Here is a 43918-nt window from a genome sequence, read left to right as displayed (position 1 = left end):
TGGCTGGAAAGATAAAATGTGTGATAAACGGTGATGGATATCACCTTCATGACTAAAAAATAAATAAAAACCCATCAATAAATAATTCATTTATTAAAAAGGACTCATACCAGTATGACGGAGTATTATCTCAATGAAACTGTTGTAACTTTTCCCGGGAATATTATTCAGGACAGTACGATTAATATGCTGCGCCTCAGCGATCCCGACGCTGCACTCATTATCAGTCGGGGCCAGATGCAGGAAGGAGACGAATTAGCCTCCCAGATTGAACAGCAAATGAAAAAACTGGAGAAACAGGTAAAGGATCTTCACTACACGCCAGTTCAGGTAACACGGGTAGGGATTAATGACGGTGAACAAGGGCTGGAAATACAGAGCCAGTTTCTCCGGGGTAACGAGCAGGTGTACCAGTGTCAGGTGGCATTTGTATTGCCGGGTGAGCGGGTCATGATGGCCTTCACCTACGCCAGAACCACACCGCTGACCCCGGCAGATATGACGCGCTGGGCTGAAATTAAAAAGAATCTGCGCTTCAGGATGCGGCAGGAAGCCAGGACGAATTAATCATACAGGGAACGGGACATGGAAGAGGCATTCTGGGCGGCAAGACAGGGTGATGCCCTGCTGCATACGTCGTTTATGGCAGATGTGCTGGGGGCGGTGCTGGAGGTGGCCGCAAATGTCGTTATTGATGCTCTCATTGTCGGCACAACCTCGTTACTGGCGGCGTCAGTGGGGTTCACGATGGGGTGCACGGCCGTCGTGCTGACCGGTTTTGTGGCGGGTGTGGCGATGGTGTACACCGGCGTGACAGAAAAGGTCAGCGAAGCCTGTTCAGCCCTCGCAGATATGCTTTTCCCGCCTCAGATTGAAGGTTACATCCTCACCGGCTCTGGTGACACATGGATCAACAGCAAACCTGCCGCGCGGGCAGCGGCGACTGCGGCATCGCGGCAGGACATTGAGGCGCAGGAGGCGCAGTCGAAGGCGGAACAGGAAGAAGCGCAGCGTCAGGAGGATGCCAGAACGTTCCGGGATGTGGCCGGGGAATATCTGGAAATGGCGGGGGCCATAGCCCTGGCGGTTAACCCGGTGACAGGGCCTGTGCTGATGTCCCGGGCGCTGCACGACCAGCTCAGTACGGAAGAAGGGCGTTCTGAAATGGTGGATGGCGTGACACATTTTGTGTCGGAACTATGGCAGCCCACTGTGGCCAGTGCGGCCCCGGGCTCCACCCCGACCCCTGACGATAAAATCGACTGCCATAAACATCCTTCCTCACTGACGCAGTTTCTCGCACAAAAAAAAGCTGCCTTTCTGGATGACCCCCTGGGAACGGCCCTTAACCTGCTGAGTCCGGACGGTATGCTGGAAACCGCCTTTCAGGGAGTGAATGCGGTTATTGGCAGCATCAGTAATCTGTTCAAAGGCGATGACGAGCCGCCCGCAGCGGAATATATCGCGGAAGGCGCGCGGGATGTGCGTATCAACAGCCAGCCGGCGGCACGCAGCGGGGCACGCTGTACCTGCGAGGCCAGGGTGGTGAATGAGCCGGGGAACGGGGCGTTTGTGTCACCGGATGTGCGCATTGGCGGTCCGTTACTGGTGGTCAGGGATATCAGAAGCGGCAGGTCGCAGATAACCCTGGTGGCAACTGTGGCGCTGATGTTTCTTCGCCCGGGCAAAATGCTTTCTAAAATCGCCTGTTTTGCTGCCAGTGTCGGGATGAGCATGCTGGCGCAGAAGGCCACCAGAGCCCTTCCGCATCCGGTCAATGCCGCCACCGGGGCCAAATACCTTGCCGATGACGATGACTTCGATTTCAGTCTGCCGGGCCACTTTCCGCTGGACTGGCAGCGCGTGTACAGCAGTCGTGACGAACGCACGGAAGGAATGTTTGGTCAGGGCTGGAGTGTGATGTATGAAGTCAGCCTGGTGCGCACACCGGGTAACGCGGACGAAAACTGCATGACCTTTGTGTCGGGCATGGGGCGACGCCTGGATATGGAAGCCGTGCTGCCGGGGAGCGGGTTTTACAGCCCCGGCGAAGGACTGGCAGTCCGGCGTGGTGAGCAGGGGCACTGGCTTATCAGCAGCGATGATGGACAGTTTTTTCTGTTTGAAGCCGACCCGCACAACCCGCAGCGCCAGCGGCTGAAAATGCTGGGCGACCGTAACAGCAACTGTCTGAATCTGTACTACGACGACCGGGGACGTATCACTGAAATCAGCGGCGAACAGCAGCGTCCGTGCATCCGTCTGTATTACGAACTGGCGGCGCATCCCCGGCGGATGACACAGATTTATCAGCATTTCCCTGAGACTGCACCTTTACTGCTGCGTCGTTACAGCTATGACGAGGCCGGCCACCTGAACGGCGTGTACGACAGCACGGGGCACCTGCTGCGTGAGTTTGCTTACGACGAAAACCACTGCATGACGCTGCACCGCCAGCCGGGCGGCGAAGGGTATTATTACCAGTGGGGCTGGTATGACGGTCCGGATGATGCGGCGTGGCGGGTAACGGGGCACCACACGGACAGCGGTGAACAGTACCGGCTGGCGTGGGACCTGGCGCAGCGCAGGCTGTGCGTGACGGACGGACTGGGGCGCACGCGTTATCACCAGTGGGATGCGCAGAATCAGGTGACGGCGTACCAGGACGAAGCCGGACAGGTGACGACATTCCGCTGGAGCGACGAAGAACGACTGTTGCTGGGGATGACCGACCCTCAGGGCGGCAAATGGCGCTATGTGTATGACCGGCAGGGGCATATCACGGAGACGCACGACCCGCTGGGGCGGGTGGCGCAGGCGCAGTGGCACCCGGTGTGGCACCAGCCGGAAACGGAGGTGGACGCGGCGGGAAACAGCTGGCGCTGTGTGTACGATGAACGCGGCAACCTTCTTGCCGTGACCGACCCGCTGCAGCAGAACACCCGGTATCAGTATGACCACCACGGCCAGGTGGTGCAGATAACGGATGTCCGTGGGGGGAATAAATACCTTCAGTGGAACGAAGACGGGCAGCTCATGCGGCATACGGACTGTTCCGGCTCGCAGACGGCCTGGTTCTACGACGAACGCACGCGGCTGATACGGATGACAGACGCGCAGAGCCACAGCACGCGCTACGGGTATGACGACAGCGGTCATCTGACGGAGGTGATACTGGCGGACGGCCGCACGGTGAATTACCAGTCAGACGCGGCGGGCAGGCTGGTGAAGTACACCAGCCCGATGGGGAGGATAACGCGCTGGCAGCGGGACGGGCAGGGCCGGGTGCGCAGCCGGACGGACGCGATGGGGCGCAGGACGGCGTTCGGGTACGACGCTTACGGGCGTCTGGTCACGCTCACGAACGAGAACGGAGAACGCTACCGGTTCCGCCATGATGTGCTGGACCGTCTGGCGGAGCAGATAAACCCGGACGGCTGCCGCCAGTCGTACCGCTACAACGCGCTGAACGCGGTCACGGAAGTGGTGTTCACCGGGGACCGGGGCGGTGAAATCCGCCACCGGCTGGCGCGTGATGCGGCGGGCCGGCTCACGGCAAAGGAGACAGCCGATGGCCGTACGGAATACGTCCATGATGCGGCTGACCGGCTACTGGAAATCCGCCGCCGGCGGTCGGATGCCGGGGAAACGGACGCCCCGGAGATTATCCGCTTCAGCTACGACAGACTGGGGCGGATGCTGAGCGAGGAGACGGCGCAGGGCATCCTGACCCACCAGTACGATGAACTGGGCAACCGGACTGCCACCACCTTTCCGGACGGCAGAACGCAGCGCCATCTGTACTACGGCAGCGGCCATCTCCAGCAGATAAATCTGGACCGGGAAGTCATCAGCGAGTTCACGCGCGACCACCTGCACCGTGAAGTGCTCAGAAGCCAGGGGCGACTGAGCACGCGGCAGCTTTACGACCCCGGCGGGCGGCTGAAGCGCAGGGAGACATACAGCGGGATGCGCGGGGTGGTACCGGAGACGTTCACGGACCGGCAGTACAGCTACAGTGGCGAGGATGAACTGCTGAAGACGCGGCACAGCCGGCGGGGGGAAACGGATTACTTCTACGACCCCACGGGGCGCATCACGGCGTGTCGTTCGGAGGATGAGGGGTATCTGGCGAGCTGGCAGTACGACGCGGCGGGAAACCTGCTGGGGAGGCGCGCGGGGGAAAGGGCCACGGCAGAAAACAGCGTGGTGCCGTTCAACCGGCTGATGTCTTACCGTGGTGTGCACTACCGTTATGACGAATTTGGCCGTGCGGTGGAAAAGGAGGGCCGGAGCGGAACGCAGAGTTACCGTTATGATGCGGAACACCGGATGGTGGAAGTGACGACAGCGCGGGGGACATACCGGTATGTGTACGATGCGCTGGGGAGGCGGACGGAAAAACAGCACATCAGCCCTGACGGAAAACCGTACAACCGGACAAAATTTTTATGGGACGGGATGCGGCTGGCGCAGGAGAGCAGGCCGGAGGGGACAGGCAGCCTGTATATCTACAGGGACCAGGGGAGTTATGAACCGCTGGCGCGGGTGGATAAGGCGGGGAAAGAGGGACCGAACCGGATACTGTATTTTCACACGGATGTGAACGGCGCGCCGGAAGAGATGACGGACAGTGACGGGAAAATCGTGTGGGAGACGGGGTATCAGGTCTGGGGTAACACGATACAGGAGAAGGACCACGGCAGGGTGGAGCAGAACCTGCGCTACCAGGGACAGTACCTCGACAGGGAAACGGGGCTGCACTACAATCTGCACAGGTACTATGATCCGGATGTCGGGCGGTTCATGGTAACGGATCCGATAGGGCTGCTTGGTGGATTAAACTTATACCAATATGCACCGAATCCGTTGGGGTGGATCGACCCGTTAGGTTTAAAGTGTGGGCAACCTGAATGGACAAATCATGGATACAAACATTTTCCTCCAAAAAACAAATCATGGAAGGATATAATTAAATCAACAAAATCAGGCCCGGCAAAATATTCTCCCGATATTGATATTAAAACGCTGGAATACGATGTTTTTAATACAGGCACACCTGTTACCAACGGTAAACCATGGAAAGTAAAAGATATGGGGAAAGTTATTGGGGCCAGTGAGGGTAAAGAATCTCAATGGGTTCGAGTTGAACTTAGCGGTGGGACAATACATGGACATCCCATATCACTTGATGAATTCCGAAGGCTAACAACACCATGAACATTGATTTCTTAGGAAAAAAAGGGAATGTAATTTTTAATGACTTCTCCCTGAAACAAAGCATCCCTCTTAATGAACAGCGAGATGAACTTAAGGAAGATATGCTCCAGGTTGAATATCCTGGTGGGTATCTTTTGGATGTTGGGTGGCGACCATCTTTTAATTTAAATGGGAATTTTTATATTTGTTTAATAAAGGATTTTGATTGGGATACTCCCATTTATAATGGTTCTGCGAAAGATATTGTCTCATTATTATTTGAAATTAACCAAGCTATAAATAAACTTTAAAAAAGCCGGGAAGAAAATAACATCTTCCCGGCTTTTTTATTATTTAACTCTCGTCCAGCACACTAAACATCCCGTTCCGCATCCCCTTAACCACCTGTTTAACCTGATAAAGTTCCTCCCGCAGCTCCTGCACCTCGTCACTGTCAGCGATAATGGTCAGGCACCCCTCCGAAATCTTCACCGTGACACCCCGCCCGGTATCAAATCCGGCCTCTTTCAGCCAGTCGCCCTTAAGGTTCAGGCTGGGGTGTCGTGAGTAGTACGTGGTCATGTAGGTTTTGCTGTTTATGTGGCGGGCTCTGACATAGCCGACTTTATAGCGGCGCTGTGTTTTGGAAATGGTGACTTCTGGCGTAATATCGTGTTCAGCCATGATTAACTACCTTGATGAGTTGCTTGCGGGGAGCGCGCTTTCGTAATCTTGCCCTGCTAGCGGATTAACTTCACAAAAATCATTTCCCAACGTCTACACTTACTCCTGTTAATATCTCAGGAGCAGTAATGAATCAGCAACGATTTGATGACAGCACCCTAATCCGTATCTTCGCCCTTCATGAGTTACATCGACTGAAAGAACATGGCTTAACGCGCGGGGCGCTTCTCGATTATCACAGCCGCTATAAACTCGTCTTTCTGGCTCATTCCCAGCCGGAATACCGCAAACTTGGCCCGTTCGTGGCTGATATTCACCAGTGGCAAAATCTGGATGACTATTACAACCAGTACCGCCAACGCGTAGTTGTTTTGCTTTCTCACCCCGCCAACCGACGTGACCACACCAACGTTTTGATGCACGTTCAGGGTTATTTTCGCCCGCATATTGATTCCACAGAACGCCAGCAGCTGGCTGCGCTTATCGACAGTTATCGCCGTGGCGAGCAACCACTTCTTGCGCCGCTGATGCGTATCAAACACTATATGGCGCTTTATCCTGACGCCTGGCTTTCAGGGCAGCGTTATTTCGAACTTTGGCCGCGTGTGATTAACTTGCGCCATTCAGGAGTTTTATGACTACCCATCTGGTCTGGTTTCGCCAGGATTTACGTCTGCATGATAATCTCGCGCTGGCTGCCGCCTGCCGCAATTCGTCTGCACGCGTGCTGGCGTTGTATATCGCTACACCACGCCAGTGGGCGGCGCATAATATGTCGCCGCGTCAGGCTGAACTTATCAATGCTCAACTGAACGGGCTACAAATCGCGCTGGCGGAAAAAGGCATTCCTTTATTGTTCCGTGAAGTGGATGACTTTGCCGCCAGCGTCGAAATAGTTAAACAGGTGTGCGCGGAAAACCGCGTTACTCATCTTTTTTATAACTATCAGTATGAGGTGAATGAGCGGGCGCGGGATGTGGAAGTTGAAAGAGTGCTGCGTAACGTGGTGTGTGAAGGATTTGATGACAGTGTGATCCTGCCGCCTGGCGCGGTGATGACTGGCAATCATGAGATGTACAAAGTCTTTACGCCTTTTAAGAATGCCTGGCTGAAACGGCTGCGGGAAGGGATGCCGGAGTGCGTCGCTGCACCAAAAGTTCGTAGTAGCGGATCGATAAAGCCCGCGCCATCCATTACGCTGAATTATCCTCGTCAGTCTTTCGATACTGCGCATTTCCCGGTGGAAGAAAAAGCGGCGATTGCGCAATTACGCCAGTTTTGCCAGAACGGTGCCGGAGAATATGAGCAACAACGAGATTTTCCGGCAGTGGAAGGCACCAGTCGTTTGTCCGCCAGCCTGGCAACGGGCGGGTTATCGCCTCGCCAGTGTTTGCATCGCCTGTTGGCGGAACAGCCGCAGGCGGTGGACGGTGGGGCCGGTAGTGTCTGGCTTAATGAGCTGATCTGGCGCGAGTTTTACCGTCACCTGATAACGTATCACCCCTCGTTGTGTAAACATTGTCCGTTTATTGCCTGGACGGATCGTGTGCAGTGGCAGAGCAATCCCGCACATTTACAGGCCTGGCAGGAAGGCAAAACGGGATACCCGATTGTCGATGCTGCCATGCGTCAGCTTAATAGCACTGGCTGGATGCATAACCGGCTGCGGATGATTACAGCCAGTTTTCTGGTGAAAGATTTATTGATCGACTGGCGCGAAGGCGAGCGGTATTTCATGTCGCAGCTGATTGATGGTGATTTGGCAGCCAATAACGGTGGCTGGCAGTGGGCGGCTTCTACGGGTACTGATGCAGCGCCGTATTTTCGTATTTTCAACCCGACAACCCAGGGCGAGAAATTTGACCGCGAAGGCGAGTTTATCCGCCAGTGGCTACCGGAACTGCGCGATGTACCGGGGAAATCGGTGCATGAGCCGTGGAAGTGGGCTGAGAAAGCAGGTGTGAAGCTGGATTATCCGCAACCGATAGTCGAGCACAAAGAGGCGAGAGTACAAACGTTGGCAGCGTATGAGGCGGCGCGGAAGGGGAAATAACAGACGCGTCAGGCAATCGAGCCCAGATGCCGGATGCGGCGTGAACGCCTTATCCAGCCTACAAATTTGTGCAAATTCAATAAATTGCAGGAAATACGTAGGCCTGATAAGACGCGTCAAGCGTCGCATCAGGCATCGGTGCTGGCCTATTAAGACTCCAGCGCCAGCGCGCGGTTTCTGAATTTCAGCGCCTGATACAGCCAAATCATCAGTACCACTCCTACACACGCCAGTGCGCCCCAGGTAATTTGATCAAATACTTCAATATATGCATTGATGGAGTAGTTGATCGCCCCGGAAGCATCAAACGAAGCCTGCGATGTCTGATCGGCAATCACGCCCGCCAGATAGTTCGCAATCGCGCCGGAAAGCAGCATATAAATGCCGGTTAATACGCCGGTCACACCGGGGATTTCAATGCGCGTAATCTGCGACATAGCAACCGGGTCGATAAACAGTTCCGCAAAGCCCATCACCGCCAGGCCTAATACCATCAGTGGCAGAGAAGAGTGACCATACATTGCGGACCAGCGGGCGCTTAAGGTCAGAATGCAGAATCCGGCGCTCATCAGGCCAAGGCCAAGAGCAAATTTTCCCCAGATGCGCACGGTACGATTACCCGCGACACTCTCTTTTACCACCCACGCCAGGAACACACCGCACAGCATAACTGCGAAGGCATTAATCGACTGGAACATCGCGGTCGGAACGGTATAACCAAACATATCGCGGTTAACGAAGCGGTCGATATAAAGGCTAATCGAGCTACCGCCCTGTTGTGCGAAGGCCCAGAACAACATACTGAAGAAGGTGAGCGTCACAATCAGCCCCAGCTCCTTCCGCTGTTTCTGGTTTTCTGCTTTGCGATAAATTTTTGCCAGTACACCCAGGCCAATGATAGTCGCGACAATCAAGGCGTATACCGACCATTCTTTCCAGAACAGTACGGTAATCAGCGCAGGCGTTGCCACCAGCAGAACCAGCAGCCATCCCCAGTTCGGCAGGAGAAAGTTTGTCGCACGCAGTACTTTTTTGTTAACGCCGCGGGTATGTGTGAAATGACGATTGCCACATAAGAAAATAACCAGACCCGCGATCATACCCACCGCCGCCAGGCCAAAGCCCATCGCCCAACTGTACTCTTCCTGGGCGTAACCACAGGCGATAGGTGCAATAATAGACCCCACGTTACCCGCCGCATACATCAGCGAGAAACCGCCATCACGACGCGGATCGGTTGGCTCATACAGCTCGCCGAGCAGGCAACTGACGTTGGATTTAAACAGACCATAGCCACAAACGATTATCGCCAGGGACAGATAGAGGAATGACGGATGGATCTCACTGGCACCCAGCACCACATGACCAATCGCCATCAATAACGCCCCCAGCATCACCGCCATGCGATTGCCGAGAACTTTATCCGCCAAAAAGCCACCGAGGATTGGCGTGACATACACCAGCGAACAGTAGGCGCTAAATAACTCGTAGGCGTGAGTATCGTTGTATTTTAGTTGATTGGTGAGATAGAGAATCAGCAGGGCACGCATGCCGTAAAAGCTAAAATATTCCCAGATTTGCAGCGCAACGACATAGTAAATAGCGCGCGGTTGTGATGCGTGTTTATTCATAATAATTCCACAATTGACGGCAACGTCACGTAATAGTTGCGCGGCGTGCTTGTGTTTCCTTAAAGTTAAAACTTTGATACAGATCTGATTATTTATGCAATATGCTGTCTGATTGCATAAATATACATTAGCTGAAGCGTGATGATATAAACAATTTGCGTCTTTTGGCGTCGGGTTTGTTTCTTAATATGTCAAAAGATTGGCTATCGACGAACAGGCGAGGTAACGCTATGTTAACGGTGTAGCTATCAGAATACGGAAGGCGCGAAGATGAAAAACACCGAACTGGAACAACTGATTAACGAAAAACTGAACAGCGCGGCGATTAGTGATTACGCGCCGAATGGTTTGCAGGTGGAAGGCAAAGAGACGGTGCAAAAAATTGTTACCGGTGTCACTGCCAGCCAGGCTTTGCTCGATGAGGCAGTGCGTCTGGGCGCGGATGCGGTCATTGTGCATCATGGCTACTTCTGGAAAGGCGAATCTCCGGTCATTCGCGGCATGAAGCGTAACCGTTTAAAAACGTTGCTGGCGAATGATATCAACCTGTATGGCTGGCATTTGCCGCTTGACGCACATCCTGAGCTGGGCAATAACGCACAGCTGGCGGCGTTACTGGGGATCACGGTCATGGGCGAAATTGAGCCGTTGGTGCCGTGGGGCGAACTGACCATGCCTGTGCCGGGACTGGAGCTGGCTTCCTGGATTGAAGCGCGTCTGGGACGTAAGCCGTTATGGTGTGGCGATACCGGACCTGAGGTGGTCCAGCGCGTCGCCTGGTGCACGGGCGGCGGGCAAAGTTTTATCGATAGCGCCGCGCGTTTTGGCGTGGATGCTTTTATTACTGGCGAAGTTTCTGAACAGACCATTCATTCAGCCCGCGAGCAGGGATTGCATTTTTATGCTGCAGGTCACCATGCCACTGAACGTGGTGGTATTCGCGCATTGAGCGAGTGGCTGAATGAAAATACCGATCTTGATGTGACCTTTATTGATATTCCTAATCCTGCATAACGAATAATCAGAGGGATCGAAAGTGCAACGAGCGCGTTGTTATCTGATAGGTGAAACGGCGGTAGTGCTGGAACTGGAACCGCCGGTGACGCTGGCTAGCCAGAAACGGATCTGGCGACTGGCGCAGCGTCTGGTGGATATGCCGAATGTGGTTGAAGCCATTCCCGGCATGAACAATATCACGGTGATTTTGCGTAATCCTGAGTCGCTGGCGCTGGATGCCATAGAGCGTTTGCAACGCTGGTGGGAGGAGAGCGAGGCCCTGGAACCTGAGTCTCGCTTTATTGAAATTCCGGTGGTTTACGGTGGTGCAGGCGGACCGGATTTGGCGGTGGTCGCGGCGCATTGCGGGTTGAGCGAAAAACAGGTTGTTGAATTGCACTCCTCCGTGGAATACGTGGTCTGGTTTTTAGGTTTTCAACCGGGCTTCCCGTATCTCGGGAGTTTGCCGGAACAACTACACACGCCACGGCGCGCTGAACCGCGCTTGCTCGTTCCGGCAGGTTCTGTCGGGATCGGCGGGCCGCAGACTGGTGTTTATCCGCTGGCAACGCCGGGTGGCTGGCAGTTGATTGGTCATACCTCACTCAGCCTGTTTGATCCGGCGCGTGACGAACCCATCTTATTACGTCCGGGAGACAGCGTGCGCTTTGTACCGCAAAAGGAGGGAGTATGCTGAAGATTATTCGTGCGGGCATGTATACCACTGTGCAAGATGGCGGTCGTCACGGTTTTCGCCAGTCGGGTATCAGCCACTGCGGCGCACTGGATATGCCTGCGTTACGCATTGCTAACCTGCTGGTGGGTAATGACGCCAATGCCCCCGCGCTGGAGATCACGCTCGGTCAGTTAACGGTTGAGTTCGAAACTGATGGGTGGTTTGCTCTGACGGGTGCCGGTTGCGAAGCGCGGCTGGATGATAATGCCGTCTGGACCGGCTGGCGATTGCCGATGAAAGCAGGCCAGCGTTTAACGCTTAAACGCCCGCAGCACGGGATGCGCAGTTATCTGGCGGTCGCGGGTGGTATTGATGTTCCGCCGGTAATGGGGTCATGCAGCACCGATCTCAAAGTGGGGATTGGCGGGCTGGAAGGCCGTTTACTGAGGGATGGTGACCGGCTCCCGATTGGCAAAGCGAAGCGTGATTTTATGGAAGCGCAGGGCGTTAAACAGCTGCTGTGGGGCAACCGCATTCGCGCCTTGCCGGGGCCGGAATATCATGAGTTCGATCGCGCCTCGCAGGATGCATTCTGGCGTTCGCCCTGGCAGCTTAGCTCGCAAAGTAACCGAATGGGTTATCGCTTACAGGGGCAAATTTTAAAACGCACCACCGATCGCGAACTGTTATCTCACGGTTTGTTACCGGGTGTGGTGCAGGTGCCGCATAACGGGCAGCCCATTGTGTTGATGAACGACGCACAGACCACCGGTGGTTACCCGCGTATTGCCTGTATCATTGAGGCTGATATGTACCATCTGGCGCAAATTCCGCTCGGTCAGCCGATTCATTTTGTCCAGTGTTCACTGGAAGAGGCACTGAAAGCGCGGCAAGATCAGCAACGTTATTTCGAACAATTAGCGTGGCGGCTGCACAATGAAAATTGACCTGAACGCCGATCTGGGCGAAGGCTGCACCAGCGACGCAGAGCTATTAACGCTGGTTTCCTCTGCCAATATTGCCTGTGGATTTCATGCAGGCGATGCGCAAACCATACAGGCTTGCGTGCGTGAAGCAATAAAAAATGGTGTCGCGATTGGCGCTCATCCGAGTTTTCCCGACAGGGAAAATTTTGGTCGCAGCGCTATGCAGCTGCCGCCAGAAACCGTTTACGCCCAGACGCTGTATCAAATTGGCGCGCTGGCAACGATTACCCGTGCGCAAGGCGGTGTAATGCGTCATGTCAAACCGCACGGCATGTTATACAACCAGGCGGCGAAAGAGGCACAACTGGCAGACGCCATCGCCAGAGCGGTATACGCTTGCGATCCAGCATTGGTTCTCGTTGGGCTGGCAGGAAGCGAGCTGATTCGTGCAGGCAAGCAATATGGCCTGACAACGCGCGAGGAAGTGTTTGCCGATCGCGGTTATCAGGCTGACGGCTCGCTGGTGCCGCGAAGCCAGTCAGGCGCGCTGATTGAAGACGAAGAACAGGCGCTTGCGCAAACGTTGGAGATGGTGCAACACGGCAGAGTCAAAAGTATCACCGGCGAATGGGCAACGGTCACGGCGCAAACGGTCTGCCTGCATGGCGACGGCGAGCACGCACTGGCGTTCGCCCGCCGACTACGCTCTACCTTTGCCGAAAAGGGGATTGTTGTCGCAGCATAACCCCGATTAATAAAGAATGAAAAAAGGATATCACCATGCCTGAAGGCCCGGAGATCCGCCGTGCAGCGGATAACCTGGAGGCGGCGATCAAAGGCAAACCACTAACTGATGTCTGGTTTGCCTTCCCGCAGTTAAAAACTTATCAATCACAACTTATCGGTCAACACGTTACCCATGTGGAAACGCGTGGTAAGGCGTTGTTAACTCATTTTTCCAACGACTTAACGCTCTACAGCCATAATCAGCTTTATGGCGTCTGGCGCGTGGTTGATACCGGCGAAGAGTCGCAGACCACGCGAGTATTGCGGGTAAAACTGCAAACGGCTGACAAAACCATTCTGCTTTATAGTGCCTCGGATATTGAGATGTTGACCCCGGAACAACTGACCACGCATCCGTTTTTACAACGCGTTGGTCCCGATGTGCTGGATCCGAATCTGACGCCGGAGGTGGTAAAGGAACGATTATTGTCGCCGCGCTTTCGTAACCGTCAGTTTGCTGGATTACTGCTCGATCAGGCGTTTCTGGCAGGACTTGGCAATTATTTGCGGGTGGAGATCCTCTGGCAGGTTGGGTTGACTGGAAATCATAAAGCGAAAGACCTCAATGCGGCGCAACTGGATGCACTCGCACACGCGTTACTGGATATTCCTCGGTTTTCTTACGCTACGCGGGGGCAGGTGGATGAGAATAAGCATCATGGGGCGCTGTTTCGCTTTAAGGTTTTTCATCGTGATGGCGAACTGTGCGAACGCTGTGGCGGCATCATTGAGAAAACCACGCTGTCATCTCGCCCGTTTTACTGGTGTCCGGGCTGCCAGCACTAGGCCGTACGTTTCGGCGCATAGGTTGAAATAAACCGCGCAATGGCAGGCCCTGTCAGCAAAATACTGAACAGGCGCAGGGTTTGCATCGCCATAATGAGCGCCATATTGGCATTGCTCCCTGCGGCGATGACCGCCACGGTATCAAGCCCGCCGGGGCTGGTGGCGAGGTAGGCAGTCATAAAATCAATGTGCATAAACCGGGTCAGTCCCCACGCCATACCCGCACAAATAGCCAGCAGAGCAAAAATCGACAGCAGGATTTGTGGTAGCGGGCGTAGTGCCCGCAGTAAGATTTGTTTATCGAAACCAAGACCAATCCGCCAGCCAATTGCCATATACGCCATCGCCAGCAGCCATTCCGGTAGTTCGATGGTGATGAGCTGACCAGACTGGAGCACTGCGCCCGCCAGCATCGGGATGAGCATCGTGCCGGAAGGAAGACGCAGCAAGCATCCCACTGTACCGGCAACGACCGCGAGCAAAATAGTAAGCAGGAGATTAATGCTCACTGGCGGGAACCAGACGATATGCTGGTTAACCGCTTCAGCGTTATCGCCCAGCATCATTCGCGTGACCAGAACTGCGGCCCCCGCGACAAACAGCACTCGCAGATACTGCATAAACGCCACCAGGCGGATATCTGCGCCGTAATCCTGCGCCATCGCGACCATTGCCGCCGCCCCGCCAGGCGAGGAGCCCCAGGCACCAGTATTTCCGGGCAGTGAGCTATAGCGCACCAGTAGCCATCCCACGATAGCGCTGGAAAGCAACGTCACCAGTAAAATAGCTAACACAATCGGCCAGTTAACCGCCAGCGTGGTCAGGATCGAGCCGGTCAAATTTTGCGCAATCATGCAGCCAAGAATGGCCTGCGCGGCGAGAAAAGCGGAGCGGGGGAGTTGCAGGGTAACCCCGCGCATACTGAAGATGATCCCGGCGATCATCGGCCCAAGTAATAATGCCGCCGGGAGATGTACCGCGAGGAAACCAATAGAAAGGAGAAGTGATAGCACACATAACATTCCCCACTGCAAAACTGGCATCCTTTGCTCCCTCATTATTTACTCTTTGGTGTATCGATACAGCATAAAGAATGCCGGGCATGGAAAAAATAACGGTAATCAATAAAAGCCGGAAAATTGGCAATTAACCGAAGAAGCCCTCTCCGGCTGGAAAGGGCAATAGGCTAAATCAGTTGTAGTTAATTTTGAAAAGTACCACTGTATCAAAGGGACCAACGTCGATGGGCGTACCCGGCGTGGATGACAATTCTGCCGTGTAGGTTTTTTCATACACTAACAGGTCGCTGGTAAAATCGGCATACTCACTGTATTTGTTGAAAGTATAGGGTGAGGCATTTTCATCCAACAATCGAAGCTTCAGGCCATTGCCAATGAGCAGTGATTTATCTTCGTCGATAAGGGTTTCATCGGTATAAAACGAAGAGCTGACTTTAAAACCGTCGGTACACTGGTCGTTTTGTGATTTGGTTGTAGTTATTTTAAATTGCTGCGACATCGTATGGCGACGAATATCCAGCACGTTAAATCGGCCAAAATCAACGACCTGGGTTTCAGGTGAGATAGCAAAGTTGACGCTGCAATCCAGCACGCGGATATTTTCCAGACCGGTAATGTGATATTTCAGATTCTTCGCGGTAGGGTCTTCGTTCACGCTGCCTGCGCCATCAAACTGTACGACGATGTAATCGCTGAGTTTGCTCTGATAACCATGGGGCGGCATGGCGCGAACTTTAACGTAAAGCCGCATACGCGCCACAAACGTCCGCGATTTGTGCATAACGGTTGGATCGCCGGAGCAAAGTTTATTTTGCCAGCCCATCGCAATGATCTGCTCCGGGGTGTAAATATCAATATTCTTACTGTCGATGCACTGATTCGTGTCGATGCGGCTTTTCCCAAGGCTTGCGTCATAGTCCACGCCTTCATAGGTTACGCCCAATTGATAATAGGGATCCTGAATACCGGGGTAAGGGTTTACCCAGGCGTAGACGTGCTCGCTTTCAAAATTACCGTTTGTGTTGTTGTCACAGTAGACCGGAATTTTTATATCGTCAGATTCCCAGATTTTATCGCCGGGTTTGGAATTGGCCGGAACGGCGAAGGGCATAATAGCTTCTGATTTTTCTACAGCGCCGTTTGCGGTACCAAAATAGCAGTTCAGCGCCAGCGCCGCTTTTAGCGGCAAAAAAATCAGACAGATGGCGAGCAACACGCCTTTGGCGAATCTCATTTTTTATTCTCCACCGGCTGCAGGCGGCATTGCCGCTGGCAGGAGAGCGTGTTCATACGCAATGCGCCGTAGTCGTCCATGTAGCCAAGATAAAACTGCTTGCCGCTATAGCTGCCCGTGCTGGTGGTGACCGAACTGAACGGTGCGACCATCGTGCTTTTAAAGCCAGGCAGCACGCCTTTCTCATCCCGCCCAAGATAGGCAATAGTCAGATAGTATCCGGTCGGGTTTTTCAGGGTAAGCTGGTTATTCTGCTGGCTAACCTGTAGCTGTTGCTCAACATGATCGCCCATTTTTTTGCGTAATGCGGCGGGTCGCCAGAATAGCTTAATGCGACTTTGGACGGCGACTTGCAGGATCGCATGGCCCTCGCTGCCTTCCGGGACAGGCGGAATTTCACGCAGGTTATAGTAAAAGAGAGATTCGCGATCGGTGGGTAATTTCGCGGTGGCGGCTTGTTTCATGATCCGAACCTGCGAAGCCGCTTTTGGCTCCAGTCGCTGGATAGGCGGCAGGGCGACGAGAAATTCATCGCTTTTCTCTCCCTTTTCATTTTCTATCCATGAATAGGCGAGGTAGGGGAGTTTATCGCTGCGGTTTTCCACGCGCAGGCTGGTTGCTTTATCTTTGCTATTAAAGATGATGCGCGTGCGGTCAGGCTGCACTGCGCCGTGGCTGCACATACTGGCAACCAGAAGAATCAAAGGGAATCCTTTAACAAATGTCATCGTCTTTTCCTTAATTAATGACAGGGTAAAATCAGGCGCTTAGTCACATCTTCCAGATGTTCCGGCAGATGAATGGCACACGTTTTCTGGTCGCCCCAGTGCACGGTAAATTGTTGATTTTCATCGACCCCACTCAGCCATGCGTGACCGTTTTCGCCAACCATCCCGACGCTGACACCGCCTTCAGCCTGGCGAACATCGGCACCGAGCGGCGGGAAATGCCCGTTAGCATCGCTGATAATGACGTTGAGATCTTTCCCGGCGCGGGACGCCAGCGATTTAAAGCCGATGGCGCCTTCGGTCCAGGTTTCTTTCACCACGTTTTCGGAAACGGTAACGCCGTCAGGCAAGTCGTTCATATTGACCGCCACCGTCGTAGGCTGGTAGCTGGAAACAAACGGTACCACGGCAATACCAAAGCGGTTGGTGTAGTCAATATTGCCCTGAATCGGAATATCGCCCACGCCGTCGGTGCTGACCATCAGGCGTGGTTCATTGGTGGAACTGCGGCGATGGAATGCCGCGCCATGTTGAGTCGCGGTAAACGAGCCGCTCCAACTGGCACTGGCGGAAGTGTAATCATTGGCGGCATAGGTTCCGGTCAAATCCCATTCCCCCGCCGAACTGAGGTGTTGGTAATTGCCGCTGACCTGCGCACCGTTATCCGGGCGATCGGATTGTATTCCAGCCGACATTCCCCAACTGTTTCGTTCATCCAGGGTATCGTTCCACGACATGCGGTGGGTGGTAGTATTACTGTTGTTCTGCATGTCATAACCCAGTCGACCACTTTCCCCAATCGGTAAGGAGATCGAAAAGTAAATCTGGTTGTCGCGATCTTTATCTTCATAATGGGTGGTGTTGAACGAGGTCGAGACAGAAATATCTTTCCAGTCGCCAATGTCGACGTTAAAACCGGCGGTAATGTTGGCCGTGGTGGAGGTATCCGCATTCCACCAGCTCTGATGCAGGATGTTGGCGTAGAGATTAAGATTCAGCGGAGTAATAGGCTGACCGAAGGAGAGGCTGATGGTTTGCTTTTCATCCTGCGCGTCGGCGTCATTGTATTTGTGATCAATGTAGTTAGCGTAGCTGTGAAAATGGCGATCGGAGAAGCGATAGGCTGCCAATGAGATGGTGCTGTTGGTCGCATCAACCTGTTTGCTGTAGTTAAAGCGGTAGCTGTAACCCTGCTCATCCTGTTGAGTATCAAAATGGCTGTCGGCCCAGGTCACGTCAAACGACAGCGCCCCCAGCCAGAGCATATTTTGCCCAATACCCAGCGCGCCGGAACGATAGTCATCGCCTGCGAGAAGCATGCCGCCATATAGTGAAGTGTTGGAGAGCATCCCCCAGGAGACTTCATGGCTAATGAAGGTTTCATCCTCGGTGTGGTGCGACATAGAGGAACGCGGGCGACCGGCAGCCAGTTTATAGCGCACCTGGCCCTGACGCGTCAGGAACGGGGTAGAGGCCGCTGAAACCTGGAAGTTATTCACCCGTCCATCTTCTTCGCTCACTTTGACATCCAGTGTACCTTGCACTGACTGATTCAGGTCATCAATAATAAATGGGCCTGGCGGAACTTTTTTCTGGTAAATCACGCGACCAGAATGGCTTATCGTGACCGTGGCGTTAGTCTGTGCGATGCCGCTGATTTGCGGCGCGTAGCCGCGTAACTCCCAGGGGAGCATTCGATCGTCGCTGGCTAACGCCGCACCGGTATAGGAGAAACCATCAAAAATGTTAGAGCTAAAATCGGTTTCGCCCAGGGTTAATCGGGAACCTATTTGCGGTAACGGGCGGAACAGGTAGGTCCGTGAAATCGCCCCGGATTGTTCACGGTTGTCGCCGCTATCGGACTGGCTAAGCTGATAATCGCTGCGCAGACGCCATGCCCCGGCGTTGAGGCCCGTGGTGCCATAGGCGTTCAGGTTGTTGCTGCTGCTGCCGCTTTGTGGGCGATAAGTGCTGGCAAACAGGTTGTAATCCATCAGGAAGCCAGGAATACCGTTATTCCACGTTGAGGGTGGCGTCCAGTTTTCTGAATGCCACGCCAGCCATGCCTGCGGGATTGTAATATTGAGCTGTTGATTTGCCTGATCGAAAGTAAAGATGATTTCAGGGAAGACACTAAAATCGACACATTCTTTTATTGCAGGTAATTTTTTACGAAAGTCAGATTTAAGTCCGAAGAGTTCGATCAGCGATTCATTGATACAAGGAATAATTTTATCGCCAGATTTTTGCCAGCGAATTTGTTGCCCATTACTGATTTTATTATTATTAACCGTAACACTAACAAAGTAATCGCCGGGAGCTACGACGCCTTTTTGATTGAGCAACGAAATATCAACGCTATCCCGAATCGACTTATCGAGAACGTTAAGGTTAAATTCAGCTGTCAGCGCAGGAGGGGTTACCATTGCCAGACAGGAAAGAACAGAGAGTCGATAAATATTCACGGCATCCATACCTGAACAATATTCGCAAAAGGCGGCTAATCAGCCGCCTTAAAAAGGATTATTGGTAATCCAGAACGTAAGTTGCGTTAGCAGTAACGGCCCCCGCGGTAACCGAAACTGCGTTATCCATCTGTTCCATCCAGGCAAAGAAGTTTAACGTTTGTTCTGTTGAACTTGCCAATAAGTCAATTGTTGGCGCTTCTGTTCCCAATACAACAAATGATTCATCTTTGTTCATGAGACGTACGCCAACGCCGGTAGCCTCGCCAGCACTGATGTTACTAAGGAGCGGCGTTGCACCTGTCGTTTTAGCTGTGCTGTCGAAGGTCACGCCTACCTTTGAGACCACGCCACCGTTGCCATCATCCCAGCCTGCAATATCACAGTTGATTAAGCGAATATTGACAGGTTTTTTCTCGCTATGATGTTCTCGATTTATGTGGGATGTGGTTACTTCACCCAGGTCAATGTTCATATCAAGGTCATCAGGGTGAATTTCACAAGGTGCTTCAATAACTTCACCTTTAAAGTGGATTTCACCAGATCCTTCATCTGCAGCAAAAACAGGTGAAGCGAATAGTAGAGATATGGCCAGGGCGGCCAGTGTTTTTTGTCCTTTAAACATACATGAATCCTTCATGGGCTATGATAAAGTATACTAATTATTCCGACAGAATAGTGGTTTTTTGTTCATGTAATAATATTAATGTTGCTACATTATGTTTGAGAGTTTCTCAAAGCTCTCGAATCATAAATAAAGTGAATTAATCCTATTACGAGTTTATTTAATTGTGGGTGCTACCCAATGTATTCTACATCGATTGGCGGGATAACGGTGGTGGTGAATGAAAAATTAGGATTTTATTTAGTTATCGGATATGTATTCTTGTAACGTGTAATTATGTATTTGTGTCCGATTACGTTTTTTTGTCGATAGACATAACTAACGAACAAAAAAAAGCCCGCCAGATATTCAGGCGGGCTAAACGATATATGGTTCAAATCAGATAATTAATGTTTAACATCTGATTTAAAGTCTCGTTTTTCATAGCCGGTGTACAACTGGCGCGGACGGGCGATCTTCATGCCGTCACTGTGCATTTCGCTCCAGTGAGCGATCCAGCCAACGGTACGGGCCATAGCGAAGATGACGGTGAACATGGAAGACGGAATACCCATCGCTTTCAGGATGATACCAGAGTAGAAATCGACGTTCGGGTACAGTTTCTTCTCGATAAAGTACGGGTCGTTCAGCGCGATGTTTTCCAGCTCCATAGCCACTTCCAGCAGGTCATCTTTGGTGCCCAGCTCTTTCAGAACTTCATGGCAGGTTTCACGCATTACGGTGGCGCGCGGGTCGTAATTTTTGTACACGCGGTGACCGAAGCCCATCAGGCGGAAAGAATCATTTTTATCTTTCGCACGACGAACAAATTCCGGAATGTGTTTAACGGAGCTAATTTCTTCCAGCATTTTCAGCGCCGCTTCGTTAGCACCACCGTGCGCAGGTCCCCACAGTGAAGCAATACCTGCTGCGATACAGGCAAACGGGTTCGCACCCGAAGAGCCAGCGGTACGCACGGTGGAGGTAGAGGCGTTCTGTTCATGGTCAGCGTGCAGGATCAGAATACGGTCCATAGCACGTTCCAGAATCGGATTAACTTCATACGGTTCGCACGGCGTGGAGAACATCATATTCAGGAAGTTACCGGCATAGGAGAGATCGTTGCGCGGATAAACAAATGGCTGACCAATGGAATACTTGTAACACATCGCTGCCATGGTCGGCATTTTCGACAGCAGGCGGAACGCGGCAATTTCACGATGACGAGGATTGTTAACATCCAGCGAGTCGTGATAGAACGCCGCCAGCGCGCCGGTAATACCACACATGACTGCCATTGGATGTGAGTCGCGACGGAAAGCGTGGAACAGACGGGTAATCTGCTCGTGGATCATGGTATGACGGGTCACCGTAGTTTTAAATTCGTCATACTGTTCCTGAGTCGGTTTTTCACCATTCAGCAGGATGTAACAAACTTCCAGGTAGTTAGAATCGGTCGCCAGCTGATCGATCGGGAAACCGCGGTGCAGCAAAATACCTTCATCACCATCAATAAAAGTAATTTTAGATTCGCAGGATGCGGTTGAAGTGAAGCCAGGGTCAAAGGTGAACACACCTTTTGAACCGAGAGTACGGATATCAATAACATCTTGACCCAGCGTGCCTTTCAGCACATCCAGTTCAACAGCTGTGTCCCCGTTGAGGGTGAGTTTTGCTTTTGTATCAGCCATTTAAGGTCTCCTTAGCGCCTTATTGCGTAAGACTGCCGGAACTTAAATTTGCCTTCGCACATCAACCTGGCTTTACCCGTTTGTTATTTGGCTCGCCGCTCTGTGAAAGAGGGGAAAACCTGGGTACAGAGCTCTGGGCGCTTGCAGGTAAAGGATCCATTGATGACGAATAAATGGCGAATCAAGTACTTAGCAATCCGAATTATTAAACTTGTCTACCACTAATAACTGTCCCGAATGAATTGGTCAATACTTCCACACTGTTACATAAGTTAATCTTAGGTGAAATACCGACTTCATAACTTTTACGCATTATATGCTTTTCCTGGTAATGTTTGTAACAACTTTGTTGAATGATTGTCAAATTAGATGATTAAAAATTAAATAAATGTTGTTATCGTGACCTGGATCACTGTTCAGGATAAAACCCGACAAACTATATGTAGGTTAATTGTAATGATTTTGTGAACAGCCTATACTGCCGCCAGGTCTCCGGAACACCCTGCAATCCCGAGCCACCCAGCGTTGTAACGTGTCGTTTTCGCATCTGGAAGCAGTGTTTTGCATGACGCGCAGTTATAGAAAGGACGCTGTCTGACCCGCAAGCAGACCGGAGGAAGGAAATCCCGACGTCTCCAGGTAACAGAAAGTTAACCTCTGTGCCCGTAGTCCCCAGGGAATAATAAGAACAGCATGTGGGCGTTATTCATGATAAGAAATGTGAAAAAACAAAGACCTGTTAATCTGGACCTACAGACCATCCGGTTCCCCATCACGGCGATAGCGTCCATTCTCCATCGCGTTTCCGGTGTGATCACCTTTGTTGCAGTGGGTATCCTGCTGTGGCTTCTGGGTACCAGCCTCTCTTCCCCTGAAGGTTTCGAGCAAGCTTCCGCGATTATGGGCAGCTTCTTCGTCAAATTTATCATGTGGGGCATCCTTACCGCTCTGGCGTATCACGTCGTCGTAGGTATTCGCCACATGATGATGGATTTTGGCTATCTGGAAGAAACATTCGAAGCGGGTAAACGCTCCGCCAAAATCTCCTTTGTTATTACTGTCGTGCTTTCACTTCTCGCAGGAGTCCTCGTATGGTAAGCAACGCCTCCGCATTAGGACGCAATGGCGTACATGATTTCATCCTCGTTCGCGCTACCGCTATCGTCCTGACGCTCTACATCATTTATATGGTCGGTTTTTTCGCCACCAGTGGCGAGCTGACATATGAAGTCTGGATCGGTTTCTTCGCCTCTGCGTTCACCAAAGTGTTCACCCTGCTGGCGCTGTTTTCTATCTTGATCCATGCCTGGATCGGCATGTGGCAGGTGTTGACCGACTACGTTAAACCGCTGGCTTTGCGCCTGATGCTGCAACTGGTGATTGTCGTTGCACTGGTGGTTTACGTGATTTATGGATTCGTTGTGGTGTGGGGTGTGTGATGAAATTGCCAGTCAGAGAATTTGATGCAGTTGTGATTGGTGCCGGCGGCGCAGGTATGCGCGCGGCGCTGCAAATTTCCCAGAGCGGCCAGACCTGTGCGCTGCTCTCTAAAGTCTTCCCGACCCGTTCCCATACCGTTTCTGCGCAAGGCGGCATTACCGTTGCGCTGGGTAATACCCATGAAGATAACTGGGAATGGCATATGTACGACACCGTGAAAGGGTCGGACTATATCGGTGACCAGGACGCGATTGAATATATGTGTAAAACCGGGCCGGAAGCGATTCTGGAACTCGAACACATGGGCCTGCCGTTCTCGCGTCTCGATGATGGTCGTATCTATCAACGTCCGTTTGGCGGTCAGTCGAAAAACTTCGGCGGCGAGCAGGCGGCACGCACTGCGGCAGCGGCTGACCGTACCGGTCACGCACTGTTGCACACGCTTTATCAGCAGAACCTGAAAAACCACACCACCATTTTCTCCGAGTGGTATGCGCTGGATCTGGTGAAAAACCAGGATGGCGCGGTGGTGGGTTGTACCGCACTGTGCATCGAAACCGGTGAAGTGGTTTATTTTAAAGCCCGCGCTACCGTGCTGGCGACTGGCGGAGCAGGGCGTATTTATCAGTCTACCACTAACGCCCACATTAACACCGGCGACGGCGTCGGCATGGCTATCCGCGCAGGCGTACCGGTGCAGGATATGGAAATGTGGCAATTCCACCCGACCGGCATTGCCGGTGCGGGCGTACTGGTCACCGAAGGTTGCCGTGGTGAAGGCGGTTATCTGCTGAACAAACATGGCGAACGCTTTATGGAGCGTTATGCGCCGAACGCCAAAGACCTGGCGGGCCGTGATGTGGTGGCGCGTTCAATCATGATTGAAATCCGTGAAGGTCGCGGCTGTGATGGTCCGTGGGGGCCACACGCGAAACTGAAACTCGATCACCTGGGTAAAGAAGTTCTCGAATCCCGTCTGCCGGGTATCCTGGAGCTTTCCCGTACCTTCGCTCACGTTGATCCGGTGAAAGAGCCGATTCCGGTTATCCCAACCTGTCACTACATGATGGGCGGTATTCCGACCAAAGTTACCGGTCAGGCGCTGACTGTGAATGAGAAAGGCGAAGATGTGGTTGTTCCGGGGCTGTTCGCGGTAGGTGAAATCGCCTGCGTATCGGTACACGGTGCTAACCGTCTGGGCGGCAACTCGCTGCTGGACCTGGTGGTCTTTGGTCGCGCAGCGGGTCTGCATCTGCAAGAGTCTATCGCCGAGCAGGGCGCATTGCGCGATGCCAGCGAGTCTGATGTTGAAGCATCTCTGGATCGTCTGAACCGCTGGAACAATAATCGTAACGGTGAAGATCCGGTGGCGATTCGTAAAGCGCTGCAAGAATGTATGCAGCATAACTTCTCGGTCTTCCGTGAAGGTGATGCGATGGCGAAAGGGCTTGAGCAGTTGAAAGTTATCCGCGAGCGTCTGAAAAATGCCCGTCTGGATGACACTTCCAGCGAGTTCAACACCCAGCGCGTTGAGTGCCTGGAACTGGATAACCTGATGGAAACGGCGTATGCAACGGCTGTTTCTGCCAACTTCCGTACCGAAAGCCGTGGCGCACATAGCCGCTTCGACTTCCCGGATCGCGATGATGAAAACTGGCTGTGCCACTCCCTGTATCTGCCAGAGTCGGAATCCATGACGCGCCGAAGCGTCAACATGGAACCGAAACTGCGCCCGGCATTCCCGCCGAAGATTCGTACTTACTAATGCGGAGACAGGAAAATGAGACTCGAGTTTTCAATTTATCGTTATAACCCGGATGTTGATGATGCTCCGCGTATGCAGGATTACACCCTGGAAGCGGATGAAGGTCGCGACATGATGCTGCTGGATGCGCTTATCCAGCTGAAAGAGAAAGATCCCAGCCTGTCGTTCCGTCGCTCCTGTCGTGAAGGTGTGTGCGGTTCCGACGGTCTGAACATGAACGGCAAGAATGGTCTGGCCTGTATTACCCCGATTTCGGCACTCAACCAGCCGGGCAAGAAGATTGTGATTCGCCCTCTGCCAGGTTTACCGGTGATCCGCGATTTGGTGGTAGACATGGGACAATTCTATGCGCAATATGAGAAAATTAAGCCTTACCTGTTGAATAATGAACAAAATCCGCCAGCTCGCGAGCATTTACAGATGCCAGAGCAGCGCGAAAAACTCGACGGGCTGTATGAATGTATTCTCTGCGCATGTTGTTCAACCTCTTGTCCGTCTTTCTGGTGGAATCCCGATAAGTTTATCGGCCCGGCAGGCTTGTTAGCGGCATATCGTTTCCTGATCGATAGCCGTGATACCGAGACTGACAGCCGCCTCGACGGTTTGAGCGATGCATTCAGTGTATTCCGCTGTCACAGCATCATGAACTGCGTCAGTGTATGTCCGAAGGGGCTGAACCCGACGCGCGCCATCGGTCATATCAAGTCGATGTTGTTGCAACGTAATGCGTAAACCGTAGGCCTGATAAGACGCGCAAGCGTCGCATCAGGCAACCAGTGCCGGATGCGGCGTGAACGCCTTATCCGGCCTACAAGTCATTACCCGTAGGCCTGATAAGCGCAGCGCATCAGGCGTAACAAAGAAATGCAGGAAATCTTTAAAAACTGCCCCTGACACTAAGACAGTTTTTAAAGGTTCCTTCGCGAGCCACTACGTAGACAAGAGCTCGCAAGTGAACCCCGGCACGCACATCACTGTGCGTGGTAGTATCCACGGCGAAGTAAGCATAAAAAAGATGCTTAAGGGATCACGATGCAGAACAGCGCTTTGAAAGCCTGGTTGGACTCTTCTTACCTCTCTGGCGCAAACCAGAGCTGGATAGAACAGCTCTATGAAGACTTCTTAACCGATCCTGACTCGGTTGACGCTAACTGGCGTTCGACGTTCCAGCAGTTACCTGGTACGGGAGTCAAACCGGATCAATTCCACTCTCAAACGCGTGAATATTTCCGCCGCCTGGCGAAAGACGCTTCACGTTACTCTTCAACGATCTCCGACCCTGACACCAATGTGAAGCAGGTTAAAGTCCTGCAGCTCATTAACGCATACCGCTTCCGTGGTCACCAGCATGCGAATCTCGATCCGCTGGGACTGTGGCAGCAAGATAAAGTGGCCGATCTGGATCCGTCTTTCCACGATCTGACCGAAGCAGACTTCCAGGAGACCTTCAACGTCGGTTCATTTGCCAGCGGCAAAGAAACCATGAAACTCGGCGAACTGCTGGAAGCCCTCAAGCAAACCTACTGCGGCCCGATTGGTGCCGAGTATATGCACATTACCAGCACCGAAGAAAAACGCTGGATCCAACAGCGTATCGAGTCTGGTCGCGCGACTTTCAATAGCGAAGAGAAAAAACGCTTCTTAAGCGAACTGACCGCCGCTGAAGGTCTTGAACGTTACCTCGGCGCAAAATTCCCTGGCGCGAAACGCTTCTCGCTGGAAGGCGGTGACGCGTTAATCCCGATGCTTAAAGAGATGATCCGCCATGCCGGCAACAGCGGCACCCGGGAAGTGGTTCTCGGGATGGCGCACCGTGGTCGTCTGAACGTGCTGGTGAACGTGCTGGGTAAAAAACCGCAAGACTTGTTCGACGAGTTTGCCGGTAAACATAAAGAACACCTCGGCACGGGTGACGTGAAATACCACATGGGCTTCTCGTCTGACTTCCAGACCGATGGCGGCCTGGTGCACCTGGCGCTGGCGTTTAACCCGTCTCACCTTGAGATTGTAAGCCCGGTAGTTATCGGCTCTGTTCGTGCCCGTCTGGACAGACTTGATGAGCCGAGCAGCAACAAAGTGCTGCCAATCACCATCCACGGTGACGCCGCAGTGACCGGGCAGGGCGTGGTTCAGGAAACCCTGAACATGTCGAAAGCGCGTGGTTATGAAGTTGGCGGTACGGTACGTATCGTTATCAACAACCAGGTTGGTTTCACCACCTCTAATCCGCTGGATGCCCGTTCTACACCGTACTGTACTGATATCGGTAAGATGGTTCAGGCACCGATTTTCCACGTTAACGCGGATGATCCGGAAGCCGTTGCCTTTGTGACCCGTCTGGCGCTCGATTTCCGTAACACCTTTAAACGTGATGTCTTCATCGACCTGGTGTGCTACCGCCGTCACGGCCACAACGAAGCCGACGAGCCGAGCGCAACCCAGCCGCTGATGTATCAGAAAATCAAAAAACATCCGACGCCGCGCAAAATCTATGCTGACAAGCTGGAGCAGGAAAAAGTGGCGACGCTGGAAGATGCCACCGAGATGGTTAACCTGTACCGCGATGCGCTGGATGCTGGCGATTGCGTAGTGGCAGAGTGGCGTCCGATGAACATGCACTCTTTCACCTGGTCGCCGTACCTCAACCACGAATGGGACGAAGAGTACCCGAATAAAGTTGAGATGAAGCGCCTGCAGGAGCTGGCGAAACGCATCAGCACGGTGCCGGAAGCGGTTGAAATGCAGTCTCGCGTTGCCAAAATTTATGGCGATCGCCAGGCGATGGCTGCCGGTGAGAAACTGTTCGACTGGGGCGGCGCGGAAAACCTCGCTTACGCCACGCTGGTTGACGAAGGCATTCCGGTTCGCCTGTCGGGTGAAGACTCCGGTCGCGGTACCTTCTTCCACCGCCACGCGGTGATCCACAACCAGTCTAACGGTTCCACTTACACGCCGCTGCAACACATCCATAACGGGCAGGGCGCGTTCCGCGTCTGGGACTCCGTACTGTCTGAAGAAGCCGTGCTGGCGTTTGAATACGGTTATGCCACCGCAGAACCACGCACTCTGACCATCTGGGAAGCGCAGTTCGGTGACTTCGCCAACGGTGCGCAGGTGGTTATCGACCAGTTCATCTCCTCTGGCGAACAGAAATGGGGCCGGATGTGTGGTCTGGTGATGTTGCTGCCGCACGGTTACGAAGGGCAGGGGCCGGAGCACTCCTCCGCGCGTCTGGAACGTTATCTGCAACTTTGTGCTGAGCAAAACATGCAGGTGTGCGTACCGTCTACCCCGGCACAGGTTTACCACATGCTGCGTCGTCAGGCGCTGCGCGGGATGCGTCGTCCGCTGGTCGTGATGTCGCCGAAATCCCTGCTGCGTCATCCGCTGGCGGTTTCCAGCCTCGAAGAACTGGCGAACGGCACCTTCCTGCCAGCCATCGGTGAAATCGACGAGCTTGATCCGAAGGGCGTGAAGCGCGTAGTGATGTGTTCTGGTAAGGTTTATTACGACCTGCTGGAACAACGTCGTAAGAACAATCAACACGATGTCGCCATTGTGCGTATCGAGCAACTCTACCCGTTCCCGCATAAAGCGATGCAGGAAGTGTTGCAGCAGTTTGCTCACGTCAAGGATTTTGTCTGGTGCCAGGAAGAGCCGCTCAACCAGGGCGCATGGTACTGCAGCCAGCATCATTTCCGTGAAGTGATTCCGTTTGGGGCTTCTCTGCGTTATGCAGGCCGCCCGGCCTCCGCCTCTCCGGCGGTAGGGTATATGTCCGTTCACCAGAAACAGCAACAAGATCTGGTTAATGACGCGCTGAACGTCGAATAAATAAAGGATACACAATGAGTAGCGTAGATATTCTGGTCCCTGACCTGCCTGAATCCGTAGCCGATGCCACCGTCGCAACCTGGCATAAAAAACCCGGCGACGCAGTCGTACGTGATGAAGTGCTGGTAGAAATCGAAACTGACAAAGTGGTACTGGAAGTACCGGCATCAGCAGACGGCATTCTGGATGCGGTTCTGGAAGATGAAGGTACAACGGTAACGTCTCGTCAGATCCTTGGTCGCCTGCGTGAAGGCAACAGCGCCGGTAAAGAAACCAGCGCCAAATCTGAAGAGAAAGCGTCCACTCCGGCGCAACGCCAGCAGGCGTCTCTGGAAGAGCAAAACAACGATGCGTTAAGCCCGGCGATCCGTCGCCTGCTGGCTGAACACAACCTCGACGCCAGCGCCATTAAAGGCACCGGTGTGGGTGGTCGTCTGACTCGTGAAGATGTGGAAAAACATCTGGCGAAAGCCCCGGCGAAAGAGTCTGCTCCGGCAGCGACTGCTTCGGCAGCGCAACCGGCTCTGGCTGCACGTAGTGAAAAACGTGTCCCGATGACTCGCCTGCGTAAGCGTGTGGCAGAGCGTCTGCTGGAAGCGAAAAACTCCACCGCCATGCTGACCACGTTCAACGAAGTCAACATGAAGCCGATTATGGATCTGCGTAAGCAGTACGGTGAAGCGTTTGAAAAACGCCACGGCATCCGTCTGGGCTTTATGTCCTTCTACGTGAAAGCGGTGGTTGAAGCCCTGAAACGTTACCCGGAAGTGAATGCTTCTATCGACGGCGATGACGTGGTTTACCACAACTATTTCGACGTCAGCATGGCGGTTTCTACGCCGCGCGGCCTGGTGACGCCGGTTCTGCGTGATGTCGATACCCTCGGCATGGCAGACATCGAGAAGAAAATCAAAGAGCTGGCAGTCAAAGGCCGTGATGGCAAGCTGACGGTTGAAGATCTGACCGGTGGTAACTTCACCATCACCAACGGTGGTGTGTTCGGTTCCCTGATGTCTACGCCGATCATCAACCCGCCGCAGAGCGCAATTCTGGGTATGCACGCTATCAAAGATCGTCCGATGGCGGTGAATGGTCAGGTTGAGATCCTGCCGATGATGTACCTGGCGCTGTCCTACGATCACCGTCTGATCGATGGTCGCGAATCCGTGGGCTTCCTGGTAACGATCAAAGAGTTGCTGGAAGATCCGACGCGTCTGCTGCTGGACGTGTAGTAGTTTAAGTTTCACCTGCACTGTAGACCGGATAAGACATTATCGCCTTCTCCGGCAATTGAAGCCTGATGCGACGCTGAACGCGTCTTATCAGGCCTACGGGAAGCACCGATGTAGGTCGGATAAGGCGCTCGCGCCGCATCCGACAAGCGATGCCAGATGCGACGCTTGCGCGTCTTATCAGGCCTACGGGTGACCGACAATACCCGGGAGCGATACGAAATATTCGGTCTACGGTTTAAAAGATAACGATTACTGAAGGATGGACAGAACACATGAACTTACATGAATATCAGGCAAAACAACTTTTTGCCCGCTATGGCTTACCAGCACCGGTGGGTTATGCCTGTACTACTCCGCGCGAAGCAGAAGAAGCCGCTTCAAAAATCGGTGCCGGTCCGTGGGTAGTGAAATGTCAGGTTCACGCTGGTGGCCGCGGTAAAGCGGGCGGTGTGAAAGTTGTAAACAGTAAAGAAGACATCCGTGCTTTTGCAGAAAACTGGCTGGGCAAGCGTCTGGTAACGTATCAAACAGATGCCAATGGCCAACCGGTTAACCAGATTCTGGTTGAAGCGGCGACCGATATCGCTAAAGAGCTGTATCTCGGTGCCGTTGTTGACCGTAGTTCACGTCGCGTGGTCTTTATGGCCTCCACCGAAGGCGGCGTGGAAATCGAAAAAGTGGCGGAAGAAACTCCGCACCTGATCCATAAAGTTGCGCTTGATCCGCTGACTGGCCCGATGCCGTATCAAGGACGCGAGCTGGCGTTCAAACTGGGTCTGGAAGGTAAACTGGTTCAGCAGTTCACCAAAATCTTCATGGGCCTGGCGACCATTTTCCTGGAGCGCGACCTGGCGCTGATCGAAATCAACCCGCTGGTTATTACCAAACAGGGCGATCTGGTCTGCCTCGACGGCAAACTGGGCGCTGATGGCAACGCACTGTTCCGCCAGCCTGATCTGCGCGAAATGCGCGACCAGTCGCAGGAAGATCCGCGTGAAGCACAGGCTGCACAGTGGGAACTGAACTACGTTGCGCTGGACGGTAACATCGGTTGTATGGTTAACGGCGCAGGTCTGGCGATGGGTACGATGGACATCGTTAAACTGCACGGCGGAGAACCGGCTAACTTCCTGGACGTTGGCGGCGGCGCAACCAAAGAACGTGTAACCGAAGCGTTCAAAATCATCCTCTCTGACGACAAAGTGAAAGCCGTTCTGGTTAACATCTTCGGCGGTATCGTTCGTTGCGATCTGATCGCTGACGGTATCATCGGCGCGGTAGCGGAAGTGGGTGTTAACGTACCGGTCGTGGTACGTCTGGAAGGTAACAACGCCGAACTCGGCGCGAAGAAACTGGCTGACAGCGGCCTGAATATTATTGCAGCAAAAGGTCTGACGGATGCAGCTCAGCAGGTTGTTGCCGCAGTGGAGGGGAAATAATGTCCATTTTAATTGATAAAAACACCAAGGTTATCTGCCAGGGCTTTACCGGTAGCCAGGGGACTTTCCACTCTGAACAGGCCATTGCATACGGCACCAAAATGGTTGGTGGCGTAACTCCAGGTAAAGGCGGTACTACCCACCTCGGCCTGCCGGTGTTCAACACCGTGCGTGAAGCTGTTGCTGCTACTGGCGCTACCGCTTCTGTTATCTACGTACCAGCACCGTTCTGCAAAGACTCCATTCTGGAAGCCATCGACGCAGGCATCAAACTGATTATCACCATCACTGAAGGCATCCCGACGCTGGATATGCTGACCGTGAAAGTGAAGCTGGATGAAGCAGGCGTTCGTATGATCGGCCCGAACTGCCCAGGCGTTATCACTCCGGGTGAATGCAAAATCGGTATCCAGCCTGGTCACATTCACAAACCGGGTAAAGTGGGTATCGTTTCCCGTTCCGGTACACTGACCTATGAAGCGGTTAAACAGACCACGGATTACGGTTTCGGTCAGTCGACCTGTGTCGGTATCGGCGGTGACCCGATCCCTGGCTCTAACTTTATCGACATTCTCGAAATGTTCGAAAAAGATCCGCAGACCGAAGCGATCGTGATGATCGGTGAGATCGGCGGTAGCGCTGAAGAAGAAGCAGCTGCGTACATCAAAGAGCACGTTACCAAGCCAGTTGTGGGTTACATCGCTGGTGTGACTGCGCCGAAAGGCAAACGTATGGGCCACGCGGGTGCCATCATTGCCGGTGGGAAAGGGACTGCGGATGAGAAATTCGCTGCTCTGGAAGCCGCAGGCGTGAAAACCGTTCGCAGCCTGGCGGATATCGGTGAAGCACTGAAAACTGTTCTGAAATAAATATCTGTAATAAGAAATAGCCCTCGCCGCTTCCCTCTACAGGAATGGCGAAGGGCTGTCGGTTTCGACATGGTTGGCCATCGTATGATGGCCTTTTTTATGCCTTAAACGGTTAACCACGGTCGAAATCTGACTGCAGGCTTGACTGCATGACCACAGCCACTGTGGATTGCCGCAACCGACCGCAAGCCACGAATAAGAACGACGGCGAATTTCGAATCGTTACCTGATGCACTGGCTTCCCAGCGTTTGACCGTAGCGTTAAGTAAATCAACAAAAGCGATGTTCACCGCTTTTCGTCAAGTCGTGCCATTTGTCAGCCAGGATCGGGTCTTTACCCCGGATATTGCAGCATCGCAAAAATTCTTAGAGGGATATGCTATAAATCAAAAATAAAATCTTTGTTGATTGTTTATCATAATATCCACAGATATGATAAATGATATCAATTTAATAATTTTCACTTAATGTGATTCCGGATAATTCGAAAGGCGCTGTGCTTTTCGGATTATTATTATCTGATTAAGATATTTGTCACGCCAGGCTTACTGGTTTATAAATGTCAATCATGATTCTTATAAATTATTTATTGCTGCTTTGGTTACCATTACTTCGTAATAAGTAATGTATTTTTGATTGTTTAAACTATTTTTAAGGGACGGCATTATGCGAGGGAAAATACCTAAAACGGAACTGCTGGTGACTTTTGAGGTCGTCGCACGTCATGAAAGTTATACCAGAGCGGCAGAGGAGTTAGCGTTAACCCAAAGTGCAGTATTCAGACAAGTAAGTGCGCTGGAGGAATTTTTACGTACTCCGTTATTTTCACACTCTAAAAAACGTATTTTTCTTAATGATGCAGGGAAGTATTATCTGGGGATAGTAAAAGAAACATTAAATAAGCTGGAACGCGATACCAATACCATTATGACCTGGCAGCCTACGGTTCAGGTTATTGAACTTGCCGTTAATCCTACTTTTAGTACCCACTGGTTAATCCCAAATTTACATGAATTCACAAAGTTACATCCCGATATTATTGTTAATATTCATTCTTTAGCTAATAACGGCGATTTTCTTAATCGGGAGTACGATGCTGTCATTATGCGCGAAAATTTTTGCGCGCCCTGGGCGGAAGTAGAATATCTCTTTGATGAGGAGATTTTGCCGGTATGCAGCGGCAGTTTGCTTGCAATGTCCGATCAAAAGCTGTCAGTGGCAGAACTGCTTACTGAGTTACCGCTTCTGCATCAAAGCACCCGTATTACTGGCTGGGAAGAGTGGTTTGCTTTATCTGGCGTTAGCAGTCCGCTGGTCAATAACGGACCACGTTTCGATTTGCTTTCAATGCTGATTGCCGCCGTGCGCTCTAATCTCGGCGTGGCGCTGTTACCACGTTTCGCTATTCAACATGATTTGGATAGTGGCGATATGGTGATTCCCTGTGATGTGCCTATTCGTACCGGTAATCGTTTTATTATGACGTGGCAGGAAGAGAAGTCTGACTCACCGCACTTGCAGCAATTTCGTGAATGGTTGCTGGCGAAATCGGTCGTACCGCAGGAGATGTAAAACCTGCGCCTGGCGGGATGCCAGGCGCAGTTATTACCAGTCGATACCCGGCTGGGCCTGAATGCCGTTATCAAAAGCATGTTTGACGGGGCGGATTTCGCTTACCGTATCCGCCATTTTTAATATCTGACTGTGGCAACCGCGTCCGGTGACAATGACGCTTTGTTGTGCCGGGCGGTTTTGCAGAGAAGCGATCACTTCTTCGGTATCCAGATAATGGTAAGCCAGCATATAGGTCAGCTCATCAAGCACCACTAAGTCGTAACGCTTGTCAGCCAGCATCCGTTTGCTTTCCGACCAGACCTCTTTCGCCGCGTCGATATCCGCTTGCCGGTTCTGTGTCTCCCAGGTAAAACCGGTTCCCATAATATGAAACTCAACCCCCAGCGGCTGGAGAAGGTTGTATTCGCCGTTGTCCCATTGCCCCTTGATGTACTGCGCAACCCCCACCGTTTTGCCATGACCCACCGCGCGCGTCACAGTACCAAACGCGGCAGTGGATTTCCCTTTGCCGTTGCCGGTGAAAACAATCAAGATCCCTTTTTTCTCTATCGCCGCTGCGACGCGCGTATCGACCTGTTCCTTCAATTTCTGTTGGCGCTGCACATGCCGTTCAGTTGAAATTCGCGCTTCCATTCATTTTCCTTAATGTCCCGCAGGGCAACTGGCGCAGCGATGTTGCTGCTCAAACTGACTAAAGAAATTATTGCCTTTATCATCTACCAGGATGAATGCGGGCAGATTTTCCACTTCCATCATCCACACCGCTTCCATACCCAGCTCCGGGTATTCCAGGCAACGCAAACTTTTGACATATTCTTGCGCCAGTAACGCAGCTGCACCGCCAATACTTCCCAGATTGAAGCCGCCATGTTTGTGACAGGCATCGGTGACCTGCTGGCTGCGGTTACCTTTCGATAACATCACCAGACTGCCGCCGGCCGCCTGGAAGGTATCGACATAACCGTCCATTCGACCGCCCGTGGTTGGACCCAGTGAACCGCAGGCCATGTTCTCCGGTGTTTTCGCCGGGCCAGCGTAATAGACAATATGATGCTTCAGGTACTCCGGCATCGATTCGCCGCTATCCAGCCGCGCTTTTATTTTGGCGTGGGCGATATCGCGCGCCACTACGATGGGACCACTTAACGACACGCGGGTACCTACCGGTAATCTGGCGAGATCCAGCATCACGTCACGCAACGGACGGTTTAGATCCAGTTGTACATGTTGCGCGTGATTTTCTTCCCGCAATGAGGCTGGAATATATTGCCCCGGATTGTGTTCGAGTTTTTCCAGCCAGATACCGTGTTTGTTAATTTTTGCTTTGATATTGCGATCGGCAGAACAGGAGAGCGCCATAGCTATCGGGCAAGAGCCACCGTGACGCGGCAGACGAATGACGCGAATATCATGAGCGAAATATTTCCCCCCAAATTGTGCACCAATACCAAATTGCTGACTGGCCTCGAGCAACGCTTTTTCCAGCTCAATATCACGGAATGCTTGTCCCTGCTCGTTTCCGCTGGTGGGCAAATTGTCGTAATATTTCGTTGAGGCCAGCTTGGCAACTTTTAAGGTTTGATCGGCTGAAAGCCCTCCGACGACAAAGGCGATGTGGTAAGGCGGGCAGGCAGCGGTGCCCAGCGATTTCATTTTTTCGATTAAAAATGCGGTCAGTTTTTCTGGTTGCAATAAGGATTTGGTTTCCTGATAAAGCGCGGCTTTATTGGCGGAGCCGCCCCCTTTATTAACACAGAGAAAATGGTACTCATCACCAGCGACAGCGCTGATATCAATCTGCGCCGGGAGATTGGTTTGCGTATTGACTTCGGTATACATATCCAGCGGCGCATTTTGTGAAAAGCGCAGATTATTTTCCTGGAAAGTACTGTAAATGCCTTTGCTTAAGGCTTCAGCGTCGTTACCTCCCGTCCATATCTGTTGCCCTTTACTGGCAACAATAGTTGCGGTGCCGGTATCCTGACAGTTGGGTAATACCCCTTTTGCTGAGACTTCAGCATTACGTAATAACTGCAACGCAACGTATTTATCATTACTACTGGCCTGCTGATCGTTAAGAATGCTGGCGACCTGTTGCAAATGAGCGGAACGTAAGAAAAAAGAGGCTTCATAAAATGCCTGCCGGGCAAGCAGCGTTAATGCTTCAGGAGCGATTTTTATCACTTCTTCGCCGTCTAATTCCGTTACTGTAATATGCTGATCGCTAATTAATGTATATTCTGTACCGTCTTTATTTTGTAGAAACGGTTCTTGCCAGATAAATGGTTTGGACATATTTCACTTTTCACCTTAAACGTTAGTGTTACTTAATTGCCGTCTAACTTCATGATCCGGCTTATAAAAATGCGTAGTCATTGGCTTCTGATTGCTTAAGATCCCCCTCAGGGCAGAGCAACGTTCGATTCATTGGGTTTTAATGCTTTACCCCGACAGCCCTCGCCGAAATGTTCGCCTTCCCACCGACTCACCATCGCAGCGCCCATTGCGTTGCTCATGACGTTTGTCGCGGAACGCCCCATATCAAGGAACGGATCAACGCCCATCAGCAAGATCAGCCCCGCTTCCGGAATATTGAACTGGTTGAGCGTGGCGGCGATAACCACCATTGAGGCGCGTGGTACGCCAGCCATTCCTTTCGAGGTCAACATCAGGATCAACAGCATGGTGATTTGTTCACCGATGGATAAATGGATATTGCAGGCCTGGGCGATGAAAACTGTGGCGAAGGAGCAGTAGGCCATTGATCCAACGAGATTAAATGAGTAGCCAATGGGTAAGACAAAGCTGGCAATTTTGGGGGAAACGCCAAATTGCTCCAGTTTTTCAAGCGTTCCCGGAAAAGCCGCTTCAGAACTGGATGTGGTAAATGCCAGCAGGGCGGGTTCCGAAAGGGCGCGGGTCAGGCGTCTGATGCAGGGGCCGACATAAACGATGGCCAGACCGATAAGCAGCACCCAAAGTAATAACATGGTGAAATAAAATTCACCCATAAAGATCCCGGCGCTCACCATAACTGCCAGTCCTCGTTCAGCAATCAATGCTGAAATAGCAGCGAATACGGTCAGGGGAGCGAAGAGCATGACGTAGCCAGTGAGCTTTAACATGGCATGTGCCAGCGAATCTAAGGCGTGAACGATGGCGCTGCCTTTCTCGCCAATCGCCGTCAGGCTACAGCCGAGGAAAATTGAGAACACCACGATTTGCAAAATTTCATTGTGCGCCATGGCATCGACAATGCTGGTGGGGAAAGCATGCGAAATAAATACTTTTAGCGTAAAGGGTTCTGCCGCGACCACTCCGGTGGTTTCGGCACCGTGTGCAACAAAATTAATTCCTGTACCTGGCATGAAGAAATTTACCGTTATCAAGCCTAAGGCAATTGACAGCAATGAGGCGCAAATAAATAAAAAGAGTGTTTTAGAAAAAATACGACCAAGGGCTTTGGCATCGCCCATTTTAGCAATACCTACCACCAGGGTAGAGACCACTAACGGAGCGATAATCATTTTTATCAGTCGTAAGAAAATCGTCGTGAATATCGATATTTCTTGCGCATAGAGTTTTGCGGTTTCCGGTGAAGCAGTGTTATTGAGCACTACGCCGATAATCATTCCAAGTACCAGCGCCAAAAGAATCATCGTGGTTAAACTTATTTTCTTCATTTTTTCCTCCATCAGGTGCACGGCGATAAATCAGAATCAGGAGAAGTAGATGCCTGAATAGAGATTCAGGCATCTACCTGCTATTACAACCTTACAAATAGCTGAAGTGTTGAACTGCAATAAGTGACGGGATGTCAGTTGGCTAAAAGTATTCGGATTTTTACAAATCGAAACTCATATTTAATAAAGGTGCATGTTGCTGTGCACCATAGACATCATTGTCACCTACATTCCCGGAGATAATATCTCGTGGCATGACGATTTTTACTGCGTTAGAAGGATCAAACCAGACAATACGATGAATAAAGTCAGGTTCAACATGATATAAGCGCGCAATCAGTTCTGGGGTTAATTGCCCTGATGATTTAACTCGCTCATAGTTTTCTTTCGTTTTAAATAAAATATCTAAAACCAGTTCGTAAGGTCCGGCATTTTTCGAACGAATGACTTGCGCCAGTGAGACAATTGACTGTTTCATGCCTGAACTCCTTCTGGCGTCACCTGTTCAATATGGAAATCAAAACGCAGAGCGTCGTTGGCTTCAATCAGGTGATATATGGAAAATTCGTATACCGGCCCGCCCTGGATATCAGAAGGGGAGAACGGGAACGCCAGGTTGCCTGCGGTAGCGATGCGGTTTTCATAGCCGTAGTGCAGCATGGTAGAGCGCACCAGCGAGCAAACGCTATTGGCAATTTCCTGGGTCGGTGCAACTACATCAAGGACAATCCCCAGCTCATGCCCGGCAGTTTGCATCGGTTCATGGTCGCCCATCACCCCGTTTTTACCGTACAGGTGGAAAATGATGCGAATGCTGTCATCGTCTAACGACAGGTTACGCGAAACGCTGGTTTTGACTTCATCGATGATTTTATCGATCCCGGCGATCATGATCGGGTCGCGCGTTCCGGCGATGGTCAGACAGCGGAAGCCCACCCGTCGCGCACCTTCCAGTTTCAGGGCATACGGCGTTTCTTCATGCTTAGAACCGCTGACGTACACTTCGCCGTCATTGACTGCTTTAAATGTGCAGCCTTTCAGGTTCAACACGCCGCCAGGTCCTGGCAGGAAGTAGGGATCGGATTTCTCATACAGTGTGTGTGCAGCTGCTGACGTTTCGGTAAATTTACGCTTCGGATTAAATGTCTTCAGCGTAAAGCCGTTGTCATCAATGATGCCCATCGCACAGTCAGAGCCTGAGCCGGGCGTTGCGGCGATTGCTGCGCACTCAAGGATTTTCCCACAATGCAGCGCCAGACCTTCATCAAAGCCTTGCATGATCGGTAGCGCAGCAAAGCAGGCCGGGTCGTAAGCGCGCCCACCCAGCACCACTTGCGCGCCTTCTTTCAGCGCCCGCTGGAAGGGTTCGATGCCCATTTGCGCGACGATATACGTACTTTCGTCAATCGCGTCGTGGGTTAACGGCGGGACAAAATCCAGCGCCGTGATTTTGCCGTTATCCAGCGCCTGGTGGACGATGGCTTTGTCAACGTCTGCCGGGATCAACGCCATCGAGAACGAGAGGTGCTCTTCCTGGGCAATCTCATGAATTATTTCTCGGCACCACTCCAGGTGTGGTGCGGCACCAGAACCGCCAGCCGTTCCGATCACCACCGGTATATTATTTTGCACGCCTGCGGTGATCATATAGCGCAGATCGCGCTTGACCCCTGCGCGATCGGTAAACGGTTTGCCTGCCCCGAGGTAGTGGGGGCCTGGATCGGAAGAGCCTGCATCAACGGCGATCAGATCGGGCGATTCTGCCATCGCTTTACGGAAGCTCTCTTCCGGGAATCCATACCCGAGGATTGCCGTTGGCGATAAGACTTTAAAAGAACGAGCCATTTGTTAATCCTTAGCCTGCAACAGCGCGATAGTACGATTCATTTCGTTGAAGACGATATCGAGGCCTTCGTCAAAACCCATCCCTGGTTTTACCAGCATACGCATAGGGCGAGCGGCAAGGGCGACGTGGACACAGGTGCGGGCACTAACATCAGTTTCATTGCAGGTGCCGCCCTGGTACGCTTCCATGCTGTGGCTGTTGCAGTAAAGAACCGCATCGACGATGTTGTGAATACTTCCAAGATCCGGGGTTTTGATTTGCACCATGTGACAACTGGCGGCATCAGTGAAATCAACAATATCCTGGTAGGTGTTACACCATTCATCGGCCACAATTTTCACGCCGGAACCGAGGCGCGTCAGCTCTTTGGTAATCGCGGTCAGCAGGCGAATTTGGTCGGGCTTGTTACCGGCATCGACCGGCCCTTCAATGTAGAGCGGCAGGCCTTGCGCTTCTTTTTCCAGGCTGGCGATGTATTGCGCACAGCGAAGCGGATCCATATCGAAGATCAGACCGATAGTGCCGTATACATCGATGTGCAGGGTAGGGTGGTAGCGTGCGCTGGTGCGCTTGCTCAGAATGCGATCCGACAGCCAGCGGACATATTCGCGCAGTTTTTCACCTTTAAAGCCCAGCTTCTCTTCGACGTTATTAATCAGCGCATGGGGCAGCACGTCGATGCCCTTAAGGATCATCTTATCGACGGCGATATATCGATCGTCGCCGCTCTGGCCAAATAATGGAATGGATTCCGCCACGTGTGGCAACTGCCATTCATCACAGACCACTTCAGTTTTCAGACGGCCGGTTGCCAGCGCAGTAGCATCAAGCAGCGCCTGTGATAATCCGTAGCGCACGGCGGTATGCAGCAAGTTGCCGTCAATACGCAGTTTGTCGAAGAAACGGGCATTCGGCAGGAAAGCATCCACATCGCGGCCTACCAGTAATGGCTTGATATGGTCGTTGAGGAACGGAATAAAGTGCTCTGCGAGGAACAGTGGATCGCGACCACCTGCCCCGGAATACTGTACGGCAGCACAGTCACCTACAGCGACCGCGCCGTTTTCCAGAATCAACTGTACCGATACGCACTCCCCGGCCTGACGAACGGCGTTAAACCCCTGTGTTACCGGCTCCCCGGTATAAAAAAAGCCGTCATGACCCGCTCCGTTTTTTATCGCCTGCTGGTCATCGAAATAGAATGAGGAGTAGCCAGCGGTGAACAGAGCCTGTTTTATTTTCATTATGGTCTTTCTATTAATTTACTGTGGGATACAGCATTGATGTCATCTACAACCATCTGGAATGTCGGTTGGCGTCCTTCAAAGCGTGCGCGTTCCGCGACGTAATCGTGGTGGAGGTCGAGAATATCTTTTGGCAATGGAACGGCTCCGGCTTCCAGTACGCGTATCGCGCCGGTGTTGTCACGGACCGGAAGAATATTGCCCGCGTTGCAGGCGGCTGGCGCAAACGGCACATCCAGTACGCCCGCTTCAAATGCCAGCACCGTACCGCGCGCAATATCACCATTACCCAGTTCGAACACTTTATTCAGTACCGCGCGAACCTCGCTCTTAATCAGTTCAATTTCCAGTTCAACCGCAGGGCACGGCGGGAATTTCTGCTCATTGACCATGTTGAGCATCTGGCGGGAGGCTTTCAGCCCCTGAATGTTGGCAGCGGCAGTCGGGATACCCCAGGCTTCGTGCGGACTTTTGGTGATGACTTTGGTGGCACCAGACATCCCCGCGACGGCTGCGCCCCAGGAGATAATAGCGAACGCTTTCGATTCGTCTTCCGGAAAGCCGCCCATCCACTGGTGAAACACGGTACTCAATTCATAGTCGGTATAGCCATAGCTCTGAAAGTATTCGTGTGCAAGTTCACGCAGAGACTGGATCGCCGCAACATCCTGCGTCAGGCTGCCGACCTGGCCATAACCAACGGTGATAGATTTCACACCCTGTTCCAGTGCCAGCAAGCCTTCGATTATCGCGATAGAGTGCGAGATAAACGGCGGGATCAGCGTACCCGTTAGTGGGCCAAACGGTTCGCGGTTGATGCGGATCCCGTGTTCTTCATACATCCCCATTAAACGGTCGCAGTACTGCCAGTCGCGGATCGATTTTTCCAGCGTTACGCGTTTGGCATACGGAATGTTGTAGGAAATGCCACCGCCTTCATAACTGGTAAAGCCGCTGGCCATTGAGATTTCAGCCAGCAGACGCGCATCTGGCGTGCCGTGGCGGATCTGTAGCGGTTTTTGCAGGGTTTCGGTGAGGCGACGGCAAGCTGCGACACCATGGTTAACTACCGGTAAACCGTTCAGTTTAGAGGTTCCGGCTTCGATGGATTTTTTAATCCCTACAGCCGCTTCTTCGTACCGATTCAGACGGGTATATGCATCGATGGTGCTTGGCAGCAGATCGCACTCTTCTTGTAGTGTTTTCAGCAGTTCGATGTGTTCGTCCATCAGCGCCACACCTGCGCGCGGTTGGCTAAGGGTTTTACCTTCCTTGTCTGCTTTCAGCAGCGCAAGAGAGAAGCGTTTATGCTCAGGGATGGTTTGTTGGTATTTAACGCCATCTTCAAAGATTTCAACATCCTTGCCGGTTTCCCAGGTTTTCAGTACCTGTTGCCGCTCGGTCATGAATTCGTCATGGGTTAATTTCTTATTTCGAAGTTCCATTGATTGCAGCCTTAATTGTTATAGGGTTAAGCATTGAATACTGGTGCGCGCGGCGGCCAGCGGATCGACTCTGGCGACGTTTGCCAGCAGTGGTAATAGCCCCCGGGAATCGCGGTAATATTCAAATTCGGTCGGTAAGAGAATGCGTTTACCGTCGTCGTTTAACTCGCGGTATTTCAACCAGTGATGCATATCGAACTGACTGGCACGCGAGAGCCATCCGCCGGATCCGACGACTTTACGCACGGTTGTCAGGTCACGTCCCATCTGTAAATCGACATTGCCGACGCAGGTGCAGACCTCTTTTTTGGTGCCCGCATGTCTTTCGGTGGCATAACCCACACACAGTCCGGCCAGGACGGTATCGAAATATTTCTCTTCTGCATTTGCGGGTAAGTAGTCGGGATGAGCGACTAGATGACGGAGGTAATGATAAAAAGCGTCCAGCTGTGCGGGTTGCTGAGCAAAATTCACATTGACTAACTCTTTCGCACTTTCACCAACCACCACTGCCGAGACGCGCATTCCCAGATCGCCTTCCACCGTCCGTTTTACGAAGGGTTCCGGTACGCCGTGTAAAACGGTGTCGGGCGAGAGCGTGTTGGCACAGGCGGAATAAACATCGGTGGTTGCGCCGCCCATGTCGATCAGCATGAACTCTTTCCAGCTGTGATCGACGTTACTGATTGCCTTGACCAGTTCAAAGACCGTCCATGGTGTCGGCATTGGTTCTTCGCCTGTTTTATCAACAATGACATCCAGCCCTTTCCCTTTAACGATGCGTTTAAGGAATATGTCGCAAATAGCCTGGCGTGCGGCTAAAGGGTTCGGATGGTCAAGATCGGGCAGAACATTGTCGACGATGGTCAGGTCTTTATGCCCGAGGATCTCCTGCACCTCGTCCTGAATATCCCGGTTTCCGGCATAAATAATGGCGCAGTCGAGTTTGGATTCTGCCAGCACACGGGCGTTATTCAGTCCGTAGCTTTCTTCTCCGCCGTCGGTGCCGCCGGTGAACAAGAGAATATCGGGCTGCGTTTCTTCCAGTGCCTGGATATCACGGCGGTTCAGCTTGTAGGCGTAATATTGCGCAATTTTAGCACCCGCAGAGTGAGCGGTTACTTTCGCGGTTTCCAGGGTGATAGAAGGCACCAATCCCATTGCGGCAACCGCCAGCCCACCTTTGGCAGAGGAGGAATACTTCAATGCAACCTCACCGCTGTTTAACAGGGGGAGGGCATTATCTACGTTTAACACCTGGTTCAGGCTGGAGAAAAACCCCTTCGCCAGATGATGGGTGGTGGTTGGGGTCAGTACGTGGTTAACCAACGTTAACGCGTCCCCCTCCCGGGTGAAGAGGGCTGCTTTGGTCCACGTCGATCCAATATCGACAGAGACGATTTGCATCAGATAGCCTCTTCAAGAATACGAGTATCAACGTCATGACGTTGGTTGATATCGTGGGCCATCAGCTGACAAACATCTTCTAAGTCATGACTTGGGGCAAAGACGCGATCAAATCCCATCTCTTTGAATTTGGTTTCCACGTCAGCGAAGTCATGTTTTCCGACCACCAGGTTACCGCCCACATAGAGCAGGATGTCCCCCAGTCCACGCTCGATGCAGCGTTCGCGCATGCCCAGACAGTCGATATCGCCATGCCCATAGATAGAGGAGACGACAATCGCGTCAGCGCCAGTTTCAATGGCCGCATCAATATATTCGTCCTGGCTGACCATTACGCCCAGATTAATGACTCTGAAGTCGTGGTTGCTAAAAACGCGGTCCAGAACTTTATTGCCTACTGCATGGCAGTCCGCGCCAATAACGCCAATCACAAGTGTTGCTTTCTTCATGGGTAATCCTTTGTAAGACAGAGAGTAAAATAAGTTACACACGTCGTATTTATGGCCGTTCATAACGGCACAGGTTTAATATCACAGGAGTGTCTTTATCTGACCGTAATGTTGCAATTGATCTATTTTCAAAATGTCTTTCGGGAAATGATTGTTTAAAGTGTGTTTTTAAATTCCCATGTTAATTCAGTATGTTATGTCAACTAATG

General features: G+C 52.2%; 37 protein-coding genes. 19 read left to right on the top strand and 18 right to left on the bottom strand.

All coding sequences use genetic code 11. The annotated features are described in order from the left end of the window. The first annotated feature begins 114 nt into the window (after positions 1–114). The 3 genes from OQV04_RS14405 to OQV04_RS14395 are packed head-to-tail and all read left to right on the top strand — an operon-like array spanning position 115 to position 5510. Positions 115–567, top strand: a complete 453-nt coding sequence (locus tag OQV04_RS14405) for a DcrB-related protein (RefSeq protein WP_032280514.1) — start codon at positions 115–117, stop codon at positions 565–567. An 18-nt stretch (positions 568–585) separates the two neighbouring features. Next, positions 586–5220, top strand: coding sequence for an RHS repeat-associated core domain-containing protein (locus tag OQV04_RS14400; protein ID WP_247806634.1), 4635 nt, complete (start codon positions 586–588; stop codon positions 5218–5220). Beyond that, entirely contained in the window at positions 5217–5510 is a 294-nt protein-coding gene (locus tag OQV04_RS14395; RefSeq protein ID WP_032280515.1) for a hypothetical protein, read from the top strand. Before OQV04_RS14400 ends, OQV04_RS14395 begins: the two co-directional genes overlap by 4 nt. Positions 5511–5553: 43 nt before the next feature. On the opposite strand, the gene OQV04_RS14390 is transcribed toward OQV04_RS14395, so the two are convergent. Then, a complete protein-coding gene (locus OQV04_RS14390; RefSeq protein ID WP_196613714.1) occupies positions 5554–5883 on the bottom strand; it encodes a SymE family type I addiction module toxin in 330 nt (109 codons plus the stop codon). Between the two features lie 128 nt (positions 5884–6011). On the opposite strand from OQV04_RS14390, the gene OQV04_RS14385 reads away from it, so the two are divergent. Together OQV04_RS14385 and phrB are read left to right on the top strand one after the other, a co-directional pair. Further along, complete coding sequence (locus OQV04_RS14385) at positions 6012–6521, top strand: YbgA family protein (RefSeq protein ID WP_032280517.1); 510 nt, start codon at positions 6012–6014, stop codon at positions 6519–6521. Continuing rightward, positions 6518–7936: a deoxyribodipyrimidine photo-lyase gene (gene phrB, locus OQV04_RS14380; protein ID WP_032280519.1), complete on the top strand. Its 1419-nt coding sequence runs from the start codon at positions 6518–6520 to the stop codon at positions 7934–7936. Before OQV04_RS14385 ends, phrB begins: the two co-directional genes overlap by 4 nt. Before the next feature lie 149 nt (positions 7937–8085). Here phrB and dtpD read toward each other — a convergent pair whose 3' ends face one another. Beyond that, positions 8086–9567: a dipeptide permease DtpD gene (dtpD, locus tag OQV04_RS14375; RefSeq protein ID WP_001032697.1), complete on the bottom strand. Its 1482-nt coding sequence runs from the start codon at positions 9565–9567 to the stop codon at positions 8086–8088. A gap of 270 nt (positions 9568–9837) precedes the next feature. On the opposite strand from dtpD, the gene ybgI reads away from it, so the two are divergent. The 5 genes from ybgI to nei are packed head-to-tail and all read left to right on the top strand — an operon-like array spanning position 9838 to position 13737. Further along, on the top strand, positions 9838–10581 hold the full coding sequence (gene ybgI, locus OQV04_RS14370) for a radiation resistance protein YbgI (protein WP_000798871.1): 744 nt from the start codon (positions 9838–9840) through the stop codon (positions 10579–10581). Between the two features lie 22 nt (positions 10582–10603). Beyond that, the gene (gene pxpB / locus OQV04_RS14365) at positions 10604–11260 is read left to right on the top strand and encodes a 5-oxoprolinase subunit PxpB (protein ID WP_001188343.1); all 657 of its coding nucleotides are present in this window, start codon (positions 10604–10606) and stop codon (positions 11258–11260) included. Further along, positions 11254–12186 (top strand): 5-oxoprolinase subunit PxpC, encoded by a 933-nt coding sequence (pxpC, locus tag OQV04_RS14360; RefSeq protein ID WP_021523824.1) that lies wholly within the window; start codon positions 11254–11256, stop codon positions 12184–12186. Before pxpB ends, pxpC begins: the two co-directional genes overlap by 7 nt. After that, entirely contained in the window at positions 12176–12910 is a 735-nt protein-coding gene (gene pxpA / locus OQV04_RS14355; protein WP_032280520.1) for a 5-oxoprolinase subunit PxpA, read from the top strand. The genes pxpC and pxpA overlap by 11 nt, the downstream gene beginning before the upstream one ends. Before the next feature lie 35 nt (positions 12911–12945). Further along, positions 12946–13737 (top strand): endonuclease VIII, encoded by a 792-nt coding sequence (nei, locus tag OQV04_RS14350; RefSeq protein ID WP_001114031.1) that lies wholly within the window; start codon positions 12946–12948, stop codon positions 13735–13737. Here the strand turns inward: nei and OQV04_RS14345 are convergent. The 7 genes from OQV04_RS14345 to OQV04_RS14315 all read right to left on the bottom strand — a co-directional run bounded on the left by OQV04_RS14345 (position 13734) and on the right by OQV04_RS14315 (position 21791). Further along, on the bottom strand, positions 13734–14780 hold the full coding sequence (locus OQV04_RS14345) for an AbrB family transcriptional regulator (RefSeq protein WP_032280521.1): 1047 nt from the start codon (positions 14778–14780) through the stop codon (positions 13734–13736). The two genes, nei and OQV04_RS14345, sit on opposite strands and share 4 nt — an antisense overlap. A 148-nt stretch (positions 14781–14928) precedes the next feature. Next, the gene (locus OQV04_RS14340) at positions 14929–15990 is read right to left on the bottom strand and encodes a fimbrial protein (RefSeq protein ID WP_032280522.1); all 1062 of its coding nucleotides are present in this window, start codon (positions 15988–15990) and stop codon (positions 14929–14931) included. After that, complete coding sequence (locus tag OQV04_RS14335; protein ID WP_032280523.1) at positions 15987–16718, bottom strand: fimbrial biogenesis chaperone; 732 nt, start codon at positions 16716–16718, stop codon at positions 15987–15989. The genes OQV04_RS14340 and OQV04_RS14335 overlap by 4 nt, the downstream gene beginning before the upstream one ends. Positions 16719–16732: 14 nt before the next feature. Continuing rightward, the gene (locus OQV04_RS14330; RefSeq protein WP_162721659.1) at positions 16733–19192 is read right to left on the bottom strand and encodes a fimbria/pilus outer membrane usher protein; all 2460 of its coding nucleotides are present in this window, start codon (positions 19190–19192) and stop codon (positions 16733–16735) included. Between the two features lie 49 nt (positions 19193–19241). Further along, positions 19242–19808, bottom strand: a complete 567-nt coding sequence (locus tag OQV04_RS14325) for a fimbrial protein (RefSeq protein WP_000472402.1) — start codon at positions 19806–19808, stop codon at positions 19242–19244. 386 nt (positions 19809–20194) lie between these two features. Further along, the gene (gltA, locus tag OQV04_RS14320; RefSeq protein ID WP_000785835.1) at positions 20195–21478 is read right to left on the bottom strand and encodes a citrate synthase; all 1284 of its coding nucleotides are present in this window, start codon (positions 21476–21478) and stop codon (positions 20195–20197) included. A gap of 205 nt (positions 21479–21683) precedes the next feature. Then, complete coding sequence (locus OQV04_RS14315) at positions 21684–21791, bottom strand: hypothetical protein (RefSeq protein WP_001305582.1); 108 nt, start codon at positions 21789–21791, stop codon at positions 21684–21686. Between the two features lie 380 nt (positions 21792–22171). Between OQV04_RS14315 and sdhC the strand changes: the two genes are divergently transcribed. The 9 genes from sdhC to OQV04_RS14270 all read left to right on the top strand — a co-directional run bounded on the left by sdhC (position 22172) and on the right by OQV04_RS14270 (position 33632). Beyond that, positions 22172–22576 (top strand): succinate dehydrogenase cytochrome b556 subunit, encoded by a 405-nt coding sequence (sdhC, locus tag OQV04_RS14310; protein WP_000263347.1) that lies wholly within the window; start codon positions 22172–22174, stop codon positions 22574–22576. Further along, positions 22570–22917: a succinate dehydrogenase membrane anchor subunit gene (gene sdhD / locus OQV04_RS14305; protein ID WP_000254365.1), complete on the top strand. Its 348-nt coding sequence runs from the start codon at positions 22570–22572 to the stop codon at positions 22915–22917. The genes sdhC and sdhD overlap by 7 nt, the downstream gene beginning before the upstream one ends. Continuing rightward, positions 22917–24683, top strand: coding sequence for a succinate dehydrogenase flavoprotein subunit (gene sdhA / locus OQV04_RS14300; protein WP_000775540.1), 1767 nt, complete (start codon positions 22917–22919; stop codon positions 24681–24683). The genes sdhD and sdhA overlap by 1 nt, the downstream gene beginning before the upstream one ends. Before the next feature lie 15 nt (positions 24684–24698). Beyond that, positions 24699–25415 (top strand): succinate dehydrogenase iron-sulfur subunit SdhB, encoded by a 717-nt coding sequence (gene sdhB / locus OQV04_RS14295; RefSeq protein WP_001235253.1) that lies wholly within the window; start codon positions 24699–24701, stop codon positions 25413–25415. A gap of 300 nt (positions 25416–25715) precedes the next feature. Next, positions 25716–28517, top strand: a complete 2802-nt coding sequence (gene sucA / locus OQV04_RS14290) for a 2-oxoglutarate dehydrogenase E1 component (protein WP_001181473.1) — start codon at positions 25716–25718, stop codon at positions 28515–28517. A gap of 14 nt (positions 28518–28531) precedes the next feature. Further along, positions 28532–29749, top strand: coding sequence for a 2-oxoglutarate dehydrogenase complex dihydrolipoyllysine-residue succinyltransferase (odhB, locus tag OQV04_RS14285; protein WP_032280525.1), 1218 nt, complete (start codon positions 28532–28534; stop codon positions 29747–29749). 275 nt (positions 29750–30024) lie between these two features. Next, positions 30025–31191, top strand: coding sequence for an ADP-forming succinate--CoA ligase subunit beta (gene sucC, locus OQV04_RS14280; RefSeq protein WP_001048608.1), 1167 nt, complete (start codon positions 30025–30027; stop codon positions 31189–31191). Beyond that, positions 31191–32060, top strand: coding sequence for a succinate--CoA ligase subunit alpha (gene sucD, locus OQV04_RS14275; RefSeq protein ID WP_000025458.1), 870 nt, complete (start codon positions 31191–31193; stop codon positions 32058–32060). Before sucC ends, sucD begins: the two co-directional genes overlap by 1 nt. 666 nt (positions 32061–32726) lie before the next feature. Further along, entirely contained in the window at positions 32727–33632 is a 906-nt protein-coding gene (locus tag OQV04_RS14270; protein WP_001214263.1) for a LysR substrate-binding domain-containing protein, read from the top strand. 33 nt (positions 33633–33665) lie between these two features. On the opposite strand, the gene cobO is transcribed toward OQV04_RS14270, so the two are convergent. The 9 genes from cobO to glmS form a co-directional block, all read right to left on the bottom strand. Next, positions 33666–34268, bottom strand: a complete 603-nt coding sequence (gene cobO, locus OQV04_RS14265) for a cob(I)yrinic acid a,c-diamide adenosyltransferase (RefSeq protein ID WP_000388207.1) — start codon at positions 34266–34268, stop codon at positions 33666–33668. A gap of 9 nt (positions 34269–34277) precedes the next feature. Then, positions 34278–35930, bottom strand: a complete 1653-nt coding sequence (locus tag OQV04_RS14260; protein ID WP_088375823.1) for a class I fumarate hydratase — start codon at positions 35928–35930, stop codon at positions 34278–34280. Between the two features lie 107 nt (positions 35931–36037). Continuing rightward, positions 36038–37318 carry a dicarboxylate/amino acid:cation symporter gene (locus tag OQV04_RS14255; RefSeq protein WP_000724200.1) on the bottom strand — a complete coding sequence of 427 codons (1281 nt, stop codon included), beginning with the start codon at positions 37316–37318 and terminating at the stop codon, positions 36038–36040. Positions 37319–37478: 160 nt separating this feature from the next. Beyond that, entirely contained in the window at positions 37479–37796 is a 318-nt protein-coding gene (locus OQV04_RS14250) for a DUF4387 domain-containing protein (RefSeq protein WP_000813947.1), read from the bottom strand. Beyond that, positions 37793–39163, bottom strand: a complete 1371-nt coding sequence (locus OQV04_RS14245; protein WP_032280530.1) for an acyclic terpene utilization AtuA family protein — start codon at positions 39161–39163, stop codon at positions 37793–37795. Before OQV04_RS14245 ends, OQV04_RS14250 begins: the two co-directional genes overlap by 4 nt. A 3-nt stretch (positions 39164–39166) precedes the next feature. Further along, a complete protein-coding gene (locus OQV04_RS14240) occupies positions 39167–40408 on the bottom strand; it encodes a methylaspartate ammonia-lyase (protein ID WP_000695019.1) in 1242 nt (413 codons plus the stop codon). Next, positions 40408–41853 carry a methylaspartate mutase subunit E gene (locus OQV04_RS14235; protein ID WP_032280532.1) on the bottom strand — a complete coding sequence of 482 codons (1446 nt, stop codon included), beginning with the start codon at positions 41851–41853 and terminating at the stop codon, positions 40408–40410. Before OQV04_RS14235 ends, OQV04_RS14240 begins: the two co-directional genes overlap by 1 nt. 18 nt (positions 41854–41871) lie before the next feature. Beyond that, on the bottom strand, positions 41872–43260 hold the full coding sequence (glmL, locus tag OQV04_RS14230; RefSeq protein ID WP_001167713.1) for a methylaspartate mutase accessory protein GlmL: 1389 nt from the start codon (positions 43258–43260) through the stop codon (positions 41872–41874). Next, a complete protein-coding gene (gene glmS, locus OQV04_RS14225) occupies positions 43260–43709 on the bottom strand; it encodes a methylaspartate mutase subunit S (RefSeq protein ID WP_000710390.1) in 450 nt (149 codons plus the stop codon). The genes glmL and glmS overlap by 1 nt, the downstream gene beginning before the upstream one ends. Positions 43710–43918 lie beyond the last annotated feature (209 nt).

The organism is Escherichia sp. Lx600-2, assembly GCF_036662595.1.
Taxonomy (GTDB): domain Bacteria; phylum Pseudomonadota; class Gammaproteobacteria; order Enterobacterales; family Enterobacteriaceae; genus Escherichia; species Escherichia coli.
This window is presented reverse-complemented; position numbering and strand designations above follow the sequence as displayed.

Excerpts from the sequence above, each read along its gene's own strand:
- gltA (WP_000785835.1), bottom strand. The coding sequence starts at position 21,478 with ATGGCTGATACAAAAGCAAAACTCACCCTCAACGGGGACACAGCTGTT.
- OQV04_RS14335 (WP_032280523.1), bottom strand. The coding sequence starts at position 16,718 with ATGACATTTGTTAAAGGATTCCCTTTGATTCTTCTGGTTGCCAGTATG.
- cobO (WP_000388207.1), bottom strand. The coding sequence starts at position 34,268 with ATGGAAGCGCGAATTTCAACTGAACGGCATGTGCAGCGCCAACAGAAA.
- OQV04_RS14240 (WP_000695019.1), bottom strand. The coding sequence starts at position 40,408 with ATGAAAATAAAACAGGCTCTGTTCACCGCTGGCTACTCCTCATTCTAT.
- OQV04_RS14340 (WP_032280522.1), bottom strand. The coding sequence starts at position 15,990 with ATGAGATTCGCCAAAGGCGTGTTGCTCGCCATCTGTCTGATTTTTTTG.
- OQV04_RS14395 (WP_032280515.1), top strand. The coding sequence starts at position 5,217 with ATGAACATTGATTTCTTAGGAAAAAAAGGGAATGTAATTTTTAATGAC.
- sucC (WP_001048608.1), top strand. The coding sequence starts at position 30,025 with ATGAACTTACATGAATATCAGGCAAAACAACTTTTTGCCCGCTATGGC.
- odhB (WP_032280525.1), top strand. The coding sequence starts at position 28,532 with ATGAGTAGCGTAGATATTCTGGTCCCTGACCTGCCTGAATCCGTAGCC.
- sdhA (WP_000775540.1), top strand. The coding sequence starts at position 22,917 with ATGAAATTGCCAGTCAGAGAATTTGATGCAGTTGTGATTGGTGCCGGC.
- OQV04_RS14315 (WP_001305582.1), bottom strand. The coding sequence starts at position 21,791 with ATGCGTAAAAGTTATGAAGTCGGTATTTCACCTAAGATTAACTTATGT.
- sucA (WP_001181473.1), top strand. The coding sequence starts at position 25,716 with ATGCAGAACAGCGCTTTGAAAGCCTGGTTGGACTCTTCTTACCTCTCT.
- OQV04_RS14400 (WP_247806634.1), top strand. The coding sequence starts at position 586 with ATGGAAGAGGCATTCTGGGCGGCAAGACAGGGTGATGCCCTGCTGCAT.
- OQV04_RS14325 (WP_000472402.1), bottom strand. The coding sequence starts at position 19,808 with ATGTTTAAAGGACAAAAAACACTGGCCGCCCTGGCCATATCTCTACTA.
- phrB (WP_032280519.1), top strand. The coding sequence starts at position 6,518 with ATGACTACCCATCTGGTCTGGTTTCGCCAGGATTTACGTCTGCATGAT.
- OQV04_RS14390 (WP_196613714.1), bottom strand. The coding sequence starts at position 5,883 with ATGGCTGAACACGATATTACGCCAGAAGTCACCATTTCCAAAACACAG.
- OQV04_RS14260 (WP_088375823.1), bottom strand. The coding sequence starts at position 35,930 with ATGTCCAAACCATTTATCTGGCAAGAACCGTTTCTACAAAATAAAGAC.
- OQV04_RS14245 (WP_032280530.1), bottom strand. The coding sequence starts at position 39,163 with ATGGCTCGTTCTTTTAAAGTCTTATCGCCAACGGCAATCCTCGGGTAT.
- pxpC (WP_021523824.1), top strand. The coding sequence starts at position 11,254 with ATGCTGAAGATTATTCGTGCGGGCATGTATACCACTGTGCAAGATGGC.
- sdhD (WP_000254365.1), top strand. The coding sequence starts at position 22,570 with ATGGTAAGCAACGCCTCCGCATTAGGACGCAATGGCGTACATGATTTC.
- sdhC (WP_000263347.1), top strand. The coding sequence starts at position 22,172 with ATGTGGGCGTTATTCATGATAAGAAATGTGAAAAAACAAAGACCTGTT.
- OQV04_RS14345 (WP_032280521.1), bottom strand. The coding sequence starts at position 14,780 with ATGCCAGTTTTGCAGTGGGGAATGTTATGTGTGCTATCACTTCTCCTT.
- glmS (WP_000710390.1), bottom strand. The coding sequence starts at position 43,709 with ATGAAGAAAGCAACACTTGTGATTGGCGTTATTGGCGCGGACTGCCAT.
- pxpA (WP_032280520.1), top strand. The coding sequence starts at position 12,176 with ATGAAAATTGACCTGAACGCCGATCTGGGCGAAGGCTGCACCAGCGAC.
- dtpD (WP_001032697.1), bottom strand. The coding sequence starts at position 9,567 with ATGAATAAACACGCATCACAACCGCGCGCTATTTACTATGTCGTTGCG.
- OQV04_RS14405 (WP_032280514.1), top strand. The coding sequence starts at position 115 with ATGACGGAGTATTATCTCAATGAAACTGTTGTAACTTTTCCCGGGAAT.
- OQV04_RS14250 (WP_000813947.1), bottom strand. The coding sequence starts at position 37,796 with ATGAAACAGTCAATTGTCTCACTGGCGCAAGTCATTCGTTCGAAAAAT.
- glmL (WP_001167713.1), bottom strand. The coding sequence starts at position 43,260 with ATGCAAATCGTCTCTGTCGATATTGGATCGACGTGGACCAAAGCAGCC.
- sucD (WP_000025458.1), top strand. The coding sequence starts at position 31,191 with ATGTCCATTTTAATTGATAAAAACACCAAGGTTATCTGCCAGGGCTTT.
- OQV04_RS14330 (WP_162721659.1), bottom strand. The coding sequence starts at position 19,192 with ATGGATGCCGTGAATATTTATCGACTCTCTGTTCTTTCCTGTCTGGCA.
- OQV04_RS14385 (WP_032280517.1), top strand. The coding sequence starts at position 6,012 with ATGAATCAGCAACGATTTGATGACAGCACCCTAATCCGTATCTTCGCC.
- ybgI (WP_000798871.1), top strand. The coding sequence starts at position 9,838 with ATGAAAAACACCGAACTGGAACAACTGATTAACGAAAAACTGAACAGC.
- OQV04_RS14235 (WP_032280532.1), bottom strand. The coding sequence starts at position 41,853 with ATGGAACTTCGAAATAAGAAATTAACCCATGACGAATTCATGACCGAG.
- OQV04_RS14270 (WP_001214263.1), top strand. The coding sequence starts at position 32,727 with ATGCGAGGGAAAATACCTAAAACGGAACTGCTGGTGACTTTTGAGGTC.
- OQV04_RS14255 (WP_000724200.1), bottom strand. The coding sequence starts at position 37,318 with ATGAAGAAAATAAGTTTAACCACGATGATTCTTTTGGCGCTGGTACTT.
- nei (WP_001114031.1), top strand. The coding sequence starts at position 12,946 with ATGCCTGAAGGCCCGGAGATCCGCCGTGCAGCGGATAACCTGGAGGCG.
- sdhB (WP_001235253.1), top strand. The coding sequence starts at position 24,699 with ATGAGACTCGAGTTTTCAATTTATCGTTATAACCCGGATGTTGATGAT.